At 47.4% G+C, this 48,750-nt stretch carries 54 protein-coding genes; 11 read left to right on the top strand and 43 right to left on the bottom strand.

The genetic code is table 11. From position 1 onward, the window contains the following. Nucleotides 1–678 (bottom strand): helix-turn-helix domain-containing protein (locus C7R93_RS17400; RefSeq protein WP_146142432.1); only part of this gene is annotated, 678 nt, incomplete at its 3' end. Nucleotides 679–1,037: 359 nt separating this feature from the next. On the opposite strand from C7R93_RS17400, the gene C7R93_RS17395 reads away from it, so the two are divergent. Next, nucleotides 1,038–1,457 (top strand): NUDIX domain-containing protein, encoded by a 420-nt coding sequence (locus C7R93_RS17395; protein WP_106840001.1) that lies wholly within the window; start codon nucleotides 1,038–1,040, stop codon nucleotides 1,455–1,457. Between the two features lie 58 nt (nucleotides 1,458–1,515). Here C7R93_RS17395 and C7R93_RS17390 read toward each other — a convergent pair whose 3' ends face one another. Beyond that, nucleotides 1,516–1,719, bottom strand: coding sequence for a YwbE family protein (locus tag C7R93_RS17390; RefSeq protein ID WP_069852949.1), 204 nt, complete (start codon nucleotides 1,717–1,719; stop codon nucleotides 1,516–1,518). 78 nt (nucleotides 1,720–1,797) lie between these two features. Here C7R93_RS17390 and C7R93_RS17385 point away from each other — a divergent pair, with 78 nt between their 5' ends. The 7 genes from C7R93_RS17385 to C7R93_RS17355 all read left to right on the top strand — a co-directional run bounded on the left by C7R93_RS17385 (nucleotide 1,798) and on the right by C7R93_RS17355 (nucleotide 9,242). Then, nucleotides 1,798–2,283 (top strand): hypothetical protein, encoded by a 486-nt coding sequence (locus tag C7R93_RS17385; protein ID WP_106840000.1) that lies wholly within the window; start codon nucleotides 1,798–1,800, stop codon nucleotides 2,281–2,283. Nucleotides 2,284–2,394: 111 nt separating this feature from the next. Continuing rightward, nucleotides 2,395–4,017 (top strand): GGDEF domain-containing response regulator, encoded by a 1,623-nt coding sequence (locus C7R93_RS17380; protein WP_106839999.1) that lies wholly within the window; start codon nucleotides 2,395–2,397, stop codon nucleotides 4,015–4,017. A gap of 12 nt (nucleotides 4,018–4,029) precedes the next feature. Continuing rightward, a complete protein-coding gene (locus tag C7R93_RS17375) occupies nucleotides 4,030–4,392 on the top strand; it encodes a response regulator transcription factor (protein WP_069852954.1) in 363 nt (120 codons plus the stop codon). Then, a complete protein-coding gene (locus tag C7R93_RS17370) occupies nucleotides 4,389–7,274 on the top strand; it encodes an ATP-binding protein (RefSeq protein WP_106839998.1) in 2,886 nt (961 codons plus the stop codon). Before C7R93_RS17375 ends, C7R93_RS17370 begins: the two co-directional genes overlap by 4 nt. 152 nt (nucleotides 7,275–7,426) lie before the next feature. Continuing rightward, complete coding sequence (locus tag C7R93_RS17365) at nucleotides 7,427–7,633, top strand: cold-shock protein (protein ID WP_106839997.1); 207 nt, start codon at nucleotides 7,427–7,429, stop codon at nucleotides 7,631–7,633. 85 nt (nucleotides 7,634–7,718) lie between these two features. Then, nucleotides 7,719–8,027 carry a hypothetical protein gene (locus C7R93_RS17360; protein WP_016741286.1) on the top strand — a complete coding sequence of 103 codons (309 nt, stop codon included), beginning with the start codon at nucleotides 7,719–7,721 and terminating at the stop codon, nucleotides 8,025–8,027. A 174-nt stretch (nucleotides 8,028–8,201) separates the two neighbouring features. Next, nucleotides 8,202–9,242, top strand: coding sequence for an acyltransferase family protein (locus C7R93_RS17355; protein WP_106840004.1), 1,041 nt, complete (start codon nucleotides 8,202–8,204; stop codon nucleotides 9,240–9,242). A 92-nt stretch (nucleotides 9,243–9,334) separates the two neighbouring features. Here C7R93_RS17355 and C7R93_RS17350 read toward each other — a convergent pair whose 3' ends face one another. From C7R93_RS17350 to C7R93_RS17340, 3 genes are all read right to left on the bottom strand, one after another. After that, entirely contained in the window at nucleotides 9,335–10,477 is a 1,143-nt protein-coding gene (locus C7R93_RS17350; RefSeq protein ID WP_106839996.1) for a sensor histidine kinase, read from the bottom strand. A 147-nt stretch (nucleotides 10,478–10,624) separates the two neighbouring features. Further along, nucleotides 10,625–13,177 (bottom strand): BclA C-terminal domain-containing protein, encoded by a 2,553-nt coding sequence (locus C7R93_RS17345; protein WP_106839995.1) that lies wholly within the window; start codon nucleotides 13,175–13,177, stop codon nucleotides 10,625–10,627. 443 nt (nucleotides 13,178–13,620) lie between these two features. Continuing rightward, nucleotides 13,621–14,709, bottom strand: a complete 1,089-nt coding sequence (locus C7R93_RS17340; protein WP_106839994.1) for a glycosyltransferase family 2 protein — start codon at nucleotides 14,707–14,709, stop codon at nucleotides 13,621–13,623. Between the two features lie 150 nt (nucleotides 14,710–14,859). Here C7R93_RS17340 and C7R93_RS17335 point away from each other — a divergent pair, with 150 nt between their 5' ends. The 3 genes from C7R93_RS17335 (at nucleotide 14,860) to C7R93_RS17325 (ending at nucleotide 17,659) form a co-directional block, all read left to right on the top strand. Continuing rightward, entirely contained in the window at nucleotides 14,860–15,963 is a 1,104-nt protein-coding gene (locus C7R93_RS17335) for a glycosyltransferase (protein ID WP_106839993.1), read from the top strand. Next, nucleotides 15,960–16,844: a hypothetical protein gene (locus C7R93_RS17330; RefSeq protein ID WP_106839992.1), complete on the top strand. Its 885-nt coding sequence runs from the start codon at nucleotides 15,960–15,962 to the stop codon at nucleotides 16,842–16,844. The genes C7R93_RS17335 and C7R93_RS17330 overlap by 4 nt, the downstream gene beginning before the upstream one ends. Before the next feature lie 311 nt (nucleotides 16,845–17,155). Then, on the top strand, nucleotides 17,156–17,659 hold the full coding sequence (locus C7R93_RS17325) for a DUF1062 domain-containing protein (RefSeq protein ID WP_106839991.1): 504 nt from the start codon (nucleotides 17,156–17,158) through the stop codon (nucleotides 17,657–17,659). 46 nt (nucleotides 17,660–17,705) lie between these two features. Here the strand turns inward: C7R93_RS17325 and C7R93_RS17320 are convergent, their stop codons facing one another. The 38 genes from C7R93_RS17320 to C7R93_RS17130 form a co-directional block, all read right to left on the bottom strand. After that, nucleotides 17,706–18,542 carry an N-acetylmuramoyl-L-alanine amidase gene (locus tag C7R93_RS17320; protein WP_106839990.1) on the bottom strand — a complete coding sequence of 279 codons (837 nt, stop codon included), beginning with the start codon at nucleotides 18,540–18,542 and terminating at the stop codon, nucleotides 17,706–17,708. 6 nt (nucleotides 18,543–18,548) lie between these two features. Next, nucleotides 18,549–19,004, bottom strand: a complete 456-nt coding sequence (locus tag C7R93_RS17315) for a phage holin family protein (RefSeq protein ID WP_106840003.1) — start codon at nucleotides 19,002–19,004, stop codon at nucleotides 18,549–18,551. A gap of 67 nt (nucleotides 19,005–19,071) precedes the next feature. Beyond that, complete coding sequence (locus C7R93_RS17310) at nucleotides 19,072–19,542, bottom strand: C40 family peptidase (protein ID WP_106839989.1); 471 nt, start codon at nucleotides 19,540–19,542, stop codon at nucleotides 19,072–19,074. Between the two features lie 12 nt (nucleotides 19,543–19,554). Beyond that, nucleotides 19,555–20,169, bottom strand: a complete 615-nt coding sequence (locus tag C7R93_RS17305) for a DUF4376 domain-containing protein (protein WP_106839988.1) — start codon at nucleotides 20,167–20,169, stop codon at nucleotides 19,555–19,557. A gap of 14 nt (nucleotides 20,170–20,183) precedes the next feature. Continuing rightward, nucleotides 20,184–20,759, bottom strand: a complete 576-nt coding sequence (locus tag C7R93_RS17300; RefSeq protein ID WP_106839987.1) for a hypothetical protein — start codon at nucleotides 20,757–20,759, stop codon at nucleotides 20,184–20,186. A 14-nt stretch (nucleotides 20,760–20,773) separates the two neighbouring features. Beyond that, nucleotides 20,774–21,319, bottom strand: coding sequence for a hypothetical protein (locus C7R93_RS17295; protein WP_106839986.1), 546 nt, complete (start codon nucleotides 21,317–21,319; stop codon nucleotides 20,774–20,776). Beyond that, nucleotides 21,316–22,191 (bottom strand): hypothetical protein, encoded by an 876-nt coding sequence (locus tag C7R93_RS17290; RefSeq protein ID WP_106839985.1) that lies wholly within the window; start codon nucleotides 22,189–22,191, stop codon nucleotides 21,316–21,318. Before C7R93_RS17290 ends, C7R93_RS17295 begins: the two co-directional genes overlap by 4 nt. Nucleotide 22,192: 1 nt before the next feature. Then, a complete protein-coding gene (locus C7R93_RS17285) occupies nucleotides 22,193–22,498 on the bottom strand; it encodes a hypothetical protein (protein ID WP_106839984.1) in 306 nt (101 codons plus the stop codon). Between the two features lie 3 nt (nucleotides 22,499–22,501). After that, nucleotides 22,502–23,146: a DUF2313 domain-containing protein gene (locus C7R93_RS17280; protein ID WP_106839983.1), complete on the bottom strand. Its 645-nt coding sequence runs from the start codon at nucleotides 23,144–23,146 to the stop codon at nucleotides 22,502–22,504. Further along, entirely contained in the window at nucleotides 23,143–23,958 is an 816-nt protein-coding gene (locus C7R93_RS17275) for a baseplate J/gp47 family protein (RefSeq protein ID WP_106839982.1), read from the bottom strand. The genes C7R93_RS17280 and C7R93_RS17275 overlap by 4 nt, the downstream gene beginning before the upstream one ends. Beyond that, nucleotides 23,946–24,380 (bottom strand): DUF2634 domain-containing protein, encoded by a 435-nt coding sequence (locus C7R93_RS17270; protein ID WP_106839981.1) that lies wholly within the window; start codon nucleotides 24,378–24,380, stop codon nucleotides 23,946–23,948. Before C7R93_RS17270 ends, C7R93_RS17275 begins: the two co-directional genes overlap by 13 nt. Further along, nucleotides 24,380–24,628 carry a hypothetical protein gene (locus tag C7R93_RS17265; protein ID WP_106839980.1) on the bottom strand — a complete coding sequence of 83 codons (249 nt, stop codon included), beginning with the start codon at nucleotides 24,626–24,628 and terminating at the stop codon, nucleotides 24,380–24,382. The genes C7R93_RS17270 and C7R93_RS17265 overlap by 1 nt, the downstream gene beginning before the upstream one ends. A 3-nt stretch (nucleotides 24,629–24,631) precedes the next feature. Beyond that, nucleotides 24,632–25,585 (bottom strand): XkdQ/YqbQ family protein, encoded by a 954-nt coding sequence (locus C7R93_RS17260; protein WP_106839979.1) that lies wholly within the window; start codon nucleotides 25,583–25,585, stop codon nucleotides 24,632–24,634. A 15-nt stretch (nucleotides 25,586–25,600) separates the two neighbouring features. Then, nucleotides 25,601–26,191, bottom strand: coding sequence for a hypothetical protein (locus C7R93_RS17255; RefSeq protein WP_106839978.1), 591 nt, complete (start codon nucleotides 26,189–26,191; stop codon nucleotides 25,601–25,603). Beyond that, nucleotides 26,188–28,563, bottom strand: a complete 2,376-nt coding sequence (locus C7R93_RS17250) for a hypothetical protein (protein WP_106839977.1) — start codon at nucleotides 28,561–28,563, stop codon at nucleotides 26,188–26,190. Before C7R93_RS17250 ends, C7R93_RS17255 begins: the two co-directional genes overlap by 4 nt. A 233-nt stretch (nucleotides 28,564–28,796) precedes the next feature. Next, nucleotides 28,797–29,183, bottom strand: coding sequence for a phage tail assembly chaperone (locus tag C7R93_RS17245; RefSeq protein WP_106839976.1), 387 nt, complete (start codon nucleotides 29,181–29,183; stop codon nucleotides 28,797–28,799). A 14-nt stretch (nucleotides 29,184–29,197) separates the two neighbouring features. Continuing rightward, a complete protein-coding gene (locus C7R93_RS17240; RefSeq protein ID WP_106839975.1) occupies nucleotides 29,198–29,650 on the bottom strand; it encodes a hypothetical protein in 453 nt (150 codons plus the stop codon). Continuing rightward, nucleotides 29,651–30,988, bottom strand: a complete 1,338-nt coding sequence (locus C7R93_RS17235; RefSeq protein ID WP_106839974.1) for a phage tail sheath subtilisin-like domain-containing protein — start codon at nucleotides 30,986–30,988, stop codon at nucleotides 29,651–29,653. A 2-nt stretch (nucleotides 30,989–30,990) separates the two neighbouring features. Next, complete coding sequence (locus C7R93_RS17230; protein WP_106839973.1) at nucleotides 30,991–31,182, bottom strand: hypothetical protein; 192 nt, start codon at nucleotides 31,180–31,182, stop codon at nucleotides 30,991–30,993. Continuing rightward, the gene (locus tag C7R93_RS17225) at nucleotides 31,182–31,862 is read right to left on the bottom strand and encodes a hypothetical protein (protein ID WP_244191573.1); all 681 of its coding nucleotides are present in this window, start codon (nucleotides 31,860–31,862) and stop codon (nucleotides 31,182–31,184) included. Before C7R93_RS17225 ends, C7R93_RS17230 begins: the two co-directional genes overlap by 1 nt. A gap of 189 nt (nucleotides 31,863–32,051) precedes the next feature. After that, entirely contained in the window at nucleotides 32,052–32,705 is a 654-nt protein-coding gene (locus C7R93_RS17220) for a hypothetical protein (RefSeq protein ID WP_106839972.1), read from the bottom strand. Nucleotides 32,706–32,955: 250 nt separating this feature from the next. Beyond that, on the bottom strand, nucleotides 32,956–33,153 hold the full coding sequence (locus C7R93_RS17215) for a hypothetical protein (RefSeq protein WP_017251814.1): 198 nt from the start codon (nucleotides 33,151–33,153) through the stop codon (nucleotides 32,956–32,958). Continuing rightward, nucleotides 33,150–33,377 carry a hypothetical protein gene (locus tag C7R93_RS17210; RefSeq protein ID WP_106839971.1) on the bottom strand — a complete coding sequence of 76 codons (228 nt, stop codon included), beginning with the start codon at nucleotides 33,375–33,377 and terminating at the stop codon, nucleotides 33,150–33,152. The genes C7R93_RS17215 and C7R93_RS17210 overlap by 4 nt, the downstream gene beginning before the upstream one ends. Then, a complete protein-coding gene (locus tag C7R93_RS17205; protein WP_244191572.1) occupies nucleotides 33,323–33,670 on the bottom strand; it encodes a sigma factor-like helix-turn-helix DNA-binding protein in 348 nt (115 codons plus the stop codon). The genes C7R93_RS17210 and C7R93_RS17205 overlap by 55 nt, the downstream gene beginning before the upstream one ends. 391 nt (nucleotides 33,671–34,061) lie before the next feature. Then, nucleotides 34,062–34,538, bottom strand: coding sequence for a DinB family protein (locus tag C7R93_RS17200; protein ID WP_106839969.1), 477 nt, complete (start codon nucleotides 34,536–34,538; stop codon nucleotides 34,062–34,064). Between the two features lie 28 nt (nucleotides 34,539–34,566). Further along, nucleotides 34,567–35,124, bottom strand: a complete 558-nt coding sequence (locus tag C7R93_RS17195) for a DNA-3-methyladenine glycosylase I (RefSeq protein ID WP_106839968.1) — start codon at nucleotides 35,122–35,124, stop codon at nucleotides 34,567–34,569. A 125-nt stretch (nucleotides 35,125–35,249) separates the two neighbouring features. Beyond that, on the bottom strand, nucleotides 35,250–35,993 hold the full coding sequence (map, locus tag C7R93_RS17190; RefSeq protein ID WP_106839967.1) for a type I methionyl aminopeptidase: 744 nt from the start codon (nucleotides 35,991–35,993) through the stop codon (nucleotides 35,250–35,252). 135 nt (nucleotides 35,994–36,128) lie between these two features. Next, nucleotides 36,129–36,944, bottom strand: a complete 816-nt coding sequence (locus C7R93_RS17185; protein ID WP_106839966.1) for an alpha/beta fold hydrolase — start codon at nucleotides 36,942–36,944, stop codon at nucleotides 36,129–36,131. A gap of 94 nt (nucleotides 36,945–37,038) precedes the next feature. Then, the gene (locus C7R93_RS17180; protein WP_106839965.1) at nucleotides 37,039–37,368 is read right to left on the bottom strand and encodes a DUF2085 domain-containing protein; all 330 of its coding nucleotides are present in this window, start codon (nucleotides 37,366–37,368) and stop codon (nucleotides 37,039–37,041) included. A 324-nt stretch (nucleotides 37,369–37,692) separates the two neighbouring features. Beyond that, a complete protein-coding gene (locus tag C7R93_RS17170; RefSeq protein ID WP_106839963.1) occupies nucleotides 37,693–39,216 on the bottom strand; it encodes a YcdB/YcdC domain-containing protein in 1,524 nt (507 codons plus the stop codon). A gap of 72 nt (nucleotides 39,217–39,288) precedes the next feature. Continuing rightward, nucleotides 39,289–40,110, bottom strand: a complete 822-nt coding sequence (locus C7R93_RS17165) for a PepSY domain-containing protein (protein WP_106839962.1) — start codon at nucleotides 40,108–40,110, stop codon at nucleotides 39,289–39,291. 12 nt (nucleotides 40,111–40,122) lie between these two features. Further along, nucleotides 40,123–41,487 (bottom strand): HAMP domain-containing sensor histidine kinase, encoded by a 1,365-nt coding sequence (locus C7R93_RS17160; protein WP_106839961.1) that lies wholly within the window; start codon nucleotides 41,485–41,487, stop codon nucleotides 40,123–40,125. Between the two features lie 3 nt (nucleotides 41,488–41,490). Continuing rightward, complete coding sequence (locus C7R93_RS17155) at nucleotides 41,491–42,177, bottom strand: response regulator transcription factor (RefSeq protein ID WP_017251803.1); 687 nt, start codon at nucleotides 42,175–42,177, stop codon at nucleotides 41,491–41,493. Between the two features lie 97 nt (nucleotides 42,178–42,274). Further along, on the bottom strand, nucleotides 42,275–43,615 hold the full coding sequence (locus C7R93_RS17150) for an SLC13 family permease (protein ID WP_341866938.1): 1,341 nt from the start codon (nucleotides 43,613–43,615) through the stop codon (nucleotides 42,275–42,277). Nucleotides 43,616–43,671: 56 nt separating this feature from the next. Beyond that, the gene (locus tag C7R93_RS17145) at nucleotides 43,672–44,856 is read right to left on the bottom strand and encodes a glycerate kinase family protein (RefSeq protein WP_106839959.1); all 1,185 of its coding nucleotides are present in this window, start codon (nucleotides 44,854–44,856) and stop codon (nucleotides 43,672–43,674) included. A 144-nt stretch (nucleotides 44,857–45,000) separates the two neighbouring features. Continuing rightward, complete coding sequence (locus C7R93_RS17140) at nucleotides 45,001–45,999, bottom strand: ABC transporter permease (protein ID WP_106839958.1); 999 nt, start codon at nucleotides 45,997–45,999, stop codon at nucleotides 45,001–45,003. Between the two features lies 1 nt (nucleotide 46,000). Continuing rightward, entirely contained in the window at nucleotides 46,001–47,491 is a 1,491-nt protein-coding gene (locus C7R93_RS17135) for a sugar ABC transporter ATP-binding protein (RefSeq protein ID WP_106839957.1), read from the bottom strand. Nucleotides 47,492–47,584: 93 nt separating this feature from the next. Continuing rightward, entirely contained in the window at nucleotides 47,585–48,604 is a 1,020-nt protein-coding gene (locus C7R93_RS17130) for a sugar ABC transporter substrate-binding protein (RefSeq protein ID WP_106839956.1), read from the bottom strand. Between the last annotated feature and the right edge of the window lie 146 nt (nucleotides 48,605–48,750).

Genomic DNA, 48,750 nt, shown 5'->3' with positions numbered 1-48,750 from the left:
TATAGGTACGTTACATATAGTTTTATCAATAAGATGTTTATTAAACAATCTATTCATGGAAACGAAAATAATACTACATAAGGCTTCAAAATCCATTGAAATTTGATAAGAATGAAAAATGGATAAAAGCTTTTTTCTCAACTCAATAGGTAATAACGAATTTGCTGTGAATTTTTGTATAGAGTAAAAAAATACACAATAATAATGCCTAATATTGATTTCATCTCCAATTAGATCGAGATTTTTAAATGTAAAATCAATATTACTTTCTTTTAGGATATGTGCATACATTTTCAAGTTATTCTTTAACGTTTGTTTATTAACATATAATAATTGGGACCACTTTTCTAATGTATGATATTTATTATTAAATATACTAATCATAATTTCATAAATTATACTTTGGGTTAAATAGGAATTAATTATAGGGAAAGTAGAATCTGTTACTGGTTTGATTAACATGTATCCTTTAGTTGTTACGCCGATAATTTCCCAATTCTGAGGTAATTCTTTTTTTAATTGAGCAATATCTTTTGAAATTGTACGTATTGTACAATGAAGGTGCTTAGCAATATAAGTTGTAGATACAAACTCCTGTCCATTACTTAAGGTTTCAAGAATAAAAATTCGTCTCTGTATAGATTTATCTTGAATTATGTTATTAATAAATCTATTCATCAAATTGTCTCCCCTTCATTCTATGTAGTCAACCAATAATATCCACCAGTTTCACTAATATTTTGCTTCGATAACGAGGGCAGAAAACAAATTGAAAGAGAATGACAGATGCTGTAGTGCTGTTCGTTTATATTCTTGTCCCGTATAATCTATTGTCTTATTTTTGTGGATGAACTGCAACGACCAAACAAAAAAAGCATTCGCAAATGTGCTGAGTATTTGCCCTACCCATGATTCTTACCGTTACCGTTTTGCTGAACTTCTCGAAACCGTCTCTTCAGGCGGTTTCTTGTTTTGTCCTGCTAGGATTGAACTTTGCTATTATAGAAGAAACGAATCTGCCTATTGAAGGAGAAACCATGTCGACTACAATTGCTATACCAAGATTGGGCGTAGGAGCTGTCATCCTAAACGACAAGAATGAGATTTTGCTGGTATTACGAAATAGAGATCCAGAGAAGAATACATGGAGCATTCCTGGGGGAAAAGTTGATCCCTATGAACAACTGGAGACGAGCGTCATCCGAGAAATCAAAGAAGAAGTTAATCTCGATGTCGAGGTAAAGGCCCTCTTGTGCACAGCAGAAACGATCCGCCCGGAAAATGGCGAGCATTGGGTTTCGGTCATTTACGAAGTCACGACCCTGAGTGGAGAAGCACGTAATTTAGAGGAAGACGGGGCTATTGGAGACATGCGCTGGTTTTCACTCGATGCACTTCCGTCGAATCTGGCTTGCTTCGCCGTACCAGCTATCGAGCTTTTGCAGAACCGGAACTGATCATAAAAAGAAAAACGGACAGTTGCCCGTGTGGCCTGTCCATTTTTTCTGAAGAAGATTACTTCCCTTTTTGGATAATCTCTTGCACTCTCCCCACTTGTCCATCCGTCAAACGAACCTTGATGCCATGTGGATGTGTACTGGAGTTCGTCAGGATATCCTTGACGATCCCACGGGTGCGCTTGCCAGTGCGTTGGTCCTGTTTCAATACAATATCGACTTCGAGTCCTGCTACGATGTCTTTTCGGTTTTTTCCGTTCATTTTTCCCTTCTCCTTTTTTCGTTCTGTGTCCCACCTATGATATAATCGACAAACAAATCCATCTCACCGGAGGAATCCATGCTTACTTTTGAAGAAAAACTAGCGATTATTGAATCTTTTCCACAACTGACTCGGAATGACGTCTCCCTGAAACGGGTTAATTTTCATTATGAAGAAAGTCTTCATGAAAAGAAAACGGTTGTCTATCATCTTCATCCGAACGGCAACGGCTTTGTGTTCGTCGGCTTTGTGAAGAGCTATCAAAAGCAAAAAGACGATAAGGGCTTCATCAATATCCGTGATTTCTCGGCGGAAGAACTCCGCACGGTTATCGAAGCGTCGATCCACTCTCTCTCCCAAAAACGTGAGGAAGCGCCTAAAATCACTGCAGCATCAGATCAACTGGAGCAAACATGGGTCGACAAGCAAAACCGCACCCTCTTGCTGCAACAGGAAGACGCGCTGTGGAACGTATACCACGGTATGAACCTGGAAGCTTCCTTTGAATCGTACGTGGAAGCAGAGCAATATCTGATTGAAGAAGGATTTTCCCTGCAACAATAAGCCCTTCCTTCTCCCTGCTACATGTACCATACCAAATCGTAGACGTTTTGATCAAATTGGCGCAAGCGATCCAAATGCTTGCGCCATCCCAACACAGGGGGAGGGTACGACATGATCAAGTACAGAGATACGCTTCTTACAAATATCCACAAACAGATTGAGACGTGGTACGACCAGGAGGTTCCCATCTCTCATGATGATCTCTATCGCTTTCTGCATTCGTTGAATGGAACATCGGGAACGATTGGATTGACCGACTTGTCTGATCTGTCTCGTCTTCTCCTGGAACAAATGGACGACATGCCTGCCAAAAAATGGCCGACGAGTGAATGGCGAGCATTTTTGCAAGAGTTGATCATCTTATGCTGCGAGAAGCGACCAGAACGGGAAGTTTTTTTCGAGGCCCCCACTCTTCGACGGGAACCCCCTTGTGAGCAACAGCCTTTGGTCCTCATCCTGGATGATGACGTTACCTTGCTCATGTATCTAAAAGAATATTTAGAAAAACGCAATTGGTCTGTCATCGCTACGGTCTACCCTCATAAGGCTCTCGACTATTTTCACGACATGAACCCTGACTGCTTCATTCTCGATTTGAATATTCCGGAAACGGACGGCTTCCAAGTGATGCAGACGATCAGTGAAAAAATAAAAAAGCAATACGTGCCTACGACCATTATCAGCATCGATTGCCAACGGGAGACGCGTCTGCATGCCTATCGTTTGGGGGCAGATGACGTCATGTGCAAACCGCTTGATATGGAAGAGCTGGTCGTACGCCTCGAACGCCAGCTTCGCCGCAAGAGCTGGATGAACAGCATCTTGTTTCTGGACGAGCTTACGGGTGTCAACAACCGCAATTCTTTTGTTGATACGTATCAACGGCTTCTTTCTGATGCCCAGCGAACGAGCACCCCATTCTCACTAGCTTTTTTGGATATCGACTTTTTCAAAGGGGTCAATGATACATACGGTCATCTGATTGGAGACGAGGTGCTGGCTCGTTTTGCTGCATTCATCGGGCAGAGCGCCGAAAAACAGGATGTACTATTCCGGTACGGCGGAGAGGAATTTATCCTCCTGATGCCGCGTACGACTGTACAGACAGGAAAAGCCCGCCTAGAGCAAATGCTCTCTGCTTTTTGCTCACTGATCTTCGATGCTCCTGCAGGCATGTTTTCTCTGAGCTTTTCTGGGGGAATTGTACAGGTAGACGATCCGCAACAGCCGCATACCTATTGGATCGAGGAAGCGGACACCGCCTTGTATGCTGCCAAAAATGCAGGGCGACGCCGAATTCAAGCCGCTCTGCTCACCGAAACGCACGACTCCCCTAAAGTGAAGCTGAAGGTCGCTATTATCGATGATGATCCGATGATTCGCGTCATGCTTGCTGATTCCGTAAAAGCCAGTTTTGACGGTTGGATACACGTCGACATCCAGGCTTACGAGGAAGGTGCAGCTTTCTTTGCCTCCACTTGGCATCAAGGACAAGAGCCCTATCTCGTCATTTTAGACGGGCTGATGCCACAGATGGATGGCCTAGAGGTTCTCCAGAAAATCCGGAATTTGCCGAATGCCAAGAAATATACAGTGATTATGCTAACAGGCCGTACGGAAGAACAGGACATTGTCCGTGCTCTCCAGCTCGGTGCGGATGACTACATGACCAAGCCCTTTAGCACGCGTGAGCTAGAGGCTCGCATTACGCGACTGGTCAAACGAATGTTGTAAGGAGGTAACAGGATGGCAACGATTATGCTGGCTGAAGACGAAGCCGTGTTGCGCATGTTGATTGGCGACACGCTCGAAGACGAGGGACATGAGCTCGATATCGCTTGCGATGGAGAGGAAGCCCTGCAAAAAATCGGTCAAAATGAGTACGACTTGATTATTTTAGATTATATGATGCCCAAGCTGACAGGCTTTGAAGTATTGCAGCAGCTCAAACAGATGGACGACAAAAAGGCAGTGAAGGTCCTGATCCTCTCGGCAAAAAGTCAACATGCCGAACAGGAAAAAATGCGTGCAGCTGGTGCCGATGACTTCATGCCGAAGCCCTTTAGCCCGATGGATCTTGTCCGGAAAGTGGAGGAAATGCTCGCATGACCGGGTGGTCGATTATCAGAAAAAGTATCACGCGTCGCTTCATTGCGATGATGCTTCTCTTTCTGTCACTGTTAATTGCGGGCGCTGGTATCGTTCAATATTTGAATCACAGCGCACTCACCGAATATCAGACAGCATTACAAACTACCACGCAAAAACAAGATTTGGTCAGAGAAATCTCTGAGCATACGAGCCAGATCTTTTTTAGGGCCAGGGGTTATTACGCTTTTTTGAACCCGAATGAGTACAATGAGTTATTTATAGAGAAAGAGAAGCTGGAACAAGCGCTGGAATCACTCAAAAAACTGCCGCTCAATCAAGAGGAACAAGTGCGTGTCGCTTCCATCGAGTCTTTCTTCACGAACTTTTTCACCAATGTGTTCCCGACAGCTTCGAATTATGCAAAGACCGGAGACTATGAATCCCTGCGAAAATTCTCTTCCAGTGGCTTGACTCAGGCAGTGAACAACCTGCTTCAATATGCCGTGCGTTACGAGGATGAGCATGAACAGGTGTTGTACAAGAAAAACCAAGCACTGTTCCAAAAGCTATCACAGCAAAGCACCTGGTTTCTCGTGTACGCGCTGATGGTGCTCGTGATCATGGTGGTAGTCACCATTCAAACCACACGGGATATCGGCAGGCCGTTGGTTCGTCTATCCAAAGATGCCGAGCAATTTGCCAATGGCGGTACACCTCTTTTGCAGGATTTGAACAGGGTTGACGAAATCGGCAGGCTCTCCCGCTCCCTCAACTATTTAATCAGGCAAATTCAAGCCAAAGAAGAAGTTCTCATGGCGCAAAACGAAGAACTGCAAGCCCAGCAGGATGAACTGATGATGCAGCAAGAAGAGCTACAAGAAGCATTGGGCAAGATGGAGGAAAATGAACGGTATTTGGAAAAGAAAAACCGCTTCATCCTCTCTCTCGCGAATACATTGGACAAAACCGAACTGCTCTCGAGTATCATTCGCAATATATCCGAGGTCACGGATGCCGATAAAGGTGTCATCGTCATGCTGAACACTGACAGGGATGCAGCTAGCTTTGGCGTTTCCCAGAACGTGCTGGAGCAACTGCGAAAAGGATTGGATGAAGGTCCGTTCGTGCGAATCAAGGAAACGAGCCAGCCATATGTCCTGATCCGTGAAAGTACAGACGCTGAGCGCGGCTACACGGAGGAACTCTCTCGAACTTCCGAGCTCTACCTTCCTGTGTTGGATGCCAACCTGACAATCGTAGCATGTATCATCCTCTCCCGAATCGATCGCAAATTCACGGATCTGGAGCTACAAGTCATCATCGGGCTCGCCAAGCAGATCTCCTTGGCACTCGACAAGCTCGCGATGTTTGAGGAGACAGAGCGACAGCGCAAAATGACACAGGATATGCTCGATTCTGTTCAAGAGGGCATTCAGCTCATTGATCTGGATGGAGAAACTCTGCAGGTGAACCGGAATTTTTGTGAGCTCTTGTCCTACGACAATCAGCTCGCTTCGCAAGGATTTGACTTAGAACAGTTCCTTTCCTATTTACAGAGTCAAACCTCAGAGCCCGATCGGCTGATTCAATATGTCAGAGCTGTCGTCTTAAATGAAGGTGCCATTCCTTCAGGCAGCATTGTGTTTCAGATGACCGGACCGCAAGTACGCTATATTCAGCTCTATGCAGAGCCATTGTACCGGAACCAAGAGAAATGGAGTACCTTGCTCGTTTACCGTGACTTCACCAATGAATACGAGATCGATCAAATGAAATCGGAATTCGTCAGTACGGTCAGCCATGAGCTGCGTACCCCTCTCGCCAGTGTGCTCGGCTTTGCGGAGCTGTTGTTAACGAAAGAGCTCAAGCCCGAGCGTCAACAGCGGTACATAGCGACCATTTATCAAGAAGCGAACCGCCTGACTGCGCTAATTAATGATTTCTTGGATTTGCAACGCATGGAATCCGGCAGACAGACGTATGAGGTAGAGAACGTTGCGATTGATCGAGTGATTCGGGATATTTTCGGACTTTATCGAGTCCAGTCCCCTCTCCATAGATTCGAACTCGATTTGCAAACGGAGCAAACCACTGTTTATGGAGACCAAACCAAGCTGCGTCAAGTATTTGTGAATCTAATCAGCAATGCTGTCAAATACTCACCGCATGGCGGCCTTGTCCGGGTGAGGTGCCAACAAGATGGGAACCGTTTGCTCGTGGTGGTCCAAGATGAAGGGCTAGGTATTCCTGCTGAAGCCATCCCTCACCTGTTTACCAAATTTTATCGCGTAGATAACTCGGATCGCCGCGAGATCGGCGGTACAGGTCTGGGTCTGGCCATTGTTCGGGAGATCGTCCATATGCACCAAGGAGAAGTTACCGTTACGTCCGAATCGGGCAAGGGCAGTACATTTACGGTTACCCTTCCGCTGGCTGAGCACGCTTTGTCCGCTGGTTATCTTTCTGGGACGGAGGAGGCAGTCTCTCCAACTGGTCAATGCAATGGAAACGTTGTGATCATCGAGGACGATTTGAACTTAACCGAGCTGTTGCGTGATGAGCTGACGAGCTCTGGATTCCGTGTCAATTCCTTCTCTACTGCGCCAGAGGCAGTGGCAGCGATCGAGGAACTGCGACCGGATGCTGTCGTGCTTGACCTTATCTTGAAGGACGGCGAGAGTGGTTGGATGGTCATTGAGGAGATACGAAAAAATCCAGATTTACGGACCATTCCGATCGTGATCTCCAGTGCTATTGAGGAAAAGAAAAAAGCATTTGATCTGGGGGCAACCGGCTATCTGATCAAGCCTTATCATCCAGATACCTTGTCTAAAGCGATTTTACTGGCCATCGCGAATCATGAAGCAACGGGACAGATCTTCATTCCCGATAAACAGTAACTATCTCAATGGACGAAAGAGGCTACGGCTATGAAAGCGTGGTCTCTTTTTTTACCTTCTCACAAAGAAAATCTTGGTATATTCATGAGCTTTCCATCACACATTAATAGAGGTTACTTTGTGCACTTTTGCCCTGCAAAGGAGGAGTTCATGTGTATTTCTCAAAAAAAGCAGTCGTTCCAATCGAAGAAGAGGAAACAGATGTATGGACGTGCAGTAACGAGGGCTGTACGTGCTGGATGAGAGATAACTTTTCCTTTGATAAGAGCCCGAGCTGCCCCTTTTGCCATTCTAGTATGGTAAAAGACACGCGCATGCTGCCGGTCATAACCAACCACAGCGGCAGGCGGAACTCTTGATCCTCTTCGCTTCTTTTTTCTTGCGGGTATTCTTGCTCTTCTCTACAATAAGCTCATGACGTACGAATGTTAGAGGAGTATGCCCATGAACCGAAAAGAGATGGAAGATCAAGTGATTCAAGCTTATCAGCGCGACGAGGGCATGATGATTCTCGTTTTTGCCCAATGGTGTGTGAATCATGGTCTAGATGCACGCGAATTATACCGCCGCGCTTATCCCGCTCAAGGGGAAAATACGTTACTCGCTCAAATGCTGGACAATACCGTACCAAAAGAAGAAGCAGAGGACATTCCTGATGCGACTCTCCTTGGTGTATTGTCGTTGTTTGGCAATGACGATTTGGCGTTTGTGGTCAGTGAGACCATCGATGAAATGAAAAAGAATCCGAAATAATGCATGAAAGCCACACGTACAGGTGTGGCTTTCTTTCTTTTTCCCACTTTTCCAGAACTCCCCTCCCCTGTCCAAATACAATTCAAAGAAAACTTTATTATCATAAAAACTATTCACAGTTTATTGTTTGAGCGACAACGTCAGCCGACAAACGATGAAATGGAGAATATCGAAATGTATACAGATTCAAAAATCTTGAAATCTCTGTTTTACATCCAGCTCTTCTCAAGTTTTCTCGTTGTAGTCGGTCATTTCACGGCTTCTGCACTTTCTTTTACAGATCCGTTTTGGATCGTGGCCCTCAATCAGATCAGTCGCTACGGCACTGTCCTGTTGACGATTGCCACCGGTTATTTGACCGCTTATTCTTTTGAAGCCAAGAGCCCTACTGCTCGCGAGTTTTTTTCAGGGAAGCTTCTGTATATTTTTGTCCCTTATTTAGTATCTGGCGTCCTGTACCATTACTTGTTGAAAAAAGGGATGCCTCATACTGCCCAGGATTTTACGAACATTGTTTTAGGCAAAACAGGTGACCATCTCTACTTTGTGTTTATGATTTGCCAGTATTACGTTTTTGCCTATCTGTTTCGCCGTGTGATCACCAAGCGCAACATTTTGTACGTCATTTGGATTTTGCTTGGTATCCAGTATGTGTACATCAACTTTATCCATCAGGGCTGGTTCGGACTCAGCACGCGTCATATGCTCCCGAGCTGGATTTTTACCCTGTACATGGGGCACGTGTTATTTTGGTACCGTGAATCGATTCTTACCTTTTTGCGAAACAACCGCTCCATCCTTACGCTGATGACGGGTGTTTCTACTGCGGCTGCGCTGTTTTTTGTTGTCTCAAACAAGCTGTATGTGGCTGTGCATTTGACCTTTGTCTTCGCCACGCTACTATCGTTTCTCGTACTTATGGTCTTCTTTCTGGAACGCGTCGATCGTTTGCACATCAGGTTTCGAAAAGGGCTGACGTATTTTATTTTCTTGTTTCACTCTGCATTTTTGATCATGTTCAAAGATTATCTATTTGAGAAATACGGCGAGGTGGCTTGGTTGTTTGAAAACACATGGTACTCGCTGCTATATTTGCTCCTGATTATTGGGTGCAGTTGTTTGTTGGCGCTCATGCTAGTCTGGCTGGTAAACAAACTGGAGCTTATCACCAAAGCTATGCGACAAACACGCAGGCAGCTTCACGCTAGCAAATAAACAGTCACGTTTGTACCATTAAAAAAAACGCCTTATTCATGGTGCACGTCTGTTATCGATCGTGCCTTCATGAATAGGTCGTTTTTGTAGGATTAGATATGGGTGCTCATCGACATCGAGCCACTCGTACATGTGTCGCAAGGCTTGAATTGCATGGAAAATTGCGTCCTCTGATCAGTAGACTCGCACATAATCGTTCCTCCATGCCGCTCAATGATTTCTTTGCAGACGTATAAGCCAATTCCAGTACCGAGCTCCTTCGTCGTGAAAAACGGTTCAAAAATAACCGAAAGCAGGTCGGGTGGAATTGGCGATCCATTGTTGGAAACCATAATCAAGGACCTGTCAGGTGTTTGGGACACCTCAATGACAATCTCCTTACCGCCTGTTTTTTTATGTAACGCATCCAGCGCATTGGAAATGATGTTGATAAACACCTGCTTCATCTCATCCTTGTAGCCTTTTAGTTGAAAGGTAGGATCGATACTGCATTTGATATCCACATTCACGTCAACGATATTCGGATAGAGGAATGACAGAATCTCATCGAACAACTCCCAGACGCTAAAAACCTCCATTTGCTTATAGACCACTCCCTTTTTCGAGACCAGCAAAAACTGCGAAACTCGGTAGTTCAGTTGCCGCAGCTCATTTTCAATAATCTCTACGTAAGGGAGATTCGGATAATCTTCTTTTAACAAACGAGAGAATCCCATAATAGAAGTAAGCGGATTGCGGAATTCATGGACGAAGCTGGATGCCATTTGCCCCAGAATCGTGAGCCTGTCTTTGTGAGAACGCTCGATAAATAGCTTTTTCTCTTCCAGGTCGTGGTCTTTGAGATCCGTGTATTTGAAAACAGCGTGCACCAAAAAGACATCGAAGCATTCGTTTATTTTCAATAAGGCAGGCATTAAAGCGGCAGGCGAAAACGGACCTTTTTGGAGAAGATCGATAACCATTTCCCGGCCCATGCAAACGTTGGAGACGAAATCGCCAATGTTGGTCTCTGCCCGGTTTCGTTCATAGGCGACCTTGTAAGCCAATTCTTTAATATCCTCAAGAGTGATTTCCGAACGAAAATATTCAATAACCATCCGATACAGTGCTCGCCCATTCAGATGGATCAATCCCCTGTATTGATCACTGTCCGAAACGGCAATTCCTCGCTTGAATTCTTTCACGATCGTTGCCTCGTGCTTGTCCAAATATACTGCCAAGTCATCCATCGGCATCTATCCCCACTCCGAATAATAGGCAAATCCCCTTCCAACCTATTATACTATTATTGCTGTTAATTAACTAAATATTTTTACTACTTTAACGAAAAAGAAATAGCAAAGGGAAAGGAGCTACTTTTCATCGTAGCTCCTTTTGCCCTACTACGTGCTTATTTTAATAATCGTCAGGGTCGCTCCAGCCCCGGTCAGAAGGGTAGCTGATCCCAATAATCCGAACAGTTGCAGCGTGATTGTGGCTCCAGCGGTGAGAGGAGCGATGACGGTATTGTTGAACGATGAAAGCGATAAAGCTGGTGAGATGATAGTCGGTGAGAATGGCGTCCCATTTATCAAAATCCTCGAGCTAACCAGTAATGCTGCCGTTGTGTTGATGGAATACGAAATCAAATAGTTGCCTGCAGACGGAACCGTAAATACCGTATTGGCGCCATTCACTGTAATACCACCTGCTAACACCTGGTTGTTCGGTAAAGGGATATTCGTGCCTCCTAGGATTACTGCGATAAGAGCTCCTGAGGTATTGGCACCGAAGGAGTTGATGTTGGTGAAGACTGTACCGGTCGCTCCAGTGGGGCCGGTTGGTCCAGTGGCTCCGGTCTCTCCCGTTGATCCCGTTGATCCAGTTGCCCCGGTCGCTCCCGTTGATCCAGTCGGTCCGGTTGATCCGGTAGCTCCCGTGGCTCCAGTTGTTCCCGTCTCTCCGGTTGATCCAGTTACTCCAGTTACTCCAGTTACTCCAGTTACTCCAGTTACTCCAGTTACTCCAGTTACCCCAGTTGTTCCAGTTACCCCAGATGTTCCAGTTGTTCCCGTCTCTCCGGTTGATCCAGTTACTCCAGTCGTTCCAGTGGCTCCGGTCGTTCCAGTGGTCCCGGTTGCTCCAGTCTCTCCGGTTGCTCCAGTCGTTCCAGTCGTTCCAGTCGCTCCAGTCGCTCCTGTTTCTCCAGTTGATCCGGTCTCTCCGGTCTCTCCGGTTGCTCCAGTCGTTCCAGCTGCTCCAGTAGCTCCGGTCTCTCCAGTCGCTCCGGTTGCTCCAGTCTCTCCGGTAACTCCAGTTGTTCCCATCTCTCCAGTTGCCCCAGTCGCTCCCGTTGATCCAGTCGCTCCGGTCGCTCCGGTTGTTCCGGTTGTTCCGGTTGTTCCAGTCTCTCCCGTTGATCCAGTCGTTCCAGTGGCTCCGGTTGTTCCAGTCTCTCCGGTTACTCCAGTGGCTCCGGTCTCTCCAGTCACTCCGGTTGTTCCAGTCTCTCCAGTTGCTCCTGTTTCCCCAGTTGATCCAGTCTCTCCAGTTGTTCCAGTCTCTCCGGTTGCTCCAGTTGCTCCCGTTGCTCCCGTTGCTCCCGTTGCTCCAGTCGCTCCTGTTTCCCCAGTTGATCCGGTCTCTCCAGTCTCTCCAGTCTCTCCTGTTACTCCAGTTGTTCCCGTCTCTCCAGTTGCTCCAGTTGCTCCCGTTGCTCCAGTCGCTCCTGTTTCCCCAGTTGATCCGGTCTCTCCAGTCTCTCCAGTTGCTCCGGTTGCTCCGGTTGCTCCGGTCATTCCAGTCGTTCCAGTCGTTCCAGTCGCTCCGGTTGATCCAGTTGCTCCCGTCTCTCCCGTTGCTCCAGTCGCTCCTGTTTCCCCAGTTGATCCCGTCGCTCCCGTTGATCCAGTCGCTCCTGTTTCCCCAGTTAATCCCGTCTCTCCAGTTTCCCCGGTTGCGCCAGTGGCTCCAGTCTCTCCAGTGGCTCCAGTTGCTCCGGTCTCTCCAGTCGCTCCGGTCGCTCCGGTCTCTCCAGTCTCTCCAGTTGATCCGGTTGATCCAGTCGCTCCCGTTGCACCAGTCGTTCCAGTGCCTCCGGTCTCTCCGGTCTCTCCGGTCTCTCCCGTTGCTCCAGTCGCTCCCGTTGTTCCAGTCTCTCCCGTTGATCCGGTTGATCCAGTCGTTCCAGTCTCTCCAGTCGTTCCAGCTGCTCCAGTGGCTCCAGTCGTTCCAGTCGTTCCAGTCTCTCCAGTCGTTCCAGTGGCTCCGGTCGCTCCAGTCTCTCCGGTCTCTCCAGTCGCTCCAGTCGCTCCGGTCTCTCCCGTTGCTCCAGTTGTTCCCGTCTCTCCCACTGCCCCGGTTGATCCGGTTGATCCAGTGACTCCAGTCGTTCCAGTCGTGCCAGTTGCTCCCGTCTCTCCCACTGCCCCGGTTGATCCGGTTGATCCGGTTGATCCGGTTGATCCAGTGACTCCAGTCGTTCCAGTCGTTCCTGTGGCTCCGATCTCTCCAGTTGCTCCACTAGCTCCTGTCTCTCCGGTTGCTCCAGTTGTTCCGGTAGCTCCGGTGGCTCCTGTAGCTCCTCTCGCCCCAGTCGCTCCAGTCATACCTGTTGCCCCAGTTGCCCCAGTTGGCCCCGTATTCCTCCATACCGAATATTTAGAAGCATCCAGCACAGCCTCCAATTTCTTTTGCAAAAGCATGTCTTGCGTTGTCGTTGCATCGAGCATGTCCCGCACACTCTTGTTTAACGCGAGCAAATCGGCAATGGTGGCTCCTGGTCCAGATAGCCCGGGAATTGTTCCGAGTGCAAACTGAATTTTTTCAGCTTCCGCATTTAAAATATGACTAAGCCCCAACTCTTCCATAGCTAAAGAAGACAACATTAAATTGAGCGCTTCGTCACGCCCTATATGAATGAACGGGGTGATATTCGGTATATTTGGAAATGACATGATTCTCCTCCTCTTTGAAAAGGATGTTTCCCCTCCCTCATGAGTTGTTACACAAGAAGCCATGGCATTCTGATTTCCCAATCACTTGAAAGCGTATTGGACGAAAAAATGGCGCTTACAGACAACCACGAGAAAATAGAAGGAGAAAGGCAACCGTTGCTCATTCATTAGAGGAATCAATACGAGGAGTAATCGTTATCGAAGTGCTTTACCTAATCGTAAACGGGGTCTTTGTTTTCATCCGTCCTCTTCCTCCAAAAAAGAAGCCATCCCCCTTAATCTAAAAAGGGATTCCAACAAACTGTCATGCAGCTCTTACCAGTAACGAATGGAGAATCTCCTTCTTTAATCAACGAGGATCGATTCTATCTTTGTAGAGAAGACCCGTGCAAAATAACAGCTTTCCAAATTCAATACGGACAACCAAGAAGGAGTATAGCCACCTATTGTTCGACCGAATTCAGTTCCTCCAGCCTTGCAAAATAAGCTTCGTTGTACGCTACACTTGGATGCGTCGGGTAATACAGCTTTGCCATGTCGTGATGAATCTTAGCCTTTCGTTGATCCCCGATCCGATCGTAGCAGAAGCATAGCTGTATATGAGGCAACCACGTCCATGCCGATTCATCTACCTTCCCCATGGAACCTTGTGGCCGCTCCAATAATGTCGCCTGCCGGTACCAGTAAATGGCCTTCGGGAAATCTTGCTTCTCCACAAAAAAAGCCCCCATCCTGCAGCAAATCTCCGCACGCGGAAGGTCAATCGCAAGTGTCCTGGTCAAAGATTGAATTTGTTTTTCAGGTTGCTTCAAGTGTGCGTAACACTCTGACTGCTTCTGACACGCCCATAGTTGATCCTCGATCCAGCCCAAGCCCCCATCCAAAAACAACTGATATTGCTCAGCCGCCTCTTCGTACTTCGCATGATCGAACAATTCATTTGCAAAATAAAATTGGTCACGCGGATCAAAAACTTCGCCTTTTTCCTTGCGCTTTACATAAATTTGCAAATTCCGATCCGTATAAGGCTTATTCTTTTGGTGAGTAACGGCTATTTCGCTATGCAGGATTTCACCCGTGACGGCCAAATACTCATGGACCGCCCCATGCCAAACAAAGTCACACTTCCGTCGGACGAGACGATTTCTTCGCAAAGATTGAACGGGCTGTCCTCGCTCATCTACCATCAAGTGGTACGGCATCGAGACACTGTCATAATCAAAGTTGTCCGTGGTCTTCAATGCAACAAAGCGTTCCCTATCCACTTCCAAAAGCACATCATCCGCATCTAGCCACAAAATGTACGTCATCTGGGCTTGTGCAAAAGCAAAGTTACGAGCTGCTGAAAAATCGTCCACCCATGTAAAATCAAATAATTGTGCACCATAGGTCAATGCAATTTCCTTGGTCCGATCAGTAGACCCTGTATCGACAATGATGATTTCATCCACCAAATCGTAGACCGTCGACAAGCATCGACCGAGTGATTCTTCCTCATCCCGAACGATCATGCACAAGCTAACCGTGAACATGCAGATCGCCCCCTCCCCAAAAAATCATTGTCTCAACATCCTATTTCCTTCCATCCCCCTTTATGTATCCGTACTTTCATAACCATCTGCTCGCACGAATATGGTGTAACAATATGTTCTGACAACAACGAAAAGAAGGTGATTATCCGAATGAGCCCTCCTCTCCTTTCCCTATGCATGATCGTCAAAGACGAAGCAGACCAGATCGAAGCATGTCTGTCCAGCGTGCATATGGTGGTAGACGAGATCATTGTTGTCGATACAGGATCAACCGATGGTACACAGGATATTTGTCGGAAATACGGAGCGAAAGTTCTGGAAATTCCTTGGGAAAACAGCTTTGCGAAAGCAAGAAACGCCGGATTGCAAGTTGCCAAGGGAGAGTGGATTTTATGGCTGGATGCAGATGAAATCGTACAGGAAGAAAAACCGGGAGTGCTTCGTCAAGCTGTGAGTGCGAGCAAAGGCGACGCCTTTTTTATGAAAATGATCCATTACACTGGTTCGCAAAAGGAGCAAGCTTCGCGCCACTCCGCCTACCGATCCGGGCAAATCCGCTTATTTCGCAACAAAAAAGGGTTCCGTTTTGTGCGAGACATACACGAAGTGCTTCAATGGCCGGCCTCCATTTCTATGGATCTCGCTGTCCCTTTGCTACCTGTACATATCCATCATCTCGGATATATGGACGATGCCTTTCAACGAAAACAAAAAGCTTTGCGCAACTTAAAGCTCTTACGTAAAGAAAGAAAGCAATCCAAACAAGACCCGTGGTGTGATTACCATCTCGCAAACGAATTTTTTCGCGCTAAACAATGGGAGCATGCATTTACACTGGTGAATCAAGCGATCAAAGGCTTTTTGACCACCAAACAGCCTCCCCCGTCTATTTGCTACAAGCTGAAATTCGATATTCTTTTCCAGCATGGCAGTATGCGCGGAGCATGGCCGGGTATTGCACGAGCTATCCAGATCTATCCCAATTACGTAGATCTTCATTTTTACAAAGGCATTTTCCTGATGGAGCATGGCTTGTATGCCGAGGCGATAAAAGCTTTCGAGTCTTGCTTGGAGATCGGGGACAATCAGTGGGAGCATTTTAGTGAGCAAGGGATGGGGAGCTTTTACGCTTTTCACTTTTTGGGACGATGCATGGAGCGCTTGGGCAAGTCACATGAATCTCTTGTCTACGATTACACAGCGAGCTCCATACATGCTTCGTACTTCGCACAAAAACGAGAGGTGGTTCGATGAGTGTGAAAACGAGCGTGCTTATTGGCAGTCCAGTTTGCCAGAAACCAGATGTTCTCCGGATGTTTTTGTTCTCGTTAGAAAAGCTGTCGACCTCAAACTTGACGCTGCACTATTTGTTCGTTGATGACAATACCGATCCGCTTTCGAGCAAAATCCTTCAAAACTTTGCAGACAAACACACAGGAAAGGTCGACATTATCCCCGCTGCTGGCAGCATTCATCCTTACACATACGATGAGACGACCCATTACTGGAGCGACGCACTCGTTTGGAAAGTCGCTGAATTCAAGGACGAAATGATCGCCCGTGCCAAACAACATGATTACGATGCCCTCTTCCTCATTGATTCGGATTTGCTTCTCCAACCAGCTACTTTGGAAGTTTTGCTCTCCTCAGACAAACAGGTCATATCTGAAATCTTCTGGACGAGCTGGACACCAGATACCGTCCCCGTCCCACAGGTGTGGCTCAAAGATGAATACACCCAATTCGAATGCGCACGCCATGAACAAATTTCATTAGAAGAACAATACTTGCGGAAGTACACTTTCTACGGACAACTCCGTGTCCCCGGCGTATATGAGGTAGGAGGTTTAGGGGCTTGCACCCTCATCCGTAGAAAAGCGCTGCAGGCTGGCGTCAGCTTTAAGCAAATTCCGAATCTGAGCTTCTGGGGCGAGGACCGTCATTTCTGCATCCGGGCTCAGGCTTTGGGTTTGTCCCTTTTTGTGGACACACACCATCCAGCTTTTCATCTCTATCGGGAGAGTGACTTTACGGAAGCGCGAACCTGGATGAAGCAAATCTACGGCTCCGCTCCTTTACGCGTCAAAACCACTCGCCCACCTGTGTTCAACAATACGATCCCCCTTGGAAACTAACCCATTATATGGTATATTGATTCCACGTCTATTTGGATGGAAAGGTACGGTAACTACGTATGCCAACAACTACTTTGTAATGGCCTAAAAAACTGGATAGCTTGCCCTTCGGAAAACAAACTGTTTTTCGCACGGGTGCAGTCTGCCCTTTTTTCCCATTACAAAGGAACGTAACGAAATCTGTAGGTGTAAATCCTGACGGAGGTTCGCTATGGGGAATCTCCGTTTTTTGTGTCCAAAAACAGGTCTGCCCTACAGGACATCCAAATAGCAAGTGCGTTCCTTTCACTTTTTACACGAGGTGAAGGACCATGCATACCATCGAGCATACGTGGGTTTTACGTGAAAATCACGAAAATCAGCCAGTCCAGCGATACTGCAGCAATTGTGGGCGAACCGTTCTCTTTTTCGATACCAACATCCGCCGCCACAACGCTAACGGCAAAAACATCTATCGCTTCGCTATCTATAAATGTGAAAAAAATCATACATGGAACGAAAAGCTCGCCATCTACAAAGCCTTTACAGATCATCGGGAGGTGCCAGATACGGAGTTTGGTGAAGAAATCGCGCCACTCTCTACTCTCCCCTTGCATGAATACCAAGAGAAAGGCGTTCAGGAAGTGACGATTCGGATTGAGAGCGCAGAGGCCCGCTTCCGCCTCGACAAGCTGCTGTCTGAACGAATAGAAGGCTGGAGTCGCAACCAGATTGTCCGCAAGATCAAGGACGGACAAATTCGTCTGAATGAGCAAGAGACGAAACCAAGTGCTGTTTTGAGTGCAACGGATATCATTCAAATTTTGATTGGGTAAAAGTATGTATAGGAAAAGTCGCAGACGGGATCTGCGGCTTTTTCTTTTATTTCTTCAATACGACTGCTTTCCTCGGCTCGTCCCACTCCACTTGCAGTCCAAGTAAGGCAGCCAGCTCTCTTGTTTTCGCATAAGTGGTTCCCTGGTCGTTTACATGGGAGACTTCCTGTCCGTTTACTGTCACTTTTTGCGTGGAAGGCTCCCATTCCACTGCTCCGCCCACTGCCTCCGCAATCATTCGAATGGGTACATAGGATACATCATCGATTAGTTTGCCTGTGGCAGTAAGTGTCAGTTCAACTGCGCACTTATCCACACCAGGCTGTGGTTTTTGTGGATAAGCTGTGAGAAACCTGTGGACATCCTGTTGAAACTTTGCCCATGCGTCCTTCGCTGTCATTCCCGTATATGTTTGAGCCGTTTCATTGACGACAAAAAAGGCCGGGCAGTTTTTCCCCGTAATGTCGTAATGACGCCACAGGTGATCGACTCCCCAGCCATGTCGTTTCAAGATATCTGCGGTCAGTGCCACTGTTTGCTCGTACATTTTCGCAAAGCTTCCATCTGCATTGACGCACATTTCAATCCCAATCGTGCAGTTGTTCGGGTAGGTGCTCAATCTGGTCAAGGCGGCCTGTGAATAAGTTTTCGCCCCGACGTGGTAGCCGATCTCGTCCTCGGGCAGACAGCGAATGATTTGTTTGTCGTCCACAATGTAGTGGGCGCTCGCTACTGTCGTTGGTCTGTTGAAGTAGTTTCGGTTTGCGGCGGCATTTGCACCGCTGCGCTCGTTAGCCGTCCAGTGGATGACGACGCCTTTTGGAACGATTTTCTTTTTGGGGCGGGAATTTACGTTGGTCAGAAGCATCTCGGTGATTTTCATTGTTTACTAGGACTCCTTTCGTTTAGCTCGCTCAGTCTTTGCTTTGATTTCGGCGCTGACTAATTTCTCGACGGATTTGGGCATCGGCCAGCCTGCGCGGTGGGCATTTGCTGTGAGGCTGTTCCATGTATGATAGAGTAGACCAAATGTGACACCATAAAACAGAAAGCCGGGTGTCCCTATCACCCGATCCAGCATATTTGCAACAGCCGGCAGTGCTAAAAGAAACAGCGAACGCGGAATTCGGGATAGGCCATATTCAGCCGTATAGGATTTATCCTTTTTCGCTGCGGATATGCCCGTGACCCAATCAAGTGCAATCATGAAAAACAGCACAAACAAAATATCCAGCCTGCCAGTTCCATATAGGTATTGAAAAATCGGAGTAAGAAACACTCCTGCGGTTACTGCCATTCCGTTCGCTGGGGTCACTACATGCTCTAAACTCTGTAAAAACTTCATCAGCTCATCTTCCTCCTCACCCCCTCGGGGCAAATGATAAGGGAGCCGCATTAGCAGCTCCCCAGTGTTACGCGATTTTTTGAAGTTTACTGGACTTTACTAGATCAGCAGGACTGACTTTCCCTATCGCATCAGGCGTCAAGTTTATACCAGCAGCAGCAAACATCCCGTCGACAGTTTCAGAGCAATTTATGCGGTCAGGAGCGTCCTGGATCGGCACCCCTGTGAGTAGATACAGCCCGTTGGTATTCGTCTGCCAAAAGTCATAGGGAGTGCCGATGTGTTTCCGGATAAACCCAGTCATTGCCTCTTCCTGCCAAGACTCCAATTCACCTCGATACCGATAGACGTCTATTTGCTTGGGTGGGTAGCTGTTATGATTCCATTGCAACGGAAACCGCCAATCTGTTTCGGCAATGTGGTACTCATCCAGAACGATGGCAACATGACTATACGGCGAGTTTGTGACTCCTTGAATCAGCCGAGCAAGAGGTGAGCTGCCACGAACAAAAAGAAGGTCAAAGCGCTTCAAGTTCATACGCTCGACCTCCTACCAGTTGATCCGGTCAACTTCTTCTTTTGTGGTTGCAGATTCTACATTTCCTTTCAACGTCCAATACTTCTCGATCTGTTGTTGCTTGTGCTGACCCGCCTCAAAAACCACATCGATAAACTGTGCCCTGGTTAGCGTTACAATGCCAGCATTCTCTGTTTTCCATTGAGTTTCTGTCAACTCAGGCTTGAGCAAAAATAAGGTACTTTGCTGGCTGAAGTTAGCCTGATCCTCTTCATTAAAACGGAAGCTGTGCTTTGTTGCGGTAGATATGAAGCCAGCATGAATCGCTTTGAAGCATTCGTTATTTAGAAGGTCGATCTTCGCTGCTTTCACCTGGTCAATGGAAGCAGTTGGAGGCGTAAGATCCCAAATAATTGTCTGGCTCTTAGGATCGATGCGATATTGGTATTGTGAGAACTTGTCCGAGTCTTGACCGTATTCGAGTTGCAGGCAGCCTACAGTTGCTGGGACACGCTCAGCCAGAGCAGCATATGCCTGGAAGTCCTCTTCCTGAGTTGTTTCTCTCACGAATCCAGCACGTTCGCCTGAATCCACCAATACACTGCCTGTCAATTTGTCAAAATAGATTTTTCGTCCGATTTGTTGCATACTATTTCCTCCTTTTATTCGAATGCTAGCCAGCGAAAACTTGTAGCTGAAAGGTTGGTGATGGCGAAAACAGAAAAGTAATCATCGTACATCTGGAGAAAGTTATTAGTAAGGTTTTGGGTTGACCCCGATACATGCCCTCCAAATGCAGGTCCTAACGTATTCTTAAAAAACACGTCGGTATCTTTCGCATTTCCAATGTAAACATTGATGTCGAAACTACTTCTGGTATTGTTTTGGTACACCATAACGTAGTTTGGTTTAAATCCGAGTCCATTTACAGTAACTGTTCCAGATCCGTTTATTGTAAACGTACCGCCAGCCCAACGTTTCCCATTGTACGCCCCAACTTTGTCCGCGAGAGACTGAACGCCTTCGCTTCCACTAGCCGCTTGTCCTTTCGCGGTAAGATTGGCTGCAAGCGTACTTTTTGCATTTTGCAGCTTTGTAATAATCGTCGCCACATCATCGGTGCTTACTACTGGGCTGCCTACAACTGCTGCAAGGTCAGCTTTTTGGTTTATGCACTCCATCGTTTGCAGTGCTGTGACCATGTCCTTGATGGAAGCTGTGTTTGGTAATTGCGCCATATGCTACCTCCTTTCTACTCAATAGCAAACCAACGGATGTAGTTGGTATAACCTGTAACACCAGTGCTACGTAGTTTGAATGAATTGGTGGTCGGTGCTGTTGATTGAGCAATAACATTACTTTCAACAGACCAGTTGTCTACTTTCTTCCAACCAGTAAATATCGGATTGCTGTATGAAGGGCATGCAGTATAACAGTGAATATTAACATCAGAACTTGTTGCATCACCCGTGTTGAAGGCAAAAATAGTCTTTGGTACGAAACCAAGTCCAGTAACGGTAACCTCATTATTTGTGCCGCTACTGCCCGGAATTGCAACAGTACCAGTAGCCCATTTTTTGCCGATGTATAGATTTGGGATAGCTGCAATGATATCAGCCCAGGTGGAAGAAGCATTGATAGCTAAAGTAGGGTCTTTAGCTTTTAAATTATTTATAATGATTGTTTTTACCACACTTTGGTTAGTATCCGCTGCGTTTGCAATGTCAATTAAAGCCTTCCTGTCTACCCCATTTATCCCTTTCCCCATGCCGTGATCCCGAAGAATATCACTTATCATGCACTTGGCACCTCACTTACAACATCACCATCAGCATCGTAAGTAATGGTTACTGTGACAGTGTAATCCGCGGTTGTTCCATCCGCTTTGTAATAAACTCGCGTATCGGTCTGATAATTACCTTTCGCATCGGGATTTGAGAGTGTAGATTTCATGTACAAGGTGTTATCCGCTACTCTTCGGTACTCAACAACCTTGAATATGCCGTTTGCATCTTTGCCACTTTTATTTTTCTTGAAATTCGCCAGTTGATCTGCAACCAAACGGCTGCTGGCGTCCCGTGTAGGGATTTGGTTAGCCCCTGCCCCTATGGTTTTACCTCCAACACTGGAAGCATCACCCGTGATGCTAAAAGCTCCTTTACCAGATCCATCGAGGCGAGGAATCTTATTTGCGCTGTTGGCGACTTCTGATTGCTTAACAAACATCTCTGTCGATGCAATGTTTCTACTATCAACTGAACTAATAATAGAACTCGCATCAGTAGCAAAGTACCAGAGTTTACATTTGGCATCTGCGATTGCCTGAGAAGTCGTGTTTTTCAACACTCCATCAGAGTCCAAATACAGGTATTGTCCTTGTGTAGCATTTAACTGTATGCTCCCTGCATTTACCACAAAACGAACACCATTAACATAGGCGACACCAGATGTCCATCGAGCTGTTAATTCGTTTGCTGAAAATTCCAATCCTGAAATGACCGGACTACCAATCACTGTTTGTGCCAAGACCTCAGTAAGTGCCTGCGCGTCAGCAATACCCTGCTCCATTTTATTCATCCGTGTTGCAGTTATCTTTGTCCCTTGCTGTACAACCTCACCTGTTACGGGATCAATAATATGGTCAACCCATGTCGTCTTTTGATAAGTCACTCTATATCACCTTCACTTCCAGCGAAAATTCAAAAGCGATTAACAGCCCACTGTCACCCTTAATCACCTGCATGTTTTTAATGGCTAGTGCATTACCCCCACTGTCTACTAAAACCGCCGACTGAATTTGGCCCTGTGCCTGAACATCGTCTAAGTAGATATACTTGGTTACTTTGAAACCATTTTTAAGTGTTTTGTGGATCGGATAAGTTCGAAGCGTACCGTTTACATTAATCAAAGCCCCGGTAAAATGATTACTCAGGTCATCCCTTAGCAATTCAAGTAGCCGTTTTTGAACAATTGCCAAGCTTTACACCTCCTGTTCTGGGTACAATATATTCGTAAGCGGATAATCCACTGAGTGGAAACGAGCATCCTCAACCGTTCCGACTGTTTCACGAAATATACGTCCCTCCATATCATCCTCGGGATAGAACGTCCCACAGATTTGATATTCTACATTGCTGAATCGGGTTTCACTTAAAACACGAATTGTTTCACCTCTGCTGTTAACTAATACTCTGCTACTATTGACGTGAACAGGTCGAATCCCCTCAAAATCTTTTGACAAATCAACGCCATTAACTGATTGTTCCGCTGAAAACTCGAAAACGATCTCCTTATTAGGGTAATCCTCTGTTACTTTCTCTAGCTTCCCTGCCGTCTGCCCCATTGCTTTTAGAACGGGTAACGTAAATGGCAACCTAGCCCAATGCTTTCTTTGGAGATTTTTACGTCTCTCTTCAATGGGCATCAGCTGCCTATTACCGAAATAAATCCAATCCCAGACATCCAACCCCCAGGTAGCTGACCATGGGCTAAACTGCTGTAAGATGTCCTCACGCTGCAAATCGAAACCATCTACAACTGTCTTTGCACCTTCAAAGTGATATTCCGCCACTTCATTCTCGTACCATTGCGGCGGCAGCATCCGCCGATAGCGTTCTGGAATCATGTTGTCACCGCCATGGTTAGTGTCGATACAGAGTCAGCAGGCACCGTCAAATTCAATTCCGCGCCGTTTAAGGTGTAGCCCGTGAAATCTATTACCCCATCCACGAAAAAGAGCGCTCCGATCTGCTGGTACACGATCTGAGAACGCCCTTTTAGGTAGGTTTTGATTTGCGTAGTAATTTGGTCTTTGACCTTCTCGAATTCCGCATCTGGTCGCAAAGCAAGTTTTACAGCGATCGTCACTGGATACACTTTCGCGGGTAACACCTGCAAGTCATGCAAGGCCCTTCGTTTGTCTTCCAGTTTCGTCCGTACACTCGTGGCCAGTTCCTGCCCCGCAGGGTTGCCTGTCAGGTCTGTGATATACACATCAATAGATAGGTCATGTCTTGCCTTCTCAATCGCAACGGCTCCGCCTACCCCGTCAACATTTCGTGCCCACCGCTCATAATCTTGACGTCTGCCGTCTCCCTCTTCTGTACGAGCTCGATCAATTAAGCGCTGCCGATATGCGTCGTCTGTCTCCGCCTCATTGCGAGATAAGCCGAAGAATACGCCTGTTGCATCCAAAAACTCTCCATCCGCCCAGGGGAGAAAACGCTGGAGAAAACCGTACTCAAATAACTGCTGCTGATCGCTGATTTCCTCTGCGATCGGATAGCCGAGGTCATAAAAGATTTCTCCCTCTTCCGTCGCTGGTGGCGTCTCTCCACGCTTTTGTGCTATCAGTGTCATCCGATTAGCCATCCGCTGATAAATCTGATCCGGGGTTTCCCTGAGAATCGGCACTTCTGGTTTGTCTAACGTTGCCATGTATTCACCTCCGTCCTAGTTGTCCCTCTCATACCCTCAATTTCGAGCGAAAAAATAACCCGGTTGTCCTCAAACCGAATGTCTACCACTTCCGCACGCTCAACCTCACTGTGAGCCTCTAACGCCTCTTGTGCTTGCGTTTTAATCGCTGGCAACGATATTCCCGAGCGCATCCTTCCTGTCTCATACAGAAAATCGACACCGTATCGTTCTGAGTAAATCTCGTACCGGAAACGACGCGTATTCAGGATTTTCTTTGCTGTCTCTGCCAGGTACTCCTCATAGGTAGTCGTCCGCAAATAGCGACCATCTGGCCCTTTCTGCAATTGTTTTGTAGTCCAGTCGAATTTGTATGTCCATGGAATCGGGTTATCTGGAGATTGAACCAGTTGTGTTTCGTCTCCTTTCAGCTCTGGAAACATTACTCCACCACCCCAAGCAGGAGGTATTGTTCGTTGTTACATCGCAACAGGGCTACTTTTTTGCCCACATCTTCTAGCTTTAATTGGGCAGAACGCAATGCCAACAGCTCATACGGTTCCAAGGGTGTCGGGTCCTCGTCGAGCTTTACAGACAAGGGTGAGAGCGACAAAAGCTTGCCGAATTCCCCTTGCGTATTCTCGATGCCGTCCTGTGCGTGCCCTCGCAGTTTTGCGATAAACGAATGCATCTCTTACGTCCTCCTCTCCAATTGGAGATCCATTGTGTATTGACCGCCTTGCCAGCGCGCTTGGCAGCTGGTGACGAGCCAATCCGTGATGGTTTTATTGTCCTTTTCCATGATTTTAATGAGCCAGCCCGCACGTAACCTTGCGGCATTTTCATCCTCGTGTTTGACTGAAATGGAGCGTGTCTTGGGGATTTTGGACAACTCTGCGAGTTGCTTGGCTGCCAATCCAGCCACGTTTTTGTCTTCGCCTGCGTCGATGATTTTTTGCATGCGTCCGAGTTGTTTGACCAGATTATCGTTAGATTTCGTTGCACTACTTACCACTCGATCATCCCGGTAGCGCTCTACTGTCACGACAGTGTAAACATCCTCGATACTCTCACCTGTCGAGCTGCTTGTGAGTAAGCTCGCCTTGAACATCGGGATGATGCTGTTTTTCCCCTCGGGGAGTACCGTCAGCTTTTCACGCTGATATTGCACGAAATAGCGGATGCCTGTCTTTTCATAAGCTTGCTCGGTCAGCGATGTAAAGAGAGACGTATATGATTGGGACGAGATTCTCTCCTTGACCGTAAAACCGAACGCCGGGCAGCTAAAATGGATACCTGCCGACTTAATAATTCGAGCAAGCTCCGTCCCTGCGTCCCCGTCCAGCTTGAGTCTTGAGACTTCGTTTTTTTGCAAATACCAGCCAAGCTCGTATGCTGTTGCGGATAAGTCGTCAGTCCGGTCATCCCGGTCAAAACGAACGAGCGGGCCGTGAAAAAGCTGCTGTGACTCTTTTAGCTCTGCACCCGCAAAGAGCATCAAAAAACCCGCCGATTGTAGCGGCGGGCCTTCTTTGATTCTCACATCGCAATTTTGCGCGATTTGTCCCCTGGCAGAGGACCAGGACAACTCGGTAACGGCTGGGGTCAGGTCATAGCGGGTCTGTTCTTTTCCGTAAATGACTCTCATTTCATCTGCCCTCCGTTACATTCTGTTTTCTCTTTCTAGCTTTTCGTTAATCTCTCTTTTCCTGTCTTCCAATTTTTTGCTGTCTAACCGTGGGGCCGCTTGCTGTTTCTGTGTCTTCTTTGCTACCTTCCCGCTCGTATTCGGACGAGCTGGCTGCTGTCGTGTGATGACTGCACCTGGGGATAAAAGCTGTGTCTGATTGCTCCACGTAATAAACTCATCTTTTACAAACAATGGAAGCTCAATCGAGCCGTGAAAATCGACGTTTTTTCCAAGAAATTTGCCGTCACATGGCCCGATGAGTACATTCCACGCCAGATCAAGCTCGTCAATGGTCAAAAGTGCTTCGGAGCCCGTTAAGCGATCCAAGCCAGCAAGCCACTGTCTGGGACCTTGATAGCCTTGCACCTCAACGTAGGGAGCCGTACTGTCTCCGGGCAAAATGAAGTCAAAGGAAATGGACTTCGGGCGTCTGGAAGAGATGCGGTTGCCGGACAATAACGTGATTGATGTCGTGCTTTCGATGTCGTTACCGTAGCCGCGAAACTGGATTTCCGCAGGTGTGACAGGAAAAGTCAGCCTGTATTTGCCTTGTAGGCGGATCATGTCGTTATCCCTCCCCTCGTCTCTAGTGCATCCAGAAGTGAGCGTTCGATGATGTCTTTAATGCGTTGGGCGACAGTTGGGTCAGTAAGCATTTTCATCATGGTTGGGATATCCTGTAATACGCCTTGTACGTGGAGTGGTACCGTAATTTGTGGAATGTTCACCGAGGTAGCCTGTTGTTTTACAGGCGAGTTGCCAACAGGAGAACGACTTGGAATAGGAGGGCCTGCTGGTATTTGTGGTTGTGTACTCACAGATTGTTCAAGAGGCTTGTCCTGCCACCACGACTTGATCCAGTCGTATAAAGCACCTCCCGCCATTGATCCACCGATATTTCCACCGACACCACCGACCACACCACCGATCGCTGTTCCAACGCCAGGGGTAACGAGTGAACCAGCGGCTAATCCGACTGTCGCTCCTAATCTTGCTCCAGCCCAGCCACCGAGGGATTCCGCCCCCAAACGAGCTGCAGCATCAAGCTTGTTCTCCGATGTGAATACTTCTGCGAGGCTTTCGATGATTCCGAGTTTGGGTACCTTTTTCATCCCAGCTTTCATTTTGTCGATGGGCAATTTGTTGAATTGTTCCATGAGCTTGTCTTTGAGTTTACTCGGGTGCAATTCTCCAAGCTTATTCATGAACCCATCCTTGAGTTGGTCGAATGACAAGCCCTTGAACTGCTCCACAAGCTTGTCTTTACCCAACTGCAATCCCCCAAGCCCAAGGCCTTTCATGAGTCCATCTTTGAGCTTACTCGGGTGCAATTCTCCAAGTTTATTCATGGACCCATCCTTGAGTTGGTCGAATGACAAGCCATTGAACTGCTCCACAAGCTTGTCTTTACCCAACCACAATCCCCCAAGCCCAAGGCCCAACATGAGCCTACCATTGCGTCCACCTTTGCGCTTCCCAAAAGGAAAGCGGTTCATGAGCTGGTCTTTTAACTGATCTGCTAACTGGTCTATGACCTCACTCGTACGTCGTTTCCTAGGAGTATTCTTGTTACGTCTATTTTTTGAAGAGGTACCTGATTTACTTTTACGGTTATTACCCTCACAACAGCAGCAGTTTTTCCCGCCAGTTGCTTCTTGAGGAAACTTTTCTATTGTTGTCCGAAGATCTTTGAATTTTTTCAGTTGAGATGTCGTGTGAATGTTCAGAGCACTACCAAGGAGTAGTAATCCTCCGGCAAAAATCGCAGTACCTTTTATCGACTCGTCCAAAGAGTTAAACGAGCCCATTACTCCTTCAGCTGCTTTCGAAATCTCTGTATTTATCCCAGACATTTGTTCTGTGTACAGAGTCGCGATCTCCATGGCCTCGTTTCTCGCCATCGCTTGTGCCTGCCCAGGTTTGAAATAAACATCGTTCTGTGCAGACAGCTTATGTGCATTCACCGCTTCATTCCCGACTTTATATTCGTTTTGTTTTTCATATTCTGGTACAAAACCCCCTGTAACTATATCCTTTACTTCTTTCAGATCTTTCGACAACTCATCTCCAGCATCGCCTGTCAACCCAGCGAATGCATCTCTTTGTGTTGTCTCATCTTTTATGGAAGAAAAAGTCGTTATGAGTTTTCCGAGGGCTATATTAATTGTTTCTTTCTCCCCCGTTGCGATATCTCGATATAGCCTTTTTATTTCGTCGTCGGCCCGGGTCTTTGCATCCTTTTTCCCTTGAGCCGTATAATGCTTCTCAAGGATTTTAGCCAGATCGCCACTCTCTGCCATCTTCATTGCATTCTCTTGCAACGCACCATAGGTTTTAAAATCATTCAGAAGTTTCCCTATGGAGACATACGTATTTGCCATTTTTTCAGGCGTATTCAGCAATTTGCCATTCATAAAGTTGAAGTTAGCCATAGACTCCACAAATTTTGCGGTAATGGCTCCCCCTCCTTTGTTGCTCATATACTGAACGGCATTTGACGTCCTAACGGTACTCTCATGTCCAGTAGAGAACTCCATGGAACCCATCATTTTCATTGCTTCATCTTCTGTAAGCCTCGTCGTGTATTTAAGCATGCCTGCTTTTTCTGCGTAGTTTAAACCATTCGTTGCATGCACGAGATCAGCTTTGGCAATGAGGGCGTATGCTTGGTCCTTCTTTATATTCGGGTTAAGCTCAAGGATTGTTCTTGAAGTCTCTTCGATTTGCAAAATTTGCTTACTATCTTTTCCACCCACTTCAAAAAGCGTCTTTTCTCTTTCAGTTGCCTGCGCTTCTTGTGCGACTGAACTAAGAGTCGTTCCCAGTGCCTTTTCGGTAAGCGAAGTAAAAGAATTAAATAACCCTTTTTTGAATTCTTCATACTTCCCTATCACTTCACTGTAACCATCAAAAAACTTCGTTAGTTTCTCAGACATTCTTTCACCCCCTGTCTCTCCTTGCTGTCTCTCTCTTCACCCAGCAAAACCCGAAAAAAGCCAGGAGACCTACCCCCCAGCTCTTTCCTCGTCCTCTGCCTCAATCATCTGACAAGCAAAAATAAACAGCTTCTGCTTGTACAAATCGACTTCGTACTCGAGTAGATCCGACGGGCGGCCTCTGCCTTTTAGAAAAGCGCGGCAAATGTGCCAGGCCTCGCCGTCAGATCGGATTAGTTTTTTGCTTCTTCAATGGCTTCTTCTTCCGTCTGGGTTGCATTGACTTCACGGACAGCATTGAGCAGCTTGGTGTAGCCTTCTGGATTGTCGCGGAAAACTTTCTCGACGAGCTCGTACTTGGTGCCGACCTTGTACGCTTTCTTCAGCTCTTCTTGATTCCAAGGAAAATCGTGCTCGGTGGCTTTCACCAGACGTGCATCGTTGTACAGGAACCAATCCGTTTTCTCGCCTTTGTCAGCCATGCGTTCGCACTCGCGCAGCTCGGACAAATTCAGTTGGCGAACCTTCCACTCGTCACCGTCGATGTTTACCGTGATTTCTTTTCGCGAAGCTTGTTCATTCGCTTTGGCCAAAAATTTCTCGAGTTTGTTTTTGTTCATATTCAAGCACTCTCCTATTCAGTGTACGTTGGCAATTCATCGAGGTAGTCTGGCTTTTCGATGGACATCCCTTTCAGGTCGTAGGTCGCGTGATCGTTGCCGTCTGCTTTGGCTTCCCACAGCGTAATCTCGTCTGGGTTCAACACGATGTTGGAGATGCGGACGCGTTCGGAGTTGCCAGCTTCCTTGTCCAGCGTCTCGCCGATCAGGAATGGGAGGACTGGGGTCTTGCCTTGCGTCAATTGATCGACGCAATAGTATTTCAACGCAGCGTTGGTTGCGGTAATTTTCAATGTCACTTCGACATGCCAGTCGTTGACGGTCTGGATTTTTCCTTTTTGCAGACGATTCGTATCGCCGTACTCTACCTTGAGGACCATTTTGCCTTCCAGGGTACCGAAGATCGGGTCTCCGTTTTCATCGTAAATTTGGCAGTTCTTTAGTTTAATATCGCGTGTAATAGCCAATTACAGCACCTCCCAGTCAATGTCAAAGTATTCGATGGCATCAAGCGGCTTCGCAGACAACAGGAAGCCACGACGATCCCCGATGCCGTTCTTTTGATCCGTAAACGTCCAGCCCGTATCAATCGCGCCCTGCTGCTCGCGGACAGTCATGTACGCGTTGACGGCAGAGACAAACACCGCGCCGCCCAAATCGTTGTTTCCGAGCTTGCCTTTGTATTTCTTGCCGACTTGGCTGATGTCGTTGACGATCTGATCCAGCGTCATGCTAACACGGATTTTTCCGTAGTCCTCGCGCTCATGCGTACCCAGAACAGCCAGCGTATTGACGGCGCTCTCGATGATGTACACATCCCCGTCGCGAGTTGCGATCAGCGTACCAGAGCCGAGAGCACTCAAAATATCGGTGTGGCCCCAATCCTTGAGCACTTTTTTCAATGGAACGACGACGGCTGTCAGCGACTCATGCGCAGGTGTCGCGGCAATCATACCCGCTACCCATGCGGCCCACTCCAGGCTGCCGTATACTTTTCCATTGTTGTGTTGACCAGCGATCGCACTATTCACGACAAAACGGGCATTTTGCGCCACAGAGCGCTCGATGTGCTTCGCCATGTTCTCGTCTTCGGCCGCCTTGCCACCGATTACCAGTGTGCTGAGCTTCTTGTTTTGCGTGCGACGATCGTTCATGAATTGCTTCGCTGCCGCTTGTACAGCCGCATCGTCAAAAGGCAGATACATCGTGTCAAAATCAGCACCGGCAACCGCCATAAACAGCTTAGTCGAGTCAGCAGAGGTAAGCGCTACTGTGCCACTTTTCGCTCCTGTCAGCGCTGTTTCTGGCACGATTGTAACGGCAGTCTCGCCCAGCTTTTTCACACGCACGTAGTTGGATTGGCTCGTTTTCGCTACCAGCTCATTCGCATCCGCAAACGAAAACTTCTCGGTTTGCAGCGGGCCTGTTACCTGGAGTTCTTTTTTACCTGGCTCGGACGTTGAGGCCGTGATCGTAACCTTCAACTCGTTACCTACCAAACCTGGATACAGGGCCTCGACTCTGATCGCATCGGCTTGCTCATACACTGCTTTTGTGGCTGTACCATTCGTCATGCGGTACGCGAGAATCGTCGCGCCGCCTTCTGCTGCCAGCTCCACGGTATCGACCTTGCCAAACGTCTGTGCCAGTCGCTCCTCAAAGCTCCCCAGCTTCACTAGCTCATCTGGCGCGCCCCACTCTGCTTGATACGGCACCAATACGACACCGCTCTTCGGTACTACACGTTCTTTTGCTTTTGCGATCAGTTCCACCGTTACACCTGGACGTTCACGTTGAATGGTCATGCTTACACCCCGCCTTTGTATTTGGTCAGTCGGCTCTTCACTTGTCCTTCTGCCAGTAGTTGATCATCTGTTTCAGAAAAAAGAGCACCTGCTACCTCGAACCGTTCGGCTTCAAGGTAAGCGGCGCTCTTGATCCACTCTTGTTTGGTTTGCACAAGCTCTGGGGCCTGTGCTTGTTGTTCTTTTCGTGCCACTATGATCGGACCCCCTCTACATCAAATTCATTGATTTTTTCTGTGACTGCTCTCTGCACCGCCACGTTGTAGGTGAACTGGAACGCGATTTCCGTCCGGTCCTTTTTATCCCGCCAAATACGCAAGGTGGAGCTATCAATTTCGATGGACAATCCAGACGTCTTGCCTTGATAGCTAAATTGCCTTTGGCGAAGGAGCTCACGCAGCGGTTCAGCTGAAAGCGGCTGATAGACACCTGCTACCTTTGGATAGTGGAGGACGATGGCTGCTTCTGAGACCACCTGATAGGAAGTGAGGCTTCTTCCTTCTTCACGGACCCCTTGCGTCAAAAGAAACGCAATTGGCGGCTGGAATCGTTGCGCCATCCAGTCGTCCACATTCACAACAGTAGCCAGCTCTGGATACGCTTCATTCACTAGTTCAATGAGAACGGCTTGCTCACGATCCATCAAGCTTCCACCTCCCATACTTGCGGTATTCTCCTCTGTCTTCGTCACATGTCTCTTCCCCCCACTACTTCCCTTCGTTTGGCAAGGCATCCACGGCAAATGCCCGCCGAGCAGGGAGCGAGTAGCCTTTTGCTTTGAACTCGCAACATCGTGTGGCGCTAGTCGCCGTTTTCCCCGCTCGCCGGACAGTTGAATCATCGGCGTACATAAAAAGCCACCCGACAGCTTCATCGGATGGCTCGTATCTCTCTTACTTGTTTCGCTTGACTCAAGTATAACCGATTCGGAGGAAAAACCGGGAAAATGACCCTATGTGTCAGGAAGTGTCAACCTTTGTCAGTCTCAACATGCTTGCGAAAACGAAAAGAAGCTGTCCTCATCAGACAGCTTCTCGTCTATTGAACCAAGCTCTGTTTTCCATTATCCAGTCTGCTGAACCTGATCGCCATACATCGCCCATGCCATCTTCATCACGGCACTGCGCTTGATTTCATAATACCGCTGTCGGGACACGCCGATTTCTTTGGCAATCAGATTGTTTTTATCGCCATCCAGCAAAGCCTCGACTACCAATCGCTCCTGCTCACCCGGAATCGTCTCGACCGCATTATTGATCCGCTCGATTTTATCCTGCAAATTTTGCAGCCTCTTCCATTTTCGCTCCCGGCGTACGACCTCCGCATGGGTCTTATCTCCGTTGGTGCCCTTTCCTTTTGGCATACCTGCATCCATTCCGTACTGAGAGACCATTCCTTCCCCCGCCTCGCGCAAAAAACGCTGGATGCGCACGATCTCTATCTGCATGTAATTGTAGTCGCGGATTTCTTCCTCGGCTTTCTGTAAAAAATCTACGATGGGTGCTTGTTCACTCAGCCAGGCGAAGCCTTCTTTTCTAGCGGTTACTGTCTTCTGCTGCCCTTTTGCCTCTTGATCCCGCGTATACTTGTCCCACTCTGGGCAAGAATCGATTTTTCCTACGTGCTTATCATGAACCTGGCAATGTGCTTTCTTTCCCCAGCACGTTGCCGGACACACCTCGCATACTGCTTCCATGAAAATATCTTTGCTGATCAAGGAACTATTCCCCCTCGGTCATATATATCTAGTCCGTATGATTGCTTATCGGTTTTCGTTGACTCTTGCGCCTTTTCTTAATCTTTGAGACACACCGATCTGTCCGATAATGACTCCGATCAATAAGACAGCTGCTCCGATTAATGCTGCTTCTATCATTTCGTACGTATCTCCTTTGCATCGTCATTTTCTTGTATAATGTAAGGGGGCAAAGAGGCTACTCACCAGTTGTATTCTTTGCCCCAAGCCTTCAATGGGGATTCCGATCGTCAGTCGGAGTCTCCTTTTTTTGTTCCAGTTGTTCTTTCTTTTTCTCTTTGTTTGCCTTTAATTGCAGGTTGAACAAGTTATTAATCCGAATCTGCAAATCTACCTGCTTAAACGTGACGATTAAAGCAAGGAAGCACACGACAACCGCGAGAACCTGAACGTAATCAATCGTCATCATAGCATCACTTCTCCACTGCGGATCGCTTCGAGCATCGCGGTTTTCATTTCTTGCATGCTCTCTTCGCGAGGTAGTTTGATAAAGGAAGCAAGGTACTCCATGTCGGGGAGCAGAAAGTCGAGGATGGTTAATACGGCCCGATTATCCCCTGACTGTGCTCTTTGGAGGGTTAGGCTGAATGAGTCAGCTTCTCGGCCAATTGGCGCAAATATTTGTTTTTGCATTTACTCACTCCTTGTCTGGTCATATTCAGTTTTTTGGCTACCTGTTCTTCTGTCATTCCTTGAAGGACGACATGCTTGATAATCATCCGGGCTTTTTCTGGGAGTTGCATCAACACCTCCTGAACATACAGGTCCGACAGATTGTCCTCCATCGCTTCCGTTCCCCGCATCCCCTCATTGATAACCGTCTCCCTGTACAAACGCTTCTTGGCGGCGTACTGCAATCGCCAAGCAATCCTCTTGAGCACTTTTCTGCAATGCTCTTTCAACTGCTCATCTGTCAAATGATTCACCTTCTGTCATTTTTGAACACCCATCCGCGAATAGGAACACTAGTTCTCTTTGTAGTACAAGTATCTCATACTACGATTACAAGTTCAAGCTTTTTCTACCAGATTTTCGGTTATGATATTTCCCGTAGATCTTCTGCATAAATTTCAAATAAGACATCAAAAAACACGATCCCAAATGGAGACCGTGTCTGTGTAGAAGTATTAAATTATCCTTACACTACTGCTGTCCCTACTCTATAAAAGTACATAATTCTCATACTTTTTTGGGTTTTATCTGCCCATCAAGCAAGAAACACCTTAAATGAAGAAGGACCTTTTAAAAACAAAAAAGCAAGCCCCTCCCGCATCCACACCAGAAGAGCTAGCTTGCTTTTTTATATTTCTCACTCTTTTAATCCCAAATATTCGGACGTTCGACACCCATCGTTCGCATATAATCTAGCAGCTGACCGGTATGTACCGACTCATGATAGGCGATTCGCAGCAACATGTCTCCAAGCGTGCGGACATACCCAACATCGGATCGATCGATGCGGACACTCTCCAAGTCGCTCTTGGACAACGCTCTGACAAAGCAGAGAAAATCTTCCCGATACGGCTTTGCAAAGACCAATTCTTCTTCTACGGTCGAAAACTCTTTGGTTTCATACGGATTGGGGATATCAGACAAGGCGGCGCTTCCCCGTTGGATTAAAATCTGGTGATACAAAAACTCACCCTCGATGACATGACGAATCATTTCCCCGCACGTGAACGCTTTATCGTCAGGCTTCCAGTTAAGCATTTCTTTAGGAATTGCCTTCCATACTTTGATGCTTCTACGTCTTACTTCCTCAAAGTTTAAGATTAAGAGATCATTTTCGTTCATGCCATTCTCCCCTTTCCGTAAGCTCGTCCTAGTTTTTTTGATGGAGATCACATGTCGCTACGTGATCATTGACCATGCCGACGGCTTGCATAAAGGCGTAGCAAATGGTTGAGCCGACAAACGTAAAACCGCGCTTTTTCAAGTCCTTGCTCATCTTGTCGCTGATTTCGGTTGAAGCAGGCACATCCTTCATTTCCTGAAAATGATTATGAATCGGCTTCCCGCCTACAAACGACCAAATATAGCTGCTAAAAGACCCAAACTCCTCTACAACCCGCAAATACGCGTGTGCATTCTTCACGAAGCCGCGAACCTTCAGCCTGTTTCGAACAATGCCTTCGTCTGCCAGCAATTGCTCGATCTTGGCTTCATCGTATTGAACAATCTTCTCCGCTTCGAAGTTATCAAACGCCCGTCGATAGTTCTCCCGCTTCTTCAAAATGGTGTACCAGCTCAGCCCTGCTTGTGCACCTTCCAAATTCAAATATTCAAAGAGCAGTCGATCATCGTATACAGGAACTCCCCACTCTTTATCGTGATAATCCATATAGATAGGGTCCTGATTCACCCAGCCGCACCGATTCATGGAAAGAAACCTCCTTCACATAATACGAACATATATTCTTATATAAAGAATATACAATCATTGGGTATTCTGCAAGTTTTTCTTCACAAAAAAAAGACCTCATCGAATCTGAGGTCTCCCTGCCATCAAGCTGTTAAAATAATTGGCTTCCCCTTCGTTACAACGATGGTGTGCTCGTATTGAGCTACGTAACTTTTATCAGGGGTAATGAGTGCCCAACCGTCCCTGCCATCCTCTACATATTCCGTCCCCGTTGAAATGAAGGTTTCAACCGCCAACACGAGACCTTCTGTGAGCAGGCGTCTATCCTTTTTGTCATAGTAATTCAAAATGTAAGCAGGCTCCTCATGCAAGCTCTTGCCGATGCCATGACCCGTAAGGTTTTTGACCACTGTAAAGCCTTTTTTCCTGGCCTCCTGGTGAACAATGCGACCAATCTGACTTAGCTTTGATCCAGCCTTTGCCGCATCCAATGCCTTGTACAGCGACTCCTCGGCGCATTGGCATAAGGATTGTTTCTTAGGCTCGCCTTCCCCTACCACGATTGAAGCACCTGTATCGGCAAAATATCCATCCAGCTCCGCCGAGACATCAATATTGATGATATCGCCACTTTGCAGGACAGTATCATCAGGGATGCCATGTGCAACAATGTGATTGACACTGATACACGTATGCCCTGGAAAATCATACGTGATATTCGGTGCAGACCGCGCTCCGTACTTTGCCAAGATCTCCCCACCAATCCGGTCGAGTTCTTTTGTTGTCACGCCTGCCCGCACTGCTTTTATCATCGCCTCTCTTGCTTCTGCCACAATACTCCCGATCCGCTTCAAGCAGATCAAATCATGTTCATTTTGAATCGACATGTGTTTCCCTCCTTATCAAACATACCAGTATTTACCTATCCCATTTCTACATTGGAACATTTTTCTTTACCAATCGCAACCGAAGAAAAAACAAAGAACCTCAGAAGCATCCTCTGCGGCTCTTATCTTACGAAACTAGGCTAAATTCAGTGCATACATTCCTTGCGATGTGGTCGACTGCTTTTGAATAAACCCGATGGAGATTCGGTTAAATTCTTCCGGCTGATCGACATTGACGACATGACCGCAGTTAGCGACTAGACTCAACTGTGCATATTGCCTTTTTTTCACACGCATCTGGACGAAGGGCAAAAACATATGGTCTTCGTCACCCATGATGAACAAGGTAGGGATGGGAGGCTCTTTATCAAAGAGGGTTCCTAGGAATCGATTAATGCCTTTTGTCAGCTTGAACCATCTCTTGAATTCTTTTTGACATAGCTTTTTGGCTTCGTGGATAAACAATGAACGCGATTCTTTATGACGCTTACTCGGCATGATCACCCATGCAAATAGTCGATACAGCCACATGTACGGAATGAAATGCTTGACCATATTCCCCAGCGTGATCAGCACCTGTGATCGAACGTTCAAGTGTGTCACAGCTCCTGCCAAAACCATAGAGCGCATTCTCTCCGGGGCCTGCTCCGAAATAATCTGCACAATGATCGTCCCCAAGGAAATCCCCACAAAATGGGTGGAAGCAATTTTTAAATGATCTAAAACCTCTATGATATCTCTGCTGACATCATCAAAGGTGTATGTTTTGAACAGCTTGCCTGGGATGCTCTTCGATTTTCCGTGACCGCGCATATCTACTAGAAGAACATTGAAATTCTCTTTGTATGCCTTGAGTTGTTTACACCAAATCGATGAGCTGCCCCCTGCCCCATGGACAAAAGTCACCCATTCGCAATCTTCACCACGTATGTATGTCTTATAATGGATCACTAATATCCCCCCACCAGTATTATATAGGAGGGATGTCCCAGGTGAAAGGATTACCATAAAATTGAAATTTCTGTGTACATAGAGGCATATCGATTCACTTGAGACTCTCTACCAAAAACCACACGACATTCGAAATGAGTAAAGACTGTCCGATTCCAAAGCTGAACCCTGTGAAAAATCGGAGCTTGTTATTACTTGTTCGCCACTTCCATTGTTGGGTAAAGCCATCAATGAGCATCGGCAATAAAAGCAGTCCAATCAAATAGTAAGAGGTCACGAGATGCATCCCTGCAAAAACAGGCGCCAGTAAGTATCCAGCTAATATCGAAACACATCTGGCACATAGCGGCATTTTCTTACCCGCGATATAAAAGGAGCGATCTGGGCGCCGATGACAGGGAATCCACTGCGTATTGATCTTCATCAACTCCCTCAATCTGGCTTGCAATCGCAATCGGGTGCATCACAATTCGGACAATCAACTGGAAGATAGCTGCAATCAAACGAGCAATTGTTACGCTTTTTCCGGTTTGTCGAATAATAGAGGAACATGCTAATCAAAACAAGAAGGCCTAGTATGATCAAGACTCCTCCTGTTACATAATCCCCTTGATACAGAAATACGCCTCCCGCTATCCATGAGATCATGCAAAGCGTTAATCCAACGAAAAACAGATACATCCTCTCCCCTCTTTTCTTTCTACGTCAAAGAGTATCTGTAGTTTCACTGTTCGTTCATCGGGTGAAGTCATCGACCCGGCTGATTTGTTATGGCGTCCACATAGTTATAACGCTCTGGACTCGTGTATTTGAGCCAAAAAGCTGGAAATGGAACAGGGGTTTTTTCCCTTCTACTTGTATTTCGGTTCTCAACTTGCACATACTCCAGCTCCATGTCCCGCAGGCTTAAAAAAGTTTCCGCTGCTTCCCGAGCAGACACACAGGAGGCTGGATCGGGAATCTCTTTGTTTTTGCGAACATCGTGTTTGTAAAAACCAGTTACCTGGCCTGTCCAAGGATTCACTTTTACGAAGTACATTCGGCTTGTTAGAACAATCCCTTTTCGGCGCTCATAGAAGTAGTATGTATTTCCGGTACCGCGTAAATAAAATAGTTCAAAATAATGCAGCTCGTTAATTCCCTTCTCGATGTATTTCTCCAAAAAGCTCTTTGCAATTTGCAACGCATCGTACTCTGATAGCCGTGGCGTTTTATACTCCTTTTTTTGATTAACTGTAAAGGCAAGTAATTCGTTGGTTGTTCGATTGAGTGTAACGCATACAAAATCAGGATCGTAAATAGTTTCAGCGTCCTCATCTTCTGGTAAAGGCCAGTAATAATGGATAGTAGGAGGCCAGTCAGGATTTGCAGCATCGTCAACGAATCTGAAATATCCACTACTTGGATAGAAAGTTAATCCATCCTCATTCGGAGTCGTGACTGTCGCTCTTTCAATCTCTGAGTGAGTCACATCTATTTGAAAATGTTCCTTCACCCACAGCTCGATCTCCTGAATGTCTGCGAAAAAAATAGAATCCCCTTTGGCAACTACCGGAATGACCTCTGAGTGGTTTTCTAAAGTTTTTTTGCTCCCTATAACCGTCTTTACAATTTGTCCTGTCTCCGCATGAATGACGGCATACCTTAGTGGTGCCTCATCAGGGATATACTTGAGATTCCCTTCCTCCTGTTCATCGCATATGAGCATCATGTTTTTCTCCAATAAAGCAAGGTACGCTTGTTCCGCCTCTTCCTTTGTTATCACTTCTGGCTTGGAAGGTATATTTTTCCGATCATAATCGGAAAATCCACGATAATAGATGCCTACCAAATTTCCGAACTCATCTAAAGCTATCCGCAAATGTACTCCTGATAGTGGAATTCCATGGAAAACATAACGATAGTACGGCTCCCATTGTTTTTCCTCACGATACTCTCCCAGGTTCGCTGTATTTTCTCTCACCATCTCTTTCAGATGATCCCCATAAAATTTTTCCGCCACTTCTATAGCCCGCTCAGTTGCTGACTCAGCATCGAGCAGCTCACCAGAAGCAAGCGACTCTCGGTATGTTCTATCCAAGTCGAACTCCATCACATAACCCGTTTCTTTGTCTATTTCCAGTTCTGCACCATCATCACCTACTTTTATCTCGCAAGTTCTCCATGCATCGTCCGTTCTGATGTGCACAGAAGATATTTCACGCAAACCAGGAAAAAACCCAAACCATCTCTCCATCGTCTCCCGAACCGCTTCTGTCGGATATGTAATCATCGCTTTCCCTCCCGAACGAAAAAACCGTCAATGCTGACACTGACGGCTCCCTCCATATGAAAAATCTAAACCTTAATCATCATCACCATCATCCAGATCATCGTCGTTTTCGGTCGTGTTCGCATTATCACTTGAAGAGGTATCTGCCGGAGCACTGCCGTTTTTCTCAGTTGGCGACTGATCATCGTCATCGTCGTCATCCGTTGACCCATTCTCGATAGTGGTAGTCGAAAGCACTTTTCCAGTAATAGCATGTATGCGTACATCTACCGTTTTCGAGTCTTTTTTCGTGATCACCCGATAGACTGCTCCACTCTTTGTCTCGATTAAATCAACATCATCGATCTTGCCGCCACTTGTTCTTTCCGTCGCAATCTGTTTCGCTTGCTGTTCGGTAATTTTGGTCTGTGGCTGCACTGGTGGATTCGCGCTTTGATTCGGTTTCGGCTGCTGCTGTGATTGGGTTTGGGTTGTAGCTGGCTTGGTCGCGTTGCCTGAAGCATCCTTCCCGCTGCCATTCGGTTGCGCTGTGCTGGCTGTCGGATTTGAACCCGGCTGCGTTGGATTCGTCGCCGTTTCGTTTACCTTCGGCTGTGCAGTGGCTGCGACCAAGGAGAGCTCCTTCAATTCAATAATTTCACCTGTATGTGCATTCACCATGACGCTATACGTTCCGCGCTCATTAAGGAGCTGGAGATTGTATATGCTGTTTTCCCCTACGTCCGTCATGGAAATCGATTCAATCTTCCCAGGGTAGCGGGCCGTCACGATCTGTTTGACTTCCTCCTCTGACAATGACTGCAAATCCATGCTCGCGAAAATCCGCTGCATGCCAAATACCGTGGTAACCAACAGAAAGCTCGCCAGCAGCCCTATTTTCCATTTTTTATTCATACGTACCTCCTGCTATTTCTTAGCCTGCCCCGGCAGAAAAACGGTCACGAGCGTCCATTTCCCTTCTTCACTATCGAGTGCAATATCGCCTTGATGGGCATCGACGATCTGTTTGGCAATGGAAAGACCCAGTCCTACGCCTCCTGTTTCGCGGCTCCGGGCTTTGTCTACACGGAAGAAACGATCAAAGACGTGCTGCAAATCTTCCTTGGGAATCCCCATTCCGTAATCCTTGACTGAGATAAATGGGCGATCTCCTTGAATCCCTACACCCACTTCGATTTCATTCGAGCTGTATTTCATCGCATTGTCGAGTAAAACGACGAGCACTTGTTTTAGTTTTTGTTCATCGGCCATGACGAGAACCGATTCGTGGCTTGCACCCAGTTGAAACGACCTGCCATACGCATTGGTCAATTGTGCGATAGTCGTTTGGCACATCGGGATCAAGTCGATTTCGTTGACATCCAGATTCCATTCGGCACTATTGTTTGCGAGAAGGAGCATTTGATTGGTCATATCCTTCATGCGTACAGCTTCCGAATAGATCGCTTCCACTGACTCTGCCAGAACCTCCGGCTTTTTCGTCCCCCAACGCTTCAATAGCTTCGCATAGCTTTCTACTACGGTCAGCGGCGTTTTCAATTCATGGGAAGCATCTGAGACGAACTGCTGCTGCTTCTCGAAGTTTTGCTGCAATAAATCCATCATCTTGTTAAAGGTACTTCCTAACGCATGCAATTCATCTTTGGACGTGTTCTCAAGCGGTATTTTCTTAAAAATACTGCGCGCTTGAATGGCTTCCATCGTTTGAATCATCGAATTGACTGGTCGCAAAATCAGATTGCTCAGCATGCGGCCCGCAAAAAAAGCAGGAATAAGCACGAATAGCGAAGCAAACAACAGAACGTTTAGCAGCAGGCTCAAATTCTCTTGCAAACCCGCAATACTTTCAATGACTTCTAGCGTGACAATTTTTCCATTCGTCCAAATGATCGGGACCTTGACGTACGCGTATTTTGCTCCGTTGACATCGAAGACACCGTCACTCGCTTTTCTTTCAAAGAGGGGCTTCGGTGCCGGGATTGGTTGCGTGCTATCTACTTCCTGCGTGACGATGGCCCGTGATTGCTGATCGATAACACGGATCATCCCGTTCGATGGCAAATACGGCTGCAGCAACGTAGCCGCGTCGAATTTTTCCACACCGTTCTGATTGAGTCCGCTCTGGATGTGCAGAACTTCTCGTTGCAGACGATCCAGCTCCCCGTCTGTTGTCACTTTGTAGAACACGAAGTAAATGAAGCTGTTGACCATGAGCAACAGTAGCAAGAGTGCGACCGTCGAGAACAAATGAATTTTATTTTTGATTTTCATAATCTACCCCTTCAGCATATAACCAACGCCTCGTACTGTATGCAATAGCGGGGTTTCATACCCTTGGTCCACCTTTTTACGCAAGTAACGGATATACACGTCAACGACATTTGTGTCTCCGAAATAATCAAATCCCCATACATGTGTAAGAATCTGTTCACGATTCAGAACTTGGTTTTTATTCTGCATCAAATAGAGCAACAAATCGAATTCTCGCGGCGTCAGCTCGATCTGGCTGGAACCTCTCGTCACTTCCCGCGATTTTTCATCCAGGCTTAAATCTGCTACTTCTACTTTGGAGCTGGCTTCCACTTTTCTCGTCATTTGGGACAAGCGGAGGCAGGAACGGATACGCGCCAGCAGCTCTTCGATTTCAAAAGGCTTCGTGATATAGTCATTCGCGCCTTGATCGAGACCATTTACTTTGTCCACGACAGCATTTCTGGCCGTTAACAAAATGACTGGCGTCGCGGAATCCTTTACTCGAATCCGGCGAAGCACTTCTATACCTGACAAACCTGGTAGCAGTACATCGAGCAAGATCAAGTTCCATCCGCCTTGATTGTATTGTTCCAGCGCTTCGAGCCCTGTTTTGGCGATCTCGCTTTCGTATCCTTCGTATTCCAGCTCTAATTGAATCACACGAGCAATTTTCTCTTCATCTTCCACAATTAATATTCGCTCCGACATGTAATCCTCCTAAGCCTTGCATCCATTATCCAGATGAGTTTAGCAAATATTGGCTGTGGATCAAAGAGTAATCCGTACGAAAGATATAATTTTTCACTTATATCGATAACCCCACCCACTGCCAGTACGCGTAATAAAAGACAACCATCAGTATCGCGTGGGCCGCACCTGCATACAAGCTCAATCGCAGCAAATCCTTAGGCAAAAAGGTTTCCTTACCGCTTTCCTGGAACATGAGCAATGCTTTGGAGCTGACAGGGAAGGTGAGGCAGTAGTTCATGCCGACGATCCCTACGAACAGAACGGTCACTTCATTCAAATCAAGGCTACTCGCAAAGTAAAGAAGCGGGGGAACAAGAATGACAGCTCTTGTCGTGTGCGAAGTAATGTACAGATGCGATGTCAGCGTAAGCAGCGTGATGACGACGATGATCAACAACGACGATTCCCCTTCCATCTGCTCGGTAATCGAGAACAGCTTCTTCATGATCCATTCTGCCGCACCGCTCTCCAACAACGACTTACCGAGTGCAATGGCTGCCCCCACAAACAGAATCAGGTTCCACGAGACAGACTGTACGCCATCCTTCCATTTCATGACCCCTACATTCGGCAGTGTCAAAAGAAAGGCGCCGACGACTGTCGTGGTAGCAATCTCGATTCCGTGAAAACGCTCTGTCAGCCAGAAGATGACCATCGCCCCGATCACGGCTACCGTATATTTTTCGTTGCGGGACAAGGTAAGGGAGAGCTTTTTGCTCGCGAGTGGGCGCTGCATTTCTTCTTTAGTGAGAAACAGAGCCAGAACAATCCGGCAAGTAACGATGCTGGCCACTACCCCGAAAGGTAATCCCCACAACAGCCATTCCGCAAAGCTAATCCCTTCCCCATTGAACTCCTTCAGCATATCGAGTGCGATAAAATGGGAGCCCGCTCCGATCAAGGTGGAGCTCGTCGATACTAAAATAATCGTCGGAATCAGGATCGCCATGGCTTTCGTAATTTGTTTGTTCCCGATTTCTGAGGTCAGCGAGTGGAAAACAGGCAGTAGCACCGCTGCGCGTCCAGAAGTAGACGGGATAAAGAAAGCGAGAAATTGAGCGACGACCGTCAAGAGCCAAAACAAGCTTTTTACATTCTTCGCGCGGCTCACGACCAAATCTGTGAGTTTGCCTGCCAAGCCGGTCACTTGAAGCGCACCGCCAAGGATGAACGAGCCAATCATTAACCAAATGACATCGGAGGCCAGCGAGTCGAACAAAATTTCCTGGTCAGCCGTTCCTGTCACGACGAGGAGTAATACAGAGCCAATCGCTACATAGGCGGAGTTCAGCGAGGTTGTCGTCCACAGGATCACGGCGACACAGAAGCAGAACAAGCTCCATTTGGCTTCAAAGGTCAGGGAAGACGGCAGCATGAGCAGTAATTCAACGACCATAATCAGGACAATCGGAAGGACCCAGACAGGTCTCTCCTTTGCGACAATCTGTGCAATCACGATACTTGCTCCTTTGCCATTAAACGATTTGCGAGCTGCAGGCCTACCATGATGGTTCTCATGAAGCTTTCCGAGCAATCGGTCAGCCATTTCTGCGCATGCATGAACGCTTCTTCCAACGTAGACGGCATCGGCAAAATACTCGTGTACGCATCAATTCCGTGCTCGTAATTGAGTCGGGCACCTTTGCCAACGGTTCCAACCAAAGCCACTACCGGCAAGGCATGCTTTTTCGCCCGCTTCGCCACTTCCACTGGAATTTTTCCTCGCGGTGTTTGAAAATCAATGCTTCCTTCCGCCGTAAACACAAGGTCTGTCTCCTGGAGCATGCGATCCAAATCAATGTACTTCATGATGATGTCGTAGCGCGGATACAGATTCGCACCAGCGAGCGCATGTAGTCCAGCACCCAAGCCGCCCGATGCACCACTGCCCGGCATTTCTCTGACGTCGCTACCAAAATCCCTTTCGATGATCGCCGCGAATTGTTCGAGTGCTTCTTCCAACTCAACGACTTGCTCAGGCGTCGCTCCCTTTTGCGGGCCAAACACGCGAGCGACCCCGTTTTCCCCACAAAGCTTGTTAAACCAGTTGCAAGCCACATCGATTTGCACCTGCTTGAGTCTGTTGTCCATGCCAGAAACGTCGATTTTCGCTACTTTTGCCAGCGAGATTCCGCCTTCAATACGGATTTCTTGACCGATCGCATCCAAAAATTTCGCGCCAAGTGCTTGCGCCATACCTGCCCCGCCATCGGAAGTACCGGAATCGCCGCAGCCTAGCAAAATACGATCTGCCCCCATGTCCAGCGCCGCTTTGATCAATTCACCAACGCCATGTGTCGTTGTTTTGCGCGGGTCACGCAAGCTTCTAGGGACCAGTCGCAGTCCGGCTGCTGCCGCCATCTCAATCACAGCCGTTTGACCTGTCGCCTTTGATCCGAACACCCCGAAATGGGAAGGAACCTTTTCTCCTACGGGTCCAGTTACGTCTACATCGATAATCGAGCCATTCGAAATTTTCACAATCGCTTTTGTAAAGCCTTCTCCTCCGTCTACCATCGGCAGTGTTTGTACTTGGGAGAGCGGGAGTACACGCAGAATTCCTTCTTTCATGCACTCTGCTGCTTGCTCGGCATCTAAACTTTCCTTAAAGCCCGAAGGCACAACGAGTATACGCATAAAAACAACATCCCTTCTCTTTATTTGAATTTGCTTTCGCATTTGTCTCACTTGAGTAAGACCAATACTAAGCTTCAAAAAAGAGAAGGGAATAATAGGAAGATGAGAAATTGGTGAGAGATAAGCAAGAAGAACGTTACGATTCTAAGCGTTTCGTTTTCTGCGCAGCTGATAGTAGGTTACAGCCAATGCGAGCGCCAATACCGTTCCTTTCACAATATCATAAGCGTAATACGGCAGATTGAGCATCGTCATGCCGTTGAGCAGTACCCCGATCAGGATGGCTCCCACAAATGTACCGAATACGTTTGGCTTTCCTGCACCGAATACGGAGAAGCCTACGAAAGCAGCCGCTACGGCATCCATCAGCATGGAGCCGCCGCTACTCACCTGCCCGGTACCGATCCGCGCTGCCAAGAGCATCCCGCCCAAGCCTGCAAAAAGAGCGGAGAGTACATAAGCCAAGGTACGATAGCGATTCACAGGAATCCCCGACAGACGGGCTGCTTCCAAATTGCCGCCTGTCATGTACAGCATCCGCCCCTGCCTCGTATAGGTCAAGTACACATGCGTGATCGCCACGAGTAAAAAGGTCAGGATAACGGGAACAGGAACGGAGAGAATTTCTCCCTGGCCCAGCCAGAGGAACCATTCCTGAAATTTTCCCGGAGCTTGCGAGCCATCCTGCATCGGCATATTTGCATAGATCGAGTAGCCTTGGGAATACGTCATATGAATGCCGTTTACGATGTAGAGCATCGCCAGCGTAGCCAGCAAATCAGGAATGCGGATTTTCACGACCAGGAAGGCATTGACCAGCCCGACAAGCAAGCTGAGTACAATCGGGACAAGCAGTGTCGTGAAAACTCCTTGTTCGTACCAAACCATCATCGAAGCAGCAACGACTGTGGTCAACGAAACCGTCGATCCTACAGACAAGTCAAAGCCTCCGACAATCAGGGAGAACGTAACACCAATCGCTACAAATGTCACAATCGAGATGGAGCGAAGAATGTCCGTCAAGTTGTCGTACGTGAAGAAATACGGGTTGGTCAAACTGAATAACAACATGACAATGACGATGACTGCAACCGTTCCGTATTTATAAACAAAATCAAATAAGCTAAACTTTTTATCTGCCACGTCACTCACCTCCGCTTGCGTAATACATAATCCGTTCTTGTGTTGCTTCCTCGCGACTCAGTTGCTTCACGATCTTGCCTTCGAACATGACGAGAATCCGGTCTGCGATCCCGATAACTTCCTGGAACTCGCAGGAAAAATACAGGACGCCCTTTTTTTGCTCGGCAAGATTTCCGATCAGGCGGTAAATATCGCTTTTCGCGCCGATGTCCACCCCTTTTGTTGGCTCGTCAAACATGAAGAGGTGAGCGTTTGTATCCAGCCATTTGCCGATTGCGACTTTTTGCTGGTTTCCGCCGCTGAGAAAACCGACCAGCTGCTTGATATCGGCTGTTTTTACACCAAGGCGCTGCACGAGCTCTCTTGCATTGGCCGCTTCCACCCCTCTTTTGATAAAACCGAGCCAGGACTTCTTTTTAAGTGAGGCAACAGACAGGTTGTTCTGCACAGACTCCTCGACGAAAATCCCTTCCTTGCGCCTCTCCTCCGGGACGAGCACGATTCCTGCATCGACGGCGTCTTTGGGCGAGCGCAGTTCGATACGTGTTCCATGTAATCGAATGGCTCCAGCCTTTGCCTCATCTGCACCGAAGAGCAAGCGGGCAAGCTCAGTCTTCCCTGCCCCAACCAGACCGACGACGCCCACAATCTCTCCCTCGCGAACATGCAGGTCGACGCCGCGTACTTTGCCGCCAGCAACTCCTGACGCCTCAAAAATCGTTTCGCCAATCGGCACTTCCATCTTCGGGAACTCCTCGTCGAAGCTTTTGCCCAGCATGTTCGCGATCACTTCGTCCATATTGGTCTTCGCCGTCTCTGTGGTCACGACATGCTGACCATCCCGCATAATCGTGATCCGATCACAGATTTCAAAAATTTCCGGCAGCCTGTGGGAAATGTAAATGATCCCGACTCCTGCTTTTTTCAGCTGGGCAATAATGTGAAACAGCCGCTCGCTCTCCTTTGTGCTCAACGGCGCTGTCGGTTCATCGAAAATGACGTACTTCGCCTTTTGAACGGTAGCCCGTGCAATCAAAATCAATTGCTTTTCCGACAGCGTACATTCTTCGACGAGCATCCTCACCGGAATGGAAAAGCCGAAGCTTTGTAAAATCTGCTCCGATTCGTTGTACAAGCTCTGCCAGTTGATCAGTCCCTTGGTTTTTGTTTGGACGAGCTGGTCGAGCAAAATATTTTCGGCGACGCTCAAATACGGGATCAAGGCGGTGTCCACTTCTTGATACACGCATTGGATGCCCAGTGCTTTAGCGTCCTGCGGTGATTGGATCGACACGGTCTCGCCATCGATGGTGATCGTACCGCCATCTGCCTGATACGCTCCCGTGAGAATTTTCATCAGGGTACTCTTACCTGCGCCATTGGCACCGAGCAGTGCGTGAACCTCTCCTGCGCGCACCTCAAAATCGACGGATCGCAGGGCAGGAACCCCAGAAAACTGCTTCGCTATCCCTTTCATCTGCAATGTGGACATTTTTCACACCTCCTGTTTACCTGCGTGTTCCAACCTCTATAAGGAAAAATCCCGTTGACGGATACGAATCAACGGGAAAAGCCAATTTGGTTCTTACTTGCCCCACTCTTGTACGTATTGGGACAGGTCGCCCATCGTTACTTTCTTATCCTTCGGCAGGTCTTCCTGTTTCACCAGCACTGGATTCAGCTTCACGTTGTCTGGCACTTGCTCGCCTTTGATTTTTTGGAACACGGTTTGGGCATGAATGCGTCCGATATTGGATGGGTCTACCGCTGCCGTTGCTGCCCACGGAGAATTTTCCGTCTGAATCATTTGCAGATCCTCATCGCTCAAATCGATGGAGTATACTTTGATTTCCGTACGCCCTGCTTGCTGGATGGCACGCGTCGCCCCTTTGGCAAATTCATCCCAAGCCGCCCATACTGCTGTGATGTCGCCTTTGTTCGGATACTTTTTCAAAATCGCTTCCATCTGCGTTTGCGTATCGAGTGCCGTATTGTTGGTGGCAGAACCGAATGCCGCGATCTCTTTGATGTCCGGGTATTTCTTCTGGAAAGCTGCATACGTGACTTGGCGTTTTTCCATAGGCGCGAAGCCCGCTACCCAAATTTTTACGATGCTTCCTTTACCGTTTGTATCTGCAGCTAGCTTCTCGAGGCTCAGCTCTGCCAACTTGTTGTCATCTTGCGCCACAACTGGCACTCCTGGAATGTTAATGTCTGTATCAAACAGGACGACCGGGATTTTTTTATCCACAGCCTTTTGTGTACCCTGCTGCAACGCTTCCGCCGTACCATGGTCGATCAGAATGCCATCAAACTTTTGGTTCACAGCCGCATCGAGGTTGGACGCCATTTTTACCAGATCCGTATCTGCGTTGAATACGGTCAACTCGCCGCCGTTTTTCTCCACCTCTGTCTTCACGCCATTGATGTATTGTGCGGAGAATGTCCCTACGTTTTGACGCATGATCAATGCGATTCTCTTCGCGTTCTCCCCACCCGGCTGGTTCGTGCTACCGGTTCCGGTGCTTGTTCCTCCGCCGCATGCTGTAACGAGAACGGACGCAGCCACAACAAGTGAAGTCAGTAATCCCAGTTTCTTTTTCATCGCAAATGTTCCCCCTTTTTCTCTTTAAAAACAGATAACAAGATTAAAAATTTTGTTTCCCCTCAATCGGTTGGGATAGCCCTAGCACATGTCTTCCAGTCGCCTGTATCCTCTCTTCGTTCGGGCGGTCTCCTTCCAGACATGTG

This window comes from Brevibacillus fortis (genome assembly GCF_003013395.1).
GTDB lineage: Bacteria > Bacillota > Bacilli > Brevibacillales > Brevibacillaceae > Brevibacillus > Brevibacillus fortis.
The sequence above is the reverse complement of the archived record's forward strand: the minus strand, read 5'-3'. Positions and strand labels throughout refer to the sequence as shown.

Excerpts from the sequence above, each read along its gene's own strand:
- C7R93_RS17345 (WP_106839995.1), bottom strand. The coding sequence starts at position 13,177 with ATGTCATTTCCAAATATACCGAATATCACCCCGTTCATTCATATAGGG.
- C7R93_RS17235 (WP_106839974.1), bottom strand. The coding sequence starts at position 30,988 with ATGACCATTCAACGTGAACGTCCAGGTGTAACGGTGGAACTGATCGCA.
- C7R93_RS17380 (WP_106839999.1), top strand. The coding sequence starts at position 2,395 with ATGATCAAGTACAGAGATACGCTTCTTACAAATATCCACAAACAGATT.
- C7R93_RS17340 (WP_106839994.1), bottom strand. The coding sequence starts at position 14,709 with ATGTTCACGGTTAGCTTGTGCATGATCGTTCGGGATGAGGAAGAATCA.
- C7R93_RS17195 (WP_106839968.1), bottom strand. The coding sequence starts at position 35,124 with ATGAATCGGTGCGGCTGGGTGAATCAGGACCCTATCTATATGGATTAT.
- C7R93_RS17310 (WP_106839989.1), bottom strand. The coding sequence starts at position 19,542 with ATGAACTTGAAGCGCTTTGACCTTCTTTTTGTTCGTGGCAGCTCACCT.
- C7R93_RS17375 (WP_069852954.1), top strand. The coding sequence starts at position 4,030 with ATGGCAACGATTATGCTGGCTGAAGACGAAGCCGTGTTGCGCATGTTG.
- C7R93_RS17225 (WP_244191573.1), bottom strand. The coding sequence starts at position 31,862 with ATGAAGCTGTCGGGTGGCTTTTTATGTACGCCGATGATTCAACTGTCC.
- map (WP_106839967.1), bottom strand. The coding sequence starts at position 35,993 with ATGTCGATTCAAAATGAACATGATTTGATCTGCTTGAAGCGGATCGGG.
- C7R93_RS17305 (WP_106839988.1), bottom strand. The coding sequence starts at position 20,169 with ATGCAACAAATCGGACGAAAAATCTATTTTGACAAATTGACAGGCAGT.
- C7R93_RS17360 (WP_016741286.1), top strand. The coding sequence starts at position 7,719 with ATGAACCGAAAAGAGATGGAAGATCAAGTGATTCAAGCTTATCAGCGC.
- C7R93_RS17385 (WP_106840000.1), top strand. The coding sequence starts at position 1,798 with ATGCTTACTTTTGAAGAAAAACTAGCGATTATTGAATCTTTTCCACAA.
- C7R93_RS17280 (WP_106839983.1), bottom strand. The coding sequence starts at position 23,146 with ATGATTCCAGAACGCTATCGGCGGATGCTGCCGCCGCAATGGTACGAG.
- C7R93_RS17300 (WP_106839987.1), bottom strand. The coding sequence starts at position 20,759 with ATGGCGCAATTACCAAACACAGCTTCCATCAAGGACATGGTCACAGCA.
- C7R93_RS17260 (WP_106839979.1), bottom strand. The coding sequence starts at position 25,585 with ATGAGAGTCATTTACGGAAAAGAACAGACCCGCTATGACCTGACCCCA.
- C7R93_RS17130 (WP_106839956.1), bottom strand. The coding sequence starts at position 48,604 with ATGAAAAAGAAACTGGGATTACTGACTTCACTTGTTGTGGCTGCGTCC.
- C7R93_RS17275 (WP_106839982.1), bottom strand. The coding sequence starts at position 23,958 with ATGGCAACGTTAGACAAACCAGAAGTGCCGATTCTCAGGGAAACCCCG.
- C7R93_RS17250 (WP_106839977.1), bottom strand. The coding sequence starts at position 28,563 with ATGTCTGAGAAACTAACGAAGTTTTTTGATGGTTACAGTGAAGTGATA.
- C7R93_RS17390 (WP_069852949.1), bottom strand. The coding sequence starts at position 1,719 with ATGAACGGAAAAAACCGAAAAGACATCGTAGCAGGACTCGAAGTCGAT.
- C7R93_RS17165 (WP_106839962.1), bottom strand. The coding sequence starts at position 40,110 with ATGAATAAAAAATGGAAAATAGGGCTGCTGGCGAGCTTTCTGTTGGTT.
- C7R93_RS17150 (WP_341866938.1), bottom strand. The coding sequence starts at position 43,615 with ATGGTCGTTGAATTACTGCTCATGCTGCCGTCTTCCCTGACCTTTGAA.
- C7R93_RS17135 (WP_106839957.1), bottom strand. The coding sequence starts at position 47,491 with ATGTCCACATTGCAGATGAAAGGGATAGCGAAGCAGTTTTCTGGGGTT.
- C7R93_RS17160 (WP_106839961.1), bottom strand. The coding sequence starts at position 41,487 with ATGAAAATCAAAAATAAAATTCATTTGTTCTCGACGGTCGCACTCTTG.
- C7R93_RS17170 (WP_106839963.1), bottom strand. The coding sequence starts at position 39,216 with ATGATTACATATCCGACAGAAGCGGTTCGGGAGACGATGGAGAGATGG.
- C7R93_RS17210 (WP_106839971.1), bottom strand. The coding sequence starts at position 33,377 with ATGCAAAAACAAATATTTGCGCCAATTGGCCGAGAAGCTGACTCATTC.
- C7R93_RS17200 (WP_106839969.1), bottom strand. The coding sequence starts at position 34,538 with ATGAACGAAAATGATCTCTTAATCTTAAACTTTGAGGAAGTAAGACGT.
- C7R93_RS17155 (WP_017251803.1), bottom strand. The coding sequence starts at position 42,177 with ATGTCGGAGCGAATATTAATTGTGGAAGATGAAGAGAAAATTGCTCGT.
- C7R93_RS17320 (WP_106839990.1), bottom strand. The coding sequence starts at position 18,542 with ATGAAAATCACCGAGATGCTTCTGACCAACGTAAATTCCCGCCCCAAA.
- C7R93_RS17335 (WP_106839993.1), top strand. The coding sequence starts at position 14,860 with ATGAGCCCTCCTCTCCTTTCCCTATGCATGATCGTCAAAGACGAAGCA.
- C7R93_RS17180 (WP_106839965.1), bottom strand. The coding sequence starts at position 37,368 with ATGAAGATCAATACGCAGTGGATTCCCTGTCATCGGCGCCCAGATCGC.
- C7R93_RS17370 (WP_106839998.1), top strand. The coding sequence starts at position 4,389 with ATGACCGGGTGGTCGATTATCAGAAAAAGTATCACGCGTCGCTTCATT.
- C7R93_RS17145 (WP_106839959.1), bottom strand. The coding sequence starts at position 44,856 with ATGCGTATACTCGTTGTGCCTTCGGGCTTTAAGGAAAGTTTAGATGCC.
- C7R93_RS17395 (WP_106840001.1), top strand. The coding sequence starts at position 1,038 with ATGTCGACTACAATTGCTATACCAAGATTGGGCGTAGGAGCTGTCATC.
- C7R93_RS17325 (WP_106839991.1), top strand. The coding sequence starts at position 17,156 with ATGCATACCATCGAGCATACGTGGGTTTTACGTGAAAATCACGAAAAT.
- C7R93_RS17315 (WP_106840003.1), bottom strand. The coding sequence starts at position 19,004 with ATGAAGTTTTTACAGAGTTTAGAGCATGTAGTGACCCCAGCGAACGGA.
- C7R93_RS17270 (WP_106839981.1), bottom strand. The coding sequence starts at position 24,380 with ATGTTTCCAGAGCTGAAAGGAGACGAAACACAACTGGTTCAATCTCCA.
- C7R93_RS17215 (WP_017251814.1), bottom strand. The coding sequence starts at position 33,153 with ATGATGACGATTGATTACGTTCAGGTTCTCGCGGTTGTCGTGTGCTTC.
- C7R93_RS17330 (WP_106839992.1), top strand. The coding sequence starts at position 15,960 with ATGAGTGTGAAAACGAGCGTGCTTATTGGCAGTCCAGTTTGCCAGAAA.
- C7R93_RS17350 (WP_106839996.1), bottom strand. The coding sequence starts at position 10,477 with ATGCCGATGGATGACTTGGCAGTATATTTGGACAAGCACGAGGCAACG.
- C7R93_RS17265 (WP_106839980.1), bottom strand. The coding sequence starts at position 24,628 with ATGCATTCGTTTATCGCAAAACTGCGAGGGCACGCACAGGACGGCATC.
- C7R93_RS17255 (WP_106839978.1), bottom strand. The coding sequence starts at position 26,191 with ATGATCCGCCTACAAGGCAAATACAGGCTGACTTTTCCTGTCACACCT.
- C7R93_RS17245 (WP_106839976.1), bottom strand. The coding sequence starts at position 29,183 with ATGAACAAAAACAAACTCGAGAAATTTTTGGCCAAAGCGAATGAACAA.
- C7R93_RS17295 (WP_106839986.1), bottom strand. The coding sequence starts at position 21,319 with ATGATAAGTGATATTCTTCGGGATCACGGCATGGGGAAAGGGATAAAT.
- C7R93_RS17355 (WP_106840004.1), top strand. The coding sequence starts at position 8,202 with ATGTATACAGATTCAAAAATCTTGAAATCTCTGTTTTACATCCAGCTC.